Here is a 57671-nt window from a genome sequence, read left to right on the forward strand (position 1 = left end):
GACTTCGGTGAAGTCGTCGTCGCCGCATCCGGAGAGGACGCGCTGGCGCTGTGCCGCGACGCTTCGCCGTCGGTGGCCTTCCTCGACATCCGTCTGCCCGGGATGTCCGGTCTGCAGCTCGCCGAAGTCATCGCCGACGAGACCCGCATCGTGTTCGTCACCGCGCACCAGGAATTCGCGGTCGACGCTTTCGAGCAGGGCGCGGTGGACTATCTGCTCAAGCCGGTCACGGCCGAACGGCTGCAGGCCTGCCTCGATCGCCTGCGCAGACGCGACCGCGCGGCGGCAGGCGAACTGCAGAAGTTCCTGCGCGCGTTCTCCGCGCCGAGTCCGCCCACCTATCTGCGGTGGCTGACCGCGAGCGCCGGGCGCCGGACCTATCTGATCGAAGTCGACGACATCGTGTATTTGAAGTCGGACAGCAAATACACCCGGCTGGTCTGTCGCGACAGCCAGCACCTGATCGAAGAGTCGTTGAAGAAGATCGTCGGTCGGCTGGACCCGGAGCGCTTCCGGCAGATCCATCGTTCGACGGTGGTCAACCTGCGCGAAGTGCTGCTGGTCGAACGCGACGACACCGCCACGGGCACCGGCCTGGTGAAGTTCCGCAATCACCCCGAAGTCGTGCGCATCAGCGCGCCTTATCTGCGCGAGCTGCGGATGTTCCTAGTGTAGCCCGGGTAGAACCCGCGCAGCGGGTGAAACCCGGGGCGTTTCGCGAGACAGGGGTACTGCGCCGCCATGCGTCGGCAACGAAAAGCCCCGGGTTTCGCGCTGCGCGCTCGACCCGGGCTACGGTCTACCTGGATTGCCTCTGTTGATTTCGAAGAGCATCGAGATACGAAATCGCGGTTGTCAGATCCTCGAAGATGCCTTCCATGTCGGTTGCGCGGGCGTCCGCACCGAATCCGAACCAGAGCGACCCCAGCGCTTCGCTGCAGTTGGGGCCGATCACCACCGCACAGGCGCCTTGATACGGATTGCGGAGGACGCCTTCGATGTCGTCGCCCCAGCTGTACCGCAAGCGGCGAAGATCGATTACAAGACCGTTACGAGCCGCGTGTCCCCACAATGCGCAGGCGTTGTCGATGGCGCCGGCCATGAAGTAGGCATCAGGTGCGCCTTCGGAGCCGCTTCGATACTCGCCCTCGAAAGCAACGAGCAGATATTGATCCTGCGATGTGGCCGAAGCGGAAATCAGGGCATAGCGACATTCCAGTGCCGAAATGTCGCCCGGAGCGACCTCTCGCAGGATTAGCTGCACCGATCAGCCTGCCTTGGATTTCGCGAGCTTCAGCCACGTGTCGACCACGGTATCCGGGTTCAGCGACACCGATTCGATGCCTTCGTCCATCAGCCACTGGGCGAGGTCGGGGTGGTCGCTGGGGCCCTGGCCGCAGATGCCGACGTACTTGCCCTTGCGCTTCGCGGCCTGGATCGCCATCGACAGCATCTTCTTGACCGCCGGGTTCCGCTCGTCGAAGAGGTCGGCGACGATCGCCGAGTCGCGATCCAGACCGAGGGTGAGCTGGGTCATGTCGTTGGAACCGATCGAGAAGCCGTCGAAGATGTCGAGGAATTCGTCGGCCAGCAGCGCGTTCGACGGCACTTCGCACATCATGATGATCTTCAGGCCTTCCTTGCCCTGTTCGAGACCGTTCTCGCGCAGGACTTCGATCACCTTGCGGCCTTCCTCCAGCGTGCGCACGAACGGAATCATCACCCAGCAGTTGTCCAGGCCCATGGTCTCGCGGACCTTGCGCACCGCGCGGCATTCCAGCGCGAACGCTTCGCGGAACGAGGCGTTGATGTAACGGCTGGCGCCGCGGAAACCGATCATCGGATTCTCTTCGTGCGGCTCGTAGCGCGCGCCGCCGATGAGGTTGGCGTACTCGTTGGACTTGAAGTCCGACAGGCGCACGATCACCGGATTCGGCGCGACCGATGCGGTGATGGTGGCGATGCCTTCGGCCAGGCGGTCCACGTAGAAATCGACCGGACTGGCGTAGCCGGCCATCTTCGCGTCGATCTTCCGCTTGGTGTCGATGTCCTGGTCGGCGTATTCCAGCAGCGCCTTCGGATGCACGCCGATGTGGCTGGCGATGATCATTTCCAGGCGCGCCAGACCGATGCCGGCGTTCGGCAGCATCGCGAAATCGAACGCGCGCTCCGGGTTCGCCACGTTCATCATGATCTTCAGCGGCGCCGGCGGCATGTTGTCGAGGTCGGTGACGATGCGCTCGAACGGCAGCTCGGTGTCGTAGATGAAGCCGGTGTCGCCTTCGGCGCAGCTGACCGTCACCGGCTGGCCGTCCTGCACGGTGTCCAGCGCGTTGCCGGTACCGACCACGGCCGGTACGCCCAGCTCGCGGGCGATGATCGCGGCGTGGCAGGTGCGGCCGCCGCGGTTGGTGACGATGGCCGCGGCGCGCTTCATCACCGGCTCCCAGTCGGGGTCGGTCATGTCGGCGATCAGCACGTCGCCGGGCTGCACCCGGTTCATGTCGGCGATCGAGCGCACCACGCGCGCGGTGCCGCTGCCGATCTTGTGGCCGATGGCGCGGCCTTCGCAGACCACGTCGCCGCGGCGGAGCAGGCTGTAGCGTTCGATCTGGGTCGCGTGCGCGCGCGATTTCACGGTCTCGGGACGCGCCTGCACGATGAACAGCTTGCCGGTGACGCCGTCCTTCGCCCATTCGATGTCCATCGGGCGGCCGTAGTGTTCCTCGATGGTCAGCGCCTGCTTCGACAGTTCTTCCACGTCGGCATCGGTGATCGAGAACCGGTTGCGCAGTTCGGCCGGCGTGTCCTCGTTGCGCACGCGCTCGCCGGGCTTGTCGGAATAGACCATGCGGATCTGCTTCGAGCCCATGGCGCGGCGCAGGATCGCCGGCTTGCCCTGGCGCAGGGTCGGCTTGTAGACGTAGAACTCGTCGGGATTCACCGCGCCCTGCACCACGTTTTCGCCCAGGCCGTAGCTGGCGGTGACGAACACCACGTCGCGAAAGCCGGATTCGGTGTCGAGCGTGAACAGCACGCCGGAGGCGCCGACGTCGGAGCGCACCATCAGCTGCACGCCGGCCGACAGGAACACGTCCTCGTGCTTGAAGCCGTGATGCACGCGGTAGGCGATGGCGCGGTCGTTGTAGAGGCTGGCGAACACTTCCTTGACCTTGCGCACGACATCGTCGGCGCCGGTCACGTTGAGGAAGGTTTCCTGCTGGCCGGCGAACGAGGCGTCGGGCAGGTCCTCGGCGGTGGCGGAGGAGCGCACCGCCACCGCGATGTCGGACCCGCCGTTCTCCGCGCACACCTGCGCGTAGGCGTCGCGGATGTCGCGATCGAGCTCCGGCTGCAGCGGTGCATCGATCACCCAGCCGCGGATTTCGCCGCCGGCGGCGGTGAGCGCCGGCACGTCGTCGACGTCGAGCGTGGCCAGCTTGTCGTAGATCCGCTGGTGCAGGTCGTTGTGGGCGATGAAGGCCTTGAACGCCTCGGCGGTGGTGGCGAAACCGCCCGGCACCGACACCCCCAACCCGGCCAGATGGCCGATCATTTCCCCCAGGGAGGAGTTCTTGCCGCCCACACGGGCGAGGTCGGACAGGCGCAGCGCGTGCAGCCAGAGGATGTTCTCGTTCAAGGCGGGGGCTCCGGGCGGGCGCGGCAGGGCGCCGGGGAAAGCGTTATTTTAACAAGACCCGGGCCTCCGCCGCCCCTCGACTTCAGTCCATCGACCCGCATGAGTACAGTCCGACCGGTCTTCTACGTCTCCGATGGCACCGGCATCACCGCCGAAACCATCGGCCACAGCCTGCTGACCCAATTCGCCGGGACGGATTTCCGCACCGACCGCATCCCGTTCGTGGACACGGTGGAGAAGGCGGGGGAGGCCGCCGCCCGCATCCGCGCGGCCGGCGATGCCACCGGCAGCCGGCCGATCGTGGTGAATTCCTGCGTCGACGCCGCGCTCACCGCGCGCCTGGCCGAGAGCGGGGCGCTGATGCTGGACGTGTTCGCACCGTTCATCGAGCCGCTGGAGCGCGAACTGGGCGAGCAGCGCCAGTCGCGGGTGGGCCACGCCCACGGCATGGTCGATTTCGAGACCTACCACCGCCGGATCAACGCGATGAACTTCGCGTTGACCCACGACGACGGCATCGCCACCAACTACGACGAGGCCGACGTGATCCTGGTGGCGGTCTCCCGCGCCGGGAAAACCCCGACCTGCATCTATCTGGCCCTGCATCACGGGGTGAAGGCGGCGAATTACCCGCTGACCGACGAAGATCTGGAACACGACCGCCTGCCGCCGCGGCTGCGACCGCACCGGGCCAAGCTGTTCGGGCTGACCATCGATCCGATCCGCCTGCAGCAGATCCGCCAGGAGCGGCGCGCGAATTCGCGCTATGCCCAGCTCGAGACCTGCAAGCGGGAAGTGGTGGCGGCGGAGGCGATGCTGCGCGCCGAGCGCATTCCCACGCTCAGCACCACGCACACGTCGATCGAGGAGATCGCGGGCAAGGTGATGACGACCCTGGGGATCCAGCGCGAGATGTTCTGACCGCGGACCGCCGCGCGTCGCAGGCACGCGGCACCCGCTGTGTCTTCATGAACGAAAAACGCCGGCGAAAGCCGGCGCGTGACATGTTCCATGGTGGGGGCGGGAAGGGCATTCGTCAATGCTGTTGCGGGCATCGCCGGATGTGTAGGATCGCCCCATGCCGCACGTCCTCACCCGCCCCATCGATGCCGCGAAAATCAACCGCTTCTCCTGGTTGATGGCGCTCTACGCCGAGAATCATCAGCGGCTCCACCGCCTGTTCGTTCCCGAGGACCTGGTCGAAGGGCGCTACGTCTCTTCCGTCGGCGACGGCCTCGATCTGCATCTCGATGTCATCGCGCGGCACGCCTACACCGTCGAACTGCGGCTGAGCTACGCGCTGCTCGATCCGGTGACCGGCGAGCCCGATCCGTCGGCCTACGTGCGCGTGTACCGCGATGCGCGCCAGGCCGAAGCCACGCACTGCTACATCGGCCGCCGCTGGCAGGATGCGATCGGCATGTATCCGCCGCCGGCCGAGGTCCTCGGTCATCGCCTGCGCATGAACACCTTCCTCGGCAAGTGGCTGCAGTATCTCGGCGAGCGCGGGCATGGCATGGGCACGTTGGTGTTCCAGGGCGTTGCGGTCTGAGCGCACCTGCCACGCACATCCTCAGTGCGTGGCGATGTTCGATGCTTGCGTGCGCTTCGCACTGCCGCTGTCTTTACTCAATGTCGAAACGAATCGTGCGACAACCGTGCGCCCAGAAACGACGAAGCCCGCTTGCGCGGGCTTCGTCGTTCGCTTGACTTGGCGTCCCCACGGGGATTCGAACCCCGGTCGCTACCGTGAAAGGGTAATGTCCTAGGCCTCTAGACGATGGGGACGTCGTGAAACTTCTACAACTTCAACTTTCGAACCGGCTTAGGAAGCTCGGAAGTTGGTGGAGCCAGCCGGGATCGAACCGGCGACCTCCTGCATGCCATGCAGGCGCTCTCCCAGCTGAGCTATGGCCCCACAGCTGAGACGCGGAATTCTAGAGACCGTTTCCGGGGCCGTCAAGCATTGGTGAACGACTTTTTCATCGAATCCGTTCACCACAGCGCATCCCGCAGTTTGTACCAGGCCATCGCCGCCACCAGCATCGGCGTGCGGAAGGTGCGGCCGCCGGGAAAATCGCGGTGCGGGATGCGCGCGAACACATCGAGGCGTTCGCTCTGGCCGCGGATCGCTTCGGCGATGACGCGTCCGGCCAGACCGGTGCCGGCGACGCCGTGTCCGGAGAAGCCCTGGGCGAAATACACGTTGTCGTGACCGATCCGGCCCCAGTGCGGGGCGCGGTTGAAACTGATGTCGATGGTGCCGCCCCAGACGTGCTCGAAATCCTCCGCGGCGAGCTGCGGAAACACCTTGCGCATCCGCCGCGCCATCACCCACGCCAGATTCGGCGGCTGGAAGTTGGAATAGCTGGCGCGGCCGCCGAACAGCAGGCGGTGATCGCTGCCGAGGCGAAAGTAGTCCAGCGCCCAGTTGATGTCGGCCACCGCCATGTCGTTGCGGATCAGGCTGCGCGCGCGGTCCGCGCCCAGCGGCCGGGTGGCTGCGATATACGTGCCGACCGGCATGATCTTGCGATCGAGTGCCGGCGCAACCCCCTTCACCAGTGCATTCCCGGCCAGCACCGCGAAATCGCAGCGCACCGATCCCTGCGCGGTGTGCAGCACCGGCTTCGCGCCGTGCGTCATCCGCAGCACGCGGCTGCCTTCGAAGACGCGCACGCCGGCGGCGAGCGCCGCGCGGCCGAGGCCGAGCGCGTATTTCAGCGGATGCAGATGGCCGGAACCGGCGTCGTAAAGGCCGCCGACATAGCGCGGCGAATCGAGCTGCGCGCGCAATGCTTCGTGATCCCACCACGGCAGTGGATAGCCGTAGTCGCGTTCCAGTTCCTGCTGCCAGTGCTTGAGTTCGTCGATCTGCCGCGGCTTGATCGCGACGTGCATGTGCCCGTCGCGCCAGTCGCAGTCGATGGCGTGCCGCGCGCGGCGTTCGTGAAGCAGCCGCACGCCTTCGACCGACCAGTCGAACAGTTTGCGGGCATCGTCCCTGCCGAGCAGCGCGGCCAGTTTCGATTCGCCGCAACCGAAGCCGAAGATCACCTGTCCGCCGTTGCGGCCCGACGCGCCCCAGCCGATGCGTTCGGCTTCCAGCACCACGACCCGGTAACCGGCTTCGGCGAGTTCCAGCGCCGCGGAGAGCCCGACGTAGCCGGCGCCGAGGATGCAGACGTCGGCGTCGAGATCGCCCTGCAGCGCAGGCTGCGGCGGCAGCGGTTCGACGCTGGCGGCGTACCAGCTGGGCGGGTAGGGCGAGGCGGTCATCGCGTCCGGCCCGATCACACCGACCGCAGATACCAGTCGTATTCGAGCGTGGTGACTTCGCGGTAGAAGCTGTGCAGCTCCTTCAGCTTCTGCTGGCCGTAGATGTGGCGGAAGGTCTCGCCGAACTGCGCGGCGATGAAGTCGCTGGCAAGAAAATCCCGGATCGAATCGCGCCAGTACGGCGTGCGGAGCTCGGTCTGTTCGTAGGCGTTGCCGACCACCGGCGCGCCGGGGTCGTAGCCGTGTTCGATGCCGTCGAGCATGCCGGCCAGCACCGCGGCGGTGGCGAGATAGACGTTGGCGTCGGCGCCGGCGATGCGGTGTTCGATGCGGGTGTTCTTCACGTCGCTGTGCGGAACGCGCATGGCCACGGTGCGGTTGTTGAAGCCCCAGACCTCGTTCAGCGGCACGAATGCGTTGAGCACGAAGCGGCGGTAGCTGTTGGCGTTGGGGGCGAACAGCAGCAGACAGTCCCGTGCGCTGCGCTGCAGGCCGCCGATGGCGTGCTTCAGCGCGTCGCAGGGCGCGTCCGGCGTGCAGGCGAAGATGTTGTCGCCGTTCGCGTCGAGCACGCTGGCATGGATGTGCAGACCGCTGCCGGCCTGATCGACGAGCGGCTTGGCCATGAAGCTGGCCTGCAGGCCCTGTTTCTGCGCGATCGCCTTGATCGCACGCTTCAGATAGATCGCATCGTCGCAGGCGAGCAGCGCGTCGTCGCGGTGCTTGAGATTGATCTCGAACTGGCCGGGCGCGTATTCGGCGACGGCGGTGTCGGCCGGAATGCCTTGGGCCTGGCAGGCGCAGGCCACGGCGTCGATGAAATCGTGGAAATCGTTGAGGTCTTCGATGTAGTAGACCTGCGTGCTGAGGTTGCGCGCGCCGGTATGCGCGTTCACCGGCGGCTGCGGACGGCCGTTGGCGTCGGGCAGGCGGTCGAACAGATAGAACTCCAGTTCCACCGCCACCACCGGCTTGAGGCCGCGCGCGTCGTAGCGGTCGAGGACGCGCTTCAGCACTTCGCGCGGATTCGCCTCGAAGGTGCCGCCTTTGGCGTCCTCCATCGACAGCAGCAACTGCGCCATCGGCCGCGGCGCCCACGGCACCGGCCGCAGCGTGCCGGGCACGGGTCGGCAGATGCGATCCTCGTCGCCGATGTCATAGCCCAGCCCGGTCTCCTCGACCGTGTTGCCGGTGATGTCGGTGGCGATCAGCGACATCGGCAGGCAGACGCCGTCGGCGTAGACCTTCTCCAGCGCGCTGCGGGTGATGCGTTTGCCGCGCAGCAGGCCGTTCATGTCGGGCAGGATCAGATCGACCAGTTCGCAGTCCGGGGTCTGCTGCAGGGCGAGAAGGTCGTCGGGCGAAAGGCTGGCGGGCATGGGCGATGCACGGTTCATGAGGGCTCGCAACAGTGTGACAGTTGGCGAATGCAGCGGATAGGCGTCAAGAATACTCAACGGGGATCTTGCCAGCTTTTTCCGAAATTCGCCGGCAAATCGCTGCTGCCGTGCAGCAATACGGGGCCCATTGGTGTCCTTTCCGGGCGTCGTGTTGCAGAAATCGAACGGGCCGGTTAACGTGCGGTGGTCGCCTCTCCGGCGCTGCACGAGCGCTCTGCATGTCTTCCCGCACGGCACGGCCACCGCTGGTCGGCCTGCCGACCGACCGCAAGATGATCGGCCCGCATCCGTTTCTGGCGGCGGGCGAAAAGTATGTCCGCGCGGTGCTGGACGGTGCGGACTGCCTGCCCCTGCTGATCCCCGGCCTGCAGCCGCCGATCGCGCTGCGCGCGGTGCTGGAAGGTCTGGACGGCATCCTGCTGACGGGCGCCGTGAGCAACATCGAGCCGCACCACTACAGCGACGAGCCCAGCTATCCCGGCAATCTTCACGACCCGGCCCGCGATGCCACCAATCTGGCGCTGATCCCGCTGGCGATCGAACTGGGCCTGCCGATCCTCGCCATCTGTCGCGGCTTCCAGGAAATCAACGTCGCCTTCGGCGGTCGCCTGCACCAGAAGGTGCATGAGGTCGCAGGCTTCATGGATCATCGCGAGAACCCCGACGAGCCGCTCGACGCGCAGTACGCGCCGGTGCACGAAGTGCAGCTCGCGCCCGGCGGCCTGCTGGCCGGCATCGCCGGCACCGATCGGGTGCGGGTCAACTCGCTGCACGGGCAGGGGATCGCCCGGCTCGGCGAAGGGCTGACGGTCGAAGCTATCGCGCCCGACGGACTGATCGAAGCCTATCGCCACGACGGACCGACGCAGGACGGATCGACCAGGGCATTCCTGCTCGCGGTGCAATGGCATCCGGAATGGCGCGTGCTTGAGAATCCTTTCCATCACGGTATCTTTCGCGCGTTCGGCGACGCCTGCCGACAACGCGCCGCGCAACGGATAGGATGATCGCATGAGCACACGGACCCCGCCCCGGAAGACCGCATCCAGCAAGACCGCGCCGGCCGAGACGCCGCCGGGCAAGACCAAACCGGGCAAGACCAATACGAGCAAGGCCAATACGAGCAAGGCCGCTTCGAAACGCAAGTCCGACAAGCGCGCCGCGCGCGGTGCCGCGGCTGCGAAATCCAGCGAGCACAAGCTGCTGCGCTGGCTCAAGGATCGCCACATCACCGAAGTGGAATGCCTGGTGCCCGACATCACCGGCAACGCCCGCGGCAAGATCATTCCGGCGGACAAGTTTTCGCACGATTACGGCATGCGCCTGCCCGAAGGCATTTTCGCGACCACCGTCACCGGCGACTTTCCGGACGACTATTACGACCTGATTTCGCCGTCCGACGCCGACATGCTGCTGCGGCCGGACCCCGATACCGTGCGTCTGGTGCCCTGGGCCACCGATCCGACCGCGCAGGTGATCCACGACTGCTTCACCAAGGACGGGGCGCGCCACGAACTGGCGCCGCGCAACGTGCTGAAGCGGGTGCTCGACGCCTACGAAGCCGAAGGCCTGCGCCCGGTGGTGGCGCCGGAGGTCGAATTCTTCCTGGTCCAGAAGAACACCGACCCGGATTTTCCGCTGCAGCCGCCGGCCGGGCGCAGCGGCCGGCCGGAAACCGCGCGCCAGTCGTATTCGATCGACGCGGTCAACGAGTTCGACCCGATCCTCGATCTGATGTACGACTACAGCGACGCGATGGGGCTGGACGTGGATACGCTGATCCACGAATCCGGCGCCGCGCAGCTGGAGGTGAACTTCACCCATGCCGACGCGATGTCGCGCGCCGATCAGGTGTTCCTGTTCAAGCGCACCATGCGCGAGGCGGCGCTGCGTCACGGGGTCTATGCGACGTTCCTCGCCAAGCCGATGGAGAACGAGCCCGGCAGCGCGATGCACATCCACCAGAGCGTCGTCGACCTGAAGACCGGCCGCAACATCTTCACCGGCCGCGGCGAAGGCAAGCACAGCAAGGCTTTCGAGCATTACCTCGGCGGTCTGCAGAAATACGTGCCGATGGCGATGGCCTTCTTCGGCCCGAACGTCAATTCCTACCGCCGCCTGGCCTTGGGCCAGGTCGCGCCGATCAACGTGCAGTGGGGCTACGACAACCGCACCTGCGGCCTGCGCGTGCCGATGGACACGCCCGATAACACCCGGGTCGAAAGTCGCTTCGCCGGCTCGGACGCCAATCCCTACCTGGCGATGGCCGCGACCCTGGCCTGCGGCCTGTTCGGCATCCGCGAGAAGCTCGAACCTACCGGCCCGCTGGCCAGCAGCGCGCAGGACGTGGGCTTCGAGCTGCCGCGTTCGCTCGGCGAGGCGCTGGACGGGCTGGAGGGCTGCACGGCCCTGCACGACCTGATGGGCGCGCGCTTCGTGCGCGCCTACATCGCGGTGAAGCGCAAGGAGTACGAAACCTTCTTCCGCGTCATCAGTTCCTGGGAACGCGAGTTCCTGCTGCTCAACGTCTGACCATTCGCACCGCGCGCCCCGCACCGGGGCGCGTACCGCCACGCCTTCCGGAACGCCCATGGACAAAACCGACATCGCCCGCCTGCAGCAACTCGATGCCGAGCATCACCTGCATCCGTTCAACGACAACGCCGCGCTCGCGAAAAAGGGCACGCGCATCCTGACGAAGGGCGAGGGCGCCTACGTCTGGGACGCCGACGGCAACAAGCTGCTGGACGCCTTCGCCGGCCTGTGGTGCGTGAATCTCGGCTACGGCCGCAGCGAACTGGGCGAGGCGGCGTCGAAGCAGATGACACAGCTGGCCTACTACAACAGTTTCTTCCAGTGCACGGTCGAACCGACGATCGAGCTGTCGGCGAAGCTGGCCGAGCTCACCCCGGCCGACCTCAACCACGCCTTCTTCACCAACTCCGGCTCCGAGGCCAACGACACCATCCTGCGTCTGGTCCGGCATTTCTGGGCGGTGCAGGACAAGCCGCAGAAGAACATCTTCATCGGCCGCCACAACGGCTATCACGGCACCACCATGGCCGGCGCCAGCCTCGGCGGCATGGCCGGCATGCACAAGCAGGGCGGGCTGCCGATCCCCGACATCCACCACATCGACCCGCCGTTCTGGTTCGCCGACGGCGGCGATCTGTCGCCCGAGGAATACGGCCTGGTCGCCGCGCGCCGGTTGGAACAGAAGATCCTCGAACTCGGCCCGGACCGCGTCGCCGCCTTCATCGGCGAGCCGATCATGGGCGCGATCGGCGTCTACATCCCGCCGATGACCTATTGGCCCGAGATCGAGCGGATCTGCCGCCGGTACGACGTGCTGCTGGTCGCCGACGAAGTGATCTGCGGCTTCGGCCGCACCGGCGAGTGGTTCGGTTCGCAGTATTTCGGCATCACCCCGGACGTGATGACCCTGGCCAAGGGCATCACCTCGGGCTACATCCCGCTGGGCGCGGCCATGTTCAACGATCGCGTGGCCGGCGTGCTGAAGCACCAGGGCGGCGAACTGGCCCACGGCTGCACGTATTCCGGACACCCGGTCTGCACCGCGGTGGCGCTGGAGAACATCCGCATCCTGCAGCAGGAAGGCATCGTCGACCGCGCCCGCACCGAGATCGCCCCGTATCTGGCCGAGCGCTGGGCCGAACTGGGCGAGCACCGCCTCGTCGGCGAGGCACGCATCGCCGGCATGGTCGGCGCGCTCGAACTGGTGCCGCACAAGGGCCGCCGCGCCTTCTTCGAAGAGCGCGGCAAGGTCGGCGTGCTCTGCCGCGACAACGCCCTGCGCAACGGACTGATCCTCCGTGCCACCTATGATTCAATGCTGTTGTCGCCGCCGCTGATCTGGACCCGGGCGCAGGTCGACGAGTTGTTCGAGAAGGCGTGGAAGGCGCTCGACGAGACCGCCGCGGCGCTTTGATGCGCCCGGCCGCGTGAGCCGCTACTCTGTCGGAGAGGTCATTCCGGGCATCACTTCAAGAACGCCATTCCACGTCACATCACTGACCCTCCGGGGCAAAGGGATATCACGATGAAACTGCGAGTGTTGGGACTCTCCATCGCCGTCTGTCTGCTGGCGGCATGCGGCGGCAAGCAGGACGGCAGCGCCGCCACCGGCGACGGCAAGGCCGAAGGCGGCGACGACAAGACCCTGAACGTCTACAACTGGTCCGACTACATCGCCGAGGACACCATTCCCGCGTTCGAGAAGAAGAGCGGCGTCAAGGTGGTCTACGACGTCTTCGACAGCAACGAGATGGTCGAGACCAAACTCCTCGCCGGCTCCAGCGGTTACGACATCGTCGTCCCGACCCTGAACTTCCTCGGCCGTCAGATCCAGGCCGGCGTGTTCCAGCCGCTGGACAAGTCGAAGATCCCGAACCTCGCCAATCTCGATCCGGACATGATGAAGCGCATCGCGCTGCAGGATCCGGAGAACAAATACGCGGTGCCGTATCTGTGGGGCACCACCGGCATCGGCTACAACGTCGACAAGGTCACCGCCGCCTTCGGCAACACCGACGTGACCAACAGTTGGGACCTGGTGTTCAAGCCCGAGAACATCGCCAAGCTGAAGGATTGCGGCGTCACCTTCCTCGACACGCCGTCCGAGATCATTCCGATCACGCTGAACTACCTGGGCGAAGATCCCAACAGCCAGGATCCGGCGGTGATCGACAAGGCCGCGGCGCTGCTGAAGACGATCCGTCCCTACATCACCAACTTCCACTCCTCGCAGTATATTGACTCGATGGCCAAGGGCAGCACCTGCCTCGTGGTCGGCTGGTCGGGCGACATCATCCAGGCCCGCGACCGCGCCGAAGAGGCCAAGAACGGCGTCAAGATCGGGTACTCGATCCCGAAGGAAGGCGCGCCGATGTGGTTCGACATGCTGGCGATCCCGAAGGACGCCAAGCACGTCGACAGCGCCCACGCCTTCATCAACCATCTGCTCGACCCGCAGGTCGCCGCCAACAATTCCAACTTCGTCAGCTATCCGAACGCGAACACCGCGTCGACCGCGCTGATCGACAAGGAAATCACCGGCGACCCGACGATCTATCCGCCGGCGGAGGTGCAGGCGAAGCTGTTCACCTTCGCGATCATCCCGCCGGAGGTCGACCGCCAGTACACGCGGATCTGGACCCAGCTCAAGACCGGCCGTTGATCCAATCCCGGGGCAGGCAGCGATGCCTGCCCCGCTGCATTCCGAGGGAAGCACATGGCCGCAGTCGCCAACGAAAAACCGCAGAACGGCGCGTCGGGCGCCCCCAGGGCCACGGTCGAGGATTACCTCCGGATCGTCGATGTCCGCAAGGAATTCGACGGTTTCGTCGCCGTCGACGACACCAACCTGTCGATCCGCAAGGGCGAGATCTTCGCGCTGCTCGGCGGCTCCGGCTGCGGCAAGTCGACGCTGCTGCGCTGCCTCGGCGGCTTCGAGCGGCCGACTTCCGGCAAGATCTATCTCGACGGTCAGGTCATGAACGATCTGCCGCCGTACGAACGGCCGATCAACATGATGTTCCAGTCGTACGCGCTGTTCCCGCACATGACCGTCGAGCAGAACATCGCTTTCGGCCTGAAGCAGGATGGCCTCGGCAAGGACGCGATCGCCCGGCGCGTCGAGGAGATGCTCAACCTGGTCCAGCTCGGCAAGCTCGCCAAGCGCAAACCGCACCAGCTCTCCGGCGGCCAGCAGCAGCGGGTGGCGCTGGCGCGTTCGCTGGCCAAGGGCCCCAAACTGTTGCTGCTCGACGAGCCGATGGGCGCGCTCGACAAGAAGCTGCGCTCGAAGATGCAGCTCGAACTGGTCGACATCATCGAGAAGTCGGGCGTGACCTGCGTGATGGTCACCCACGACCAGGAAGAAGCGATGACGATGGCCACGCGGATCGCGCTGATGGACGCCGGTCGCATCCGTCAGGTCGGCACGCCCGACGAGATCTACGAATCGCCGACCAGCCGCTTCGCCGCCGAGTTCATCGGCTCGATCAACATGTTCGACGGCCGCATCGACGAGGACCAGGCCGACTACATCACCATCCAGTCGCCGTCGCTGCCGGTGCCGATCTACGTCGGCCACGGCGTCTCCGGTTACGAAGGCCAGGAAGTCGGTTACGGCGTGCGTCCCGAGAAGATGGTGATCAGCAAGGACGAACCCGAGCAGGCGCACAACAAGGCCCGGGGCAAGATCGAGGACATCGCCTATTTCGGCAGCCATTCGGTGTTCCACGTCCGCCTGCCCAGCGGCTACAAGGTCATGGCGAACTTCGCCAACCAGCAGCGCTGGGCCAGCGAGGGCATGACCTGGGGCGACGAGGTGTGGGTGTCGTGGGGCGACAACGAAGGCGTGGTGCTGACCACATGAACATGCGCATGCTGAAGAAGTTCCTGCCGGGCTCGCGCTGGGCCGTCATCAGCGTGCCTTACGTCTGGTTGCTGCTGTTCTTCGCGATTCCGTTCCTGATCGTGCTGAAGATCTCGTTCGCGAAACTGGCGATCGCGCAGCCGCCGTACACCCCGATTCTCCAGGTCGTGCAGGACGAGGTCCTGCTCAAGCTCAACCTCACCAATTACATGGTGTTGTTCTCGGATTCGCAGTATCTGCTGGCCTACGCCAGTTCGCTGAAGATCGCCGCGATCTCGACTTTCTTGACCCTCCTCATCGGCTATCCGATGGCCTACGTCATCTCGCGGCTGTCGCCGTCCGCGCGCAACATCGCGATGATGCTGGTGGTGCTGCCGTCGTGGACCTCGTTCCTGATCCGCGTCTACGCCTGGATCGGCATCCTCGACAGCAACGGCCTGCTCAACAATCTGCTGATGAAGCTCGGCCTGATCGACGAGCCGCTGCGGATCCTCAACACGCCGGTCGCGACCTACATCGGCATCGTCTACTGCTATCTGCCGTTCATGGTGCTGCCGCTGTATTCCAATCTGCTGAAGTTCGACCATCGCCTGCTGGAGGCCGCCTACGACCTCGGCGCGCGGCCCTGGAAAGCCTTCCTGAAGATCACGCTGCCGATGTCGCGCAGCGGCATCATCGCCGGCTGCATGCTGGTGATGATTCCCGCGGTCGGCGAATTCGTGATTCCGGAAATGCTCGGCGGGCCGGATACGCTGATGATCGGCCGCGTGCTCTGGAGCGAATTCTTCAACAACCGCGACTGGCCGGTGGCCTCGGCGGTGGCGATCGTGATGCTGATCATGCTGCTGATCCCGATCCTGATCTTCAACCGCGTCCAGCAGAAAGAGCTGGAAGGGCGGCTGACATGAGCGGCGCCAGCATGCAGGGCAGTCGCGCGATCCGCTGGTCGGTGCTCGGTCTCGGGTTCGCGTTCCTCTACATCCCGATCCTGATCCTGATCGTCTACTCGTTCAACGAATCGCGGCTCGCATCGGTGTGGTCGGGCTTCTCGGTGAAGTGGTACGGCGAACTGCTGCGCGACCGCGCGATGCTCGACGCGGCCTGGGTCAGCCTGAAGGTCGCGTTCTGGACCGCGAGCGCGGCGGTGGTGCTGGGCACGATGGCGGCGCTGGCGATGACCCGCATGCGCCATTTTCCGACCAAGACCATGTTCGGCGCGATGATCACCGCACCGCTGGTCATGCCCGAGGTCATCACCGGCCTGTCGATCCTGCTGATGCTGGTGTCGATGGGCGGCCTGATCGGCATCGCGCCGAAGGGCGTGGTCGCGATCTGGGTCGCGCACGTCACCTTCACGCTCGCGTTCGTCACCGTGGTGGTGTCCTCGCGCCTGGCGGAGCTGGACAAGTCGCTGGAAGAAGCGGCGATGGATCTCGGCGCCAACCGGATCAAGGTGTTTTTCCTGATCACGCTGCCGATCATCGCGCCCGCCTTGGTTTCGGGCTGGTTGCTCGCGTTCACGCTGTCGCTCGACGACGTGGTGATCGCCAGCTTCGTCGCCGGCCCCAATTCGACCACGCTGCCGATGAAGGTGTTTTCCTCGGTCCGCCTCGGCCTGAGCCCGAAGATCAACGCGCTGGCGACGTTGATGGTGCTGGCGGTTTCGGTCGCTGCGCTGATCGGCTGGTGGCTGATGTATCGCGAGGAAAAGCGCCGGCAGCGCGACATCCAGCTCGCGATCCAGGACAACGGCTGAGCGGCATGGCGGTCGAGCACGACGAACACTGCGAGACGAACCCTGCGACAGGTGACGAGATGACGGTGAAATTGATCCATCCATGGACCGGCGAGGTCGACTACACCTACGACTACATCGGCGATGCCGAGGTCGAGCGTGTGCTGCAGGCCGCCGCGGACGCGGCGCCGGCCTGGGCCTCGCGCAGCCTCGACGCGCGCGGCGCGCTGCTGCGCGAGGTCGCGGCCCGGCTGCGCGCGCGCCGCGAGGACATCGCGGCGACGATGAGCGCCGACATGGGCAAGCTGCGCCGCGAGGCCCTGGCCGAGATCGAGAAATCCGCATCGGCCTGCGAGTACTACGCCGATCACGCCATCGACTATCTGCGCGACGGCGCGATCGCGACCGAGGCCGCGCGCAGCTACGTCACCTACGAGCCGCTGGGCTGCGTGTTCGCGGTGATGCCGTGGAATTTCCCGATCTGGCAGGTCTTCCGTTTTCTCGCGCCCGGGCTGATGGCCGGCAATGTCGCGGTGCTGAAGCACGCGACCAACGTGCCGCGCTGCGCCGACGCCATCGCCGAGGTGCTGCGCGAGGCCGGCGTGCCGGACGGCGTGTTCGGCGTACTGCACATCGACAACCAGCTGGCGGCGAAGGTCATCGCCGATCCGCGGGTGAAGGCGATCACCCTCACCGGCAGCGAGCGCGCCGGCAGCGCGGTGGCTTCAGCCGCCGGCAAACATCTGAAGAAATGCGTGATGGAGCTGGGCGGCAGCGATCCGTTCGTGGTGCTGGACGACGCCGATCTCGACGTGACCGTGCCCGCCGCGGTCGCCTCGCGCTTCGGCAACGCCGGCCAGACCTGCATCGCGGCCAAGCGGTTCATCGTCACCCCGGGCATCGCCGATGCGTTCGTCGCACGCTTCGTCGAGGCCGCATCGAAGCTCGCGATCGGCGATCCGATGGACGACGCGACCACGCTTGCGCCGATGGCCCGTGCCGATCTGCGCGACGAGATCCACGACCAGGTGCAGCGCAGCGTCGCCGCCGGTGCCACGCTGCTGCTCGGCGGCACGCCGGGGCAGGGCGCGTCGCACTATCCGGCGACGATCCTCGATCACGTCGCGCCGGGCATGCCCGCGTACAACGAAGAACTGTTCGGCCCGGCCGCGAGCATCCTCCGCGCCCGCGACGACGACGACGCGGTGCGGATCGCCAACGACACCGATTTCGGCCTCGGCGCCAGCGTGTGGACCCGCGACAAGGCCCGCGGCGAAGCGGTCGCCCGTCGCCTGCAGGCCGGCGCCACCTTCGTCAACGCGATCGTGCGCAGCGACGTGCGCCTGCCGTTCGGCGGCACCAAGACCTCGGGATTCGGCCGCGAACTCGCGGAGCATGGCATCCACGAGTTCATGAACATCAAGACGGTGTATGTGGCTTGAGCGCCGATAAGCAAGGGCAACCTTGCAGATGGGAATGTTGATTATGGAGCCTGCAAGCCGAGGTGGCGGAAATGAAGAGTACAAGCTTCGCTATCCGGTGGATTTAGATCGCAGTTTTTCGTTGCCGCGCGATACGGTTGATCAAATGCTCGGAACCTCTGCGTACGCTCAGATGGAGCGAACGCCTTATGGCTTTATGTTCGAGATCGCTGGATTTGCTACTGAGGTCGATGCAAGACGCTTCGCTATGCGCTTGGAATTGGAGCTAAGGAAAGTCTGTATTGAACGTAGGCTGTCGATGTTTTTTCCGGCCGAAATTTATGCTTACGAGAAGTTTGAGGTTCCAGTACTGCTGCCCGTTGAAATGCTCGGCAAATGGCAAAAGAACCATGCGCATGGAATTGTTGTGGATGGTCGCGTACCCACCACCATGGCATGTATCGTTCCTGAGCATCTTAAGATTGTTTACTTGGGCGAGATTCGCGGGGGCTTCTCGATAGTGGTTCCGATGGATAAAATCAGAACCGCACTAGACAATGCTTTTTCTGAAAATTTGGAAGAATTAGGAGTGAATGCTTCGTGTCTGCATGAGCGTCATAGATTGGCTGCTGATTTCTTTTCGCTTGCGTGCGCGCATGGGTCTCCGTTTAGTCGCGTTATTCATTTGGTGATTTGCTTGGAGATCTTGGCTGCTGCTGTCGGCATTGGGGATAACTATATTCATGGGACACGGAAGTTGTTTTCGAGATTTGACGTGGAAAAAATAATGCCGCAGATAGCGCTGGGGCGTAACGCGCGAGATATGGAGTTGTCCCACGCACTTCATGCGATACGCGGCGATATCGTTCATCGCGGATATACCGCAAGTCCCGACGTGGATCGGATATTAAATGCGGGAATGGACGCCGCTGGTGTCGTCTTGGTTAATCTGCTTGATCAGTATCGCGATTCGTCGCGCATGACGAGCTTTGCTTCGCCTTAATCTTTCGGCAGGAGCCGACCCGTATTCATCGGCGATCACGCCGTCTCCGCATCCATCGCTCGCAACCGCACCGGCACGCCGCTCAACACCGACGTGCCCGACAGCGGGTCGCGCAGGGTCTCGTCGAGCAGCGCGTTGAGATTCGCGCCGGGACGCTCGCTGGCCAATCGCTGCGTCGTGCCCGGCAGATCGTGACCCCAGCCGTGGGGCAGACTGACCACGCCGGGGCGCATGTCCTCGCTGCATTTCACGCGGACCGCGATTTCGCGGCCGCCGGCGCCCTGCAGATGCGCGAGCGCGCCATCGGCGATACCGGCCGCCGCGGCATCCTGCGGATGGATCAATGCGAGGCAGCGCTCCGGGCCCTTGGCCAGTGTCGGCAGGTTGTGCATCCAGCTGTTGTTGGAACGCACATCGCGGCGACCGATCACGATCAGCGGATGACCTTCGCCCGGGACCTCTGAGTCGGCTTGCGACAACGCCGCTTCGACCCGCGCGAGATCGGCGAGCAGGGCCGGCGGTGCGGCCTGGATGCGGCCGTCGGGCGTGCGCAGCACCTCGGGCAGTCGCGCCTGCAGCGGGCCGAGATCGATGCCGTGCGGCGCTGCGCGCAATGCCTCCAGCGACAGACCCTCGGGGCGCGCGCCGAAACGGTCGCCCCAGTGGCCAGCGCGCAGGGCGAGATCGAGCTGGCGTTCCGGGCCATCGAGATGCGCGCTGGCGCGGAGCAGGGCCGCGACCGGTTCGGCCTGCTGTTCGGCCGGCATGCCGGCGGCGCCGAGCATGCCGTGCAGGTCCTTCTTCAGCGCCTCTTCGTCGCGGGCGTCGACATCGGCCGCCGCCGCGGCATCGTGGCCGTCCAGCATCGCGGCGAGCCGCATCAGCACGCGCCACTCGGGCCAGGCGTCGTCGGGCACCGGCAATACCGGCGGGCTGAAACGCGCGGCGTGGGTCCACGCCAGCTGCGTGAACGCGATGTCGTAGTGCGGTTCCTGCAGCGGCGACAGCGCCGGCAGGATCACGTCGGCATGGCGCGTGGTTTCGTTGCGATAGATGTCGAGGCTGAGCATGAAGTCCAGACCGTCGAGCGCGGCGGACAGGCGGGCGCCGTTCGGTGCGGACAGCACCGGATTGCTGGCGATCGTGATCAGCGCGCGCACCTGCGGCCCGTCGGCGTTGTCGGGCGTGTCGATTTCCTCGGCGAGGCAGCCCATCGGGAATTCGCCCATCACTTCCGGCGCGCCGCTCACCCGCGAATGGCGGCGCCCCATCACCACGCCGCGCCCGCGGCCGCCGGTACCGGTGCTGTTCGCCTGCAGCGCCGGGGCCAGCGGCCAGCGCATGCCGCCTTCGGCGTCGATGCGTCCGGTGATCAGGTTCAGCACTTCGACCAGCCAACTGCAGAGCGTGCCGAACGGCTGGGTGCAGGTGCCGATGCGGCCATACAGCGCGGCGCGCGGCGCATCGCGCAGCGTTTCGGCCAGTTGGCGGATCGTCGCCGCATCGAGACCCGCGGCCGCGGCCATGCGCTCGGGCGTGAACGCGGCCACCGCCGCCTGCAGTTCGGTGATGCCGACGACGTGGCCGTCGGCCAGGCCGAGAGTCGGCGAACCGGTCGCGAACAGATGCTGCAGCATGCCGAGCAGCAGGAAGGCATCGCCGCCGGGGCGGATCGCGTGATGTTCGTCGGCGACGTCCGCGGTTTCGCTGCGCCGCGGATCGATCACGATCAGCCGGCCGCCGCGCTCGCGCAGCGCGCGGGCCTTGCCGCGGAAATCCGGCACGGTCCACAGGCTGCCGTTGCTGGCGATCGGATTGGCGCCGAGCACGATCAGCAGATCGGTGCGTTCGATGTCGGGCACCGGGATGCTCAGCCAATGTCCGTACATCAGGCCGCAGGCGACGTGCTTGGGCATCTGGTCGAGGGTCGAGGCGCTGAACACGTTCGGCGTGCCCGCGGCGCGGGCCAGACGCGGCACGTAGAGCTGCAAGCCCAGCTTGTGCACGATCGGATTGCCGAAGCTGAGCGCCAGCGTGCGGCGGCCATGCGCATCGAGCAGCGGCATCAGCCGGCGTTCGATCTCGGCGAACGCCTCCTCCCAGCCGCAGGCCTCCCAGCGCGCGTGTTCGCCGCGGCCGCGACGGATCATCGGCGTGCGCAGGCGGTCGGGGTCGTCGTGCAGGTCCTTCAGGGCCACGCCCTTGGGACAGAGATAGCCGCGGCTGAAGACATCGTCCCTGTCGCCACGGACCGCGACCACCTCGTCGCCGCACAGTTGCACGCTCAGGCCGCAGGCGGCCTCGCAGAACGGACAGATGCGGTACGCGGTACGGGTGTCGTCGCTGGACTCGGTCATGGCGTTCTCGTGCTCCGGTGCGAAAGCGTGCCGCGCCCGGCCATTGTGCAGGAAACGGACGATGTCCCGACGGCGCTGGAGGGCGGTGGCCCGTGGCGCCCGGATGACCGCCCGTCGGTTCATGGCGTTCGCCGGGCGACAGCCGACGAGGGTCTCTGTTTGCGGGACAGGATTGCGTTATGAATGGCCGCGACGCCGGATCGCAGGCGTCGAGCCGTACCCCACATGGAGGCAGGACATGAGAAAGCTCAGCACGCTCCTCGCATCGGCCGCGTTCGCGGCGGGACTGGCGATATCGCTGGATACGCTCGCGCTGCCCTATCCGCAACCCGGACAGGAAATGGTGGTCACCTATTACGGCAGCGCGGCGAAAACCACCGTCGTCGGCGTCAGGTCGTATCACAGCGGTTGCGATGTCCACCACACCTCATGGGGTTCGACATCGGCGTACTCGACCATTTCCTACTACGGTTGCGTCGATCCGGAATATTGAGTCGTTCACGCATGCCGGCGTCGTTTCCGGCATGCGCGACGCATCCGACGAAGCCCTTCGCCAAGTGCGGCGGCTGCTTCGGGAAGCGGCTCCCATGCGCTGCCGGCCGTTCCTGCGCGATCGCCGCGACCGGCGACGGCGGTCGCTGTCCGCGATGCAGGCTTGCGCCATGGATGACGCGGCGCCGGGTTCGGGCGTCGGTGGTCCCATCGGTCCGCCGGACGGCGGTCCACAACCAAGGAGACAGTGGCATGAACAGGTCGAAGAAAATCGCCGCGCTGGGTGCGCTGGCGGCGGGTCTGATCTATGCGGTCGTGGCGTACGCGTATCCGATGCCCGGCCCCGGGCAGGAGGTGTATGTCGTGTACTACAGCACTTCGGCGCGTACCACCGAAGTCGGCGTGCGCGCGATCTCCCACGATTCCGCATGCGATTCCTGGCACGTGAGCTGGGGCAGCACCACGCCGTACACGCGCGTCTTCACCACCAATTGCATCATGAACGGCGGCGAGGAATTCTGAGGCGTCGACCGCGCATGCCGGAAACGGTTCCGGCATGCGCGACGCATCCGGCGAGGTGCTCCGTCGGATGACGCGCCCGCTCAGGGACGTTCCGGGAAGCGGCTCGCATGCGCTGCCAGCAGTTCCTGCGCGATCGACGCGCCGGCGAGGGCGGTGATCTCGGCGTGATCGAACGGCGGCGACACCTCGACCACGTCCATGCCGACGATGTGGAGTCCGCCCAGTCCGCGGATCAGCTGCAGCGCGTGGTGGGTGGAGAAGCCGCCGACGACCGGCGTGCCTGTGCCCGGCGCGAACGCCGGATCGAGGAAATCGATGTCGAAACTGACGTAGCACCTGCGGTCGCCGACGCGCGCGCGGATTTCGGCGATGCAGGCGTCGACGCCGTGTGCGTGCAGCCAGCGCGCGTCGAGCACGCGGAAGCCGTGATCCTCGGGGTTCAGCGTGCGCATGCCGATCTGGATCGAATGCGCCGGATCGACCAGTCCCAGCTTCGCCGCATGCCAGAACATCGTGCCGTGGTCGATGCGCGCATCGCGGTCTTCCCAGGTGTCGCTGTGCGCGTCGAAATGGATCAGCGACAGCGGTCCGTGGATCGCGTGCAGCGCCTGCAGGATCGGATAGGTGATGAAGTGGTCGCCGCCGAGCGCGAGCGCGGTCACGCCGGCGTCCGCGAACGCGCGGAACGCGTCGCGCAGTGCATCGGGCACGCGTTCCGGGCGGCCGTGGTCGAACGCCACATCGCCCCAGTCGATCACGTGCAGGCGTTCGCAGGGATCGAATCCCCACGCGTACGGCGCGCACCACGCCAGCGAGGCCGACGCGGCGCGGATCGCGCGCGGCCCCAGCCGCGTGCCGGGGCGGTTGGTGGTGGCGAGATCGAAGGGCACGCCGACCACGGCGACATCGACGCCGTCGAGATCCTTCGTGTAGCGCCGGCGCAGGAAACTCAGCGCGCCGGAATAGGTGGGTTCGGCATGGGTGCCGTAGGGCGAGTGGCGGGTGAAGGCCTGATCGACCGCGTTCGGGTCGACCGCGGTGGCGGGGCGGGGCGATGCGTCGGGATGCGACATGGACACTCCGGTGCGATGTCGCGCGTCGTTCGCCGGGACGCGCGATACCGGGAAAACGTCAGCGCGGCGCGTCCGCGAGCCAGCGCTGGACGAGGCCGGGTACGATCTTGCCTGCTGCGCCGCGCAGCAGCGTGTAGCCCGCCGGTCGCCGCTCAACATCAAGCGCGCAAAGTACCTTTTCCGCATGCCAGCGCGCCTTCTTGACCAGCGAAGCCACGGGGAACACGGTCAACGACGTCCCGACGACGAGGAACTTCGACGCCGTCAGGATCTCCGCGCACGCTGCATCCATGCGCTCCACGGGTTCGCCGAACCAGACGATATCCGGTCGCAGTTGCGATCCGTCCTCGCACAGATCGCCGAGCATGATCGGGGCCGCGTCGATGCGTCGCCGCAGTCGCTTCGCCGAGGTGCCACGCGCCCATGCGAGCTCGCCGTGCAGGTGGATGACATTGGTCGATCCGGCCCGTTCGTGCAGATCGTCGATGTTCTGGGTCAGGATGACCACATCGAATCTCTGTTCGAGTGCGGCCAATGCGAGGTGTGCGGCGTTGGGTTCGGCGGCGGCTGCGACCGCTCGCCGTTCGTTGTAGAAATCGAGCACGAGTTGCGGGTTGCGGGCCCAGCCTTCCGGTGTCGCGACCTCGCGCAGATCGTGCTGGTGCCACAGACCACCGCTGTCCCGGAACGTGGGAATGCCGCTTTCTGCGCTGATGCCGGCGCCCGACAGGACTACGATTTTCTTGGTGTCGATGGCGGGTTTCATGCGAATCGTGTCGTATAGCAGTGTCGTAGGAGGGCCTTCAGGCCCGAGCTTTTGTATTGTTCGCGCATCGAAAGCAAGAGCTCGGGCCTGAAGGCCCTCCTACGAAAAGCATTTCATCCAGGAATCATTTCATCGTCGGCATCACGAATTCGGCCGCGTGCGTGTCCGGCCAGCGCGCGGTGATCGTCTTCAGCCGGGTGTAGAAGCGCACGCCGTCGGGGCCGTGGACGTGCAGCGGACCGAAGATCGAGCGCTTCCAGCCGCCGAAACTGTGGAAGGCCATCGGCACCGGGATCGGCACGTTCACGCCGACCATACCGGCCTGCACCCGATGGGCGAATTCGCGCGCGGCGCCGCCGTCGCGGGTGAAGATCGCGGTGCCGTTGCCGTATTCGTGGGCGTTGACCAGGCGCAGCGCGGCGTCGAAATCGGGCACGCGCACCACGCACAGCACCGGGCCGAAGATCTCTTCGCGATAGATGGTCATGTCCGGCGCGACATGGTCGAACAGGCAGCCGCCGAGAAAGAAGCCGCCGGCATGGCCATCGACCGAATGCCCGCGTCCGTCGACGACCAGGCTCGCGCCCTCGGACACGCCGGCATCGACGTAAGCGCGGACCTTGTCGCGATGCGCGCCGGTGACCAGAGGCCCCATTTCCGGGTCCAGACAGCCGGGGCCGATCTTCAGCGCCGCGACCTTGGGAGCGAGCTTCGCGACCAGCGCGTCGGCGGTGGCGTCGCCGACGCACACGGCCACGGAGATCGCCATGCAGCGTTCGCCGGCGGAGCCGTAGCCGGCGCCGAGCAGCGCGGACACCGCGCCATCGAGGTCGGCGTCGGGCAGCACGACCATGTGGTTCTTGGCGCCGCCTAGCGCCTGCACGCGCTTGCCGTTGGCGCTGCCGCGGGCATAGATGTATTCGGCGATCGGCGTGGAGCCGACGAAGCTGATCGCCTGCACCCGCGGCACGTCGAGTAGCGCGTCGACCGCGACCTTGTCGCCGTGGACCACGTTGAACACGCCATCGGGCAGGCCCGCCTGCTTCAGCAGATCGGCCATGAACAGCGACGCCGACGGATCCCGTTCGGACGGTTTGAGAATGAAGGTGTTGCCGCAGGCGATGGCGACCGGGAACATCCACAGCGGCACCATCGCCGGGAAATTGAAGGGCGTGATGCCGGCGACCACGCCCAGCGGCGCGTATTCGGTCCACGAATCGACGTCGCGGCCGACGTTCATCGAATGCTCGCCCTTGAGCAGATGCGGAATGCCGCAGGCGAATTCGACCACTTCCAGGCCGCGGGTGACTTCGCCCTTCGCGTCGGACAGCACCTTGCCGTGTTCGGAGGTGATGATCGCGGCGAGATCGCCGGCGTGGCGTTCCAGCAGCTCCTTGAACCGGAACATCACCCGCGCGCGGTTCAGCGGCGTGGTCGCGGCCCAGGCGGGGAAGGCGGCCTGCGCGGCGTCGACCGCGGTGCGCACGTCGTCGACGGATGCCAGCGGCACGCGCTTCGTGATCGCGCCGGTGGCGGGATCGAAGATGTCGGCGTGGCGGTTTGCGTCATCGATTGCGTGACCGTCGATATGATGCGAAACCGTCTTCATTTCACATTGCCTCGGTAGAGCGGGCTTAAGCCCGCTGCCCCATTTCCGGAAAACCAGCGGCCTGAAGGCCGCTCTACCGGTCTCTCATCCTCAGCCCAGCGCTTTCGCCGCCGGCACGTATTCGTAGCCGAGGTCGTCGGCGACCGCCTTGTAGGTGATCTTGCCGGCGTGCACGTTGAGGCCGTTGAGGAGGTGCTCGTCGTCGAGCATCGCCTTCTTCGCGCCCTTGTTCGCCAACTGCACGGCGAAGGGCAGGGTGGCGTTGGTCAGCGCGAAGGTGGAGGTGCGGGCGACGCCGCCGGGCATGTTCGCGACGCAGTAATGGATCACGCCGTCCACCTCGTAGGTGGGATTCTGGTGGGTGGTGGCCTTCGAGGTCTCGAAGCAGCCGCCCTGGTCGATCGCCACGTCCACCAGCACCGAGCCGGGACGCATCAACTTCAGCTGTTCGCGCGACACCAGCTTCGGCGCGGCGGCGCCGGGGATGAGCACCGCGCCGATCACCAGATCGGTGTCGGGCAGGCGTTCCTCGATCGCGTCGTGGGTCGAGTAGATCGTGGTCAGCTGATGGCCGTACAGCTCATCGAGATACTTCAGGCGGTCGAGCGACCGGTCGAGGATGGTGACGTGCGCGTTCATGCCCATCGCCATGCGCGCGGCGTTGATGCCGACCACGCCGCCGCCGATCACCATCACTTCCGCCGGCTTCACGCCGGGCACGCCGCCGAGCAGCACGCCCGAGCCGCCCTGCGCCTTCTCCAGCGCGTGCGCGCCGGCCTGGATCGACATGCGGCCGGCCACTTCGGACATCGGCGCCAGCAGCGGCAGGCCGCCCTTGCGGTCGGTGACGGTTTCGTAGGCGATCGCGGTGCAACCCGACTTCACCAGGCCCGCGGTCTGGTCCGGATCGGGCGCGAGGTGCAGATAGGTGTAGAGCAGCTGGCCTTCCCGGAGCATCGCGTACTCCACCGGCTGCGGTTCCTTCACCTTGATGATCATCTCGGCGCGGCGGAAGATCTCTTCCGCGGTGTCGACGATTTCGGCGCCGGCCTTCTGGTACATCTCGTTGGTCAGACCGATGGCCTTGCCGCCGTCGCGCTGCACCATCACCCGGTGGCCGTGCCCGACGAGTTCGCGCGCGCCGGCGGGGGTCAGGCCGATGCGGTACTCGTGGTTTTTGATTTCCTTGGGGACGCCGATCAGCATGGTCGTATACCGTGAGTAGGGTGGGCAGAGGCGCGCATTAGGCCGTTTCGGCGATCACATGCGCAAGCGTCCGGAAGATCCGGTCGATGTGCTCGCGATCCAGGATCAGCGGCGGCGACAGGGCGATCACGTCGCCGGTCACGCGGATCAGCAGGTCTTCGCGATGGAAGCAGCGGGTGAACACGTCGTAGGCGCGGGCGCCCGGCGCACCGGGACGCGACGCGAGTTCGATCGCGCCGATCAGGCCGAGGTTGCGGGTGTCGATGACGTTGGGCAGGCCCTGCAGCGCCTGCATCGCATCGGCCCAGTACGATTCCAGCTCGATCGCCCGTTCGAACAGGCCTTCCTCGGCGTAGGTATCCAGGGTCGCCAGGGCCGCGGCGCAGGCCAGCGGATGACCTGAATAGGTGTAGCCGTGGAACAGTTCGATCATGTTGTCCGGGCCGCGCATGAACGCGTCGTGGATGCCGTCGGAGACGAACACCGCGCCCATCGGCACGCAGCCGTTGGTGAGGCCCTTGGCGGTGGTGATCATGTCCGGCATCACCCCGAAGCGCTCCGCCGCGAAGGCCTTGCCGATGCGGCCGAAACCGGTGATGACTTCGTCGAAGATCAGCAGGATGCCGTGTTTGTCGCAGATTTCGCGCAGGCGCTGGAGATAGCCCACCGGCGGCAGCACGACGCCGGCCGAACCCGCCACCGGCTCCACGATGACCGCCGCGATCGTGCTGGCGTCGTGCAGCAGCACCAGGCGTTCCAGATCCTCGGCCAGTTCCGCGCCGTGCTGCGGCAGGCCGCGGCTGAAGGCGTTGCGCTCCAGATCGAGGGTATGGCGAAGATGATCCACGCCCGGCAGCAGGCTGCCGAAGAACTTGCGGTTGTTGGGCAGGCCGCCCACCGAAATGCCGCCGAAGCCGACGCCGTGATAGCCCTTCTCGCGGCCGATCAGGCGGGTGCGATGGCCTTCGCCGCGGGCGCGGTGGTAGGCGAGCGCGATCTTCAGCGCGGTGTCGACCGACTCCGAGCCGGAGTTGGTGAAGAAGACGTGATTGAGATGATCCGGGGCGATCGCCACCAGCCGTTCGGCGAGGGTGAAGGGCAGCGGGTGGCCCATCTGGAAGGTCGGCGCGAAGTCGAGTGTGGCGATCTGCTGCTGCACGGCATCGACGATGCGCGGGCGCGCGTGGCCGGCGTTGCAGCACCACAGCCCGCCGGTCGCGTCGAGGATCTCGCGGCCGTCCACCGAGCGATAGAACATCCCGGAGGCGCCGGTCAGCAGCCGCGGCTCGGCCTTGAACTGGCGGTTGGCCGAAAACGGCATCCAGAAGGCATCCATCGCCTCGGGCCGGCTCGTCGCCTGACGAGTGTAGTGGTCGCCGTAACCGGCCGTGGGCTTGCCGGAAGTGTCGTCGCGCATCGGGTGGCTCCAGGCCGGCGCACCGCCGGCAGGTCGAGAGTGAAGCGTGTGGAGGCCAAGCTTACCGTGTTGAAAAAACTTTACAACCGATGCTGGAATCGGCAAAAAATGCTGCGGAGCAGGATCGGTGTAAAGTATCCCGCATCAGCAAAGTCGACGGATTCTGAATGGATATCGGCGCACGCCTGCAGCTCGTCCGCAAAACCAAAGGCCTCAGCCAGCGCGAGCTGGCCAAGCGGGTCGGAGTCACCAACAGCACCATCTCGCTGATCGAACAGAACAAGGTCAGCCCCTCGGTCAGCTCGTTGAAAAAGGTGCTGGACGGGATTCCGATCTCGCTGGCCGACTTCTTCACCATGGACCTCGACGCCGGTCCGGCCGACAGCCCGTTCTACGACCTCGGCGAACAGCCCGACGTGGGCAACAACGACATCCACTATTTTCTCGTCGGCCAGCGCCGGCCGCAGCGCCAGATGTGCATTCTGCGCGAAGTCATGCCGGCCGGCAGCGACACCGGCGAAAGCATGCTCGCCCATGAAGGCGAGGAGGGCGGCGTGATCGTGCAGGGCCGGGTGGAAATCACCGTCGGCGATCGCGTCCGCGTGCTCGGCCCCGGTGAGGCCTATTACTTCGAGAGCCGCATCCCGCACCGCTTCCGCAACGTCGGCGACGAGGACGCGGTCCTCATCAGCGCCAATACGCCCGCCACGTTCTGATCGACACGTCCTGATCGACACGTTCTGATCAACCCCCGGAGTCACGCCGCATGAACGCCCCCCGTACCCGCGACACCTGGCAGGCCCTGGCCGATGGCCTGCGCATCCACACCCAGGCCTTCATCGACGGCCGTTTCGTCGATGCCGCCAGCGGCAGGACCTTCGACTGCATCAGCCCGATCGACGGCCGCGTGCTGGGTCGGGTGGCCGAGTGCGAGGCCGAGGACATCGAGCGCGCGGTCGCCGCCGCGCGGCGCAGTTTCGAGGCCGGGCGCTGGGCGGAGGCCAAGCCCGCGTACCGCAAGAAGGTCCTGATCCGGTTCGCGCAGCTCATCGAACAATACGGCGATGAGCTGGCGGTGCTGGAATCGCTGGACATGGGCAAGCCGGTGACCGATGCCCGCGCGGTGGACGTGGCCGCGACCATCCGCTGCATGGCCTGGACCGGCGAGGCGCTGGACAAGGTGTACGGCGAAGTCGCCGCCACCGGTCCGGACGAACTGGGTCTGGTCACGCGCGAACCGCTGGGCGTGGTCGGCGCGATCGTGCCGTGGAATTTCCCGATGCTGATGGCGGTCTGGAAGCTCGCCCCGGCGCTGGCCACCGGCAATTCGGTGGTGCTGAAGCCATCCGAGAAATCGCCGCTGACCGCGATCCGGCTCGCCGAGATCGCGATGGAAGCGGGCATTCCCGCCGGCGTGTTCAACGTCGTGCCGGGTTTCGGCAAGGGTGCCGGCGAGCCGCTGGCGCTGCACATGGATGTCGACGGCCTGGTGTTCACCGGTTCGACCGCCGTCGGCAAGCATCTGCTGCAGTGCGCCGGGCGCTCGAACATGAAACGCGCCTACATGGAATGCGGCGGCAAGAGCCCGAACATCGTGTTCGCCGATGCGCCCGATCTGGAACAGGCGGCCAAGGCCGCGGCCGGCGGCATCTTCTACAACCAGGGCGAAGTCTGCACCGCCGCTTCGCGATTGCTGGTCGAACGCTCGATCAAGGATGCGTTCGTCGCCGCGGTGGTCGAAGCGGGCAGGGCGATGCAGCCGCGGCATCCGCTCGATCCCGGCGCGCCGATGGGCGCGATGGTCGACGAAGGCCAGACCGCGCGGGTGCTGGATTACATCGCCAAGGGCCAGGCCGACGGCGGCCGGCTGCTGCTCGGCGGCAAGCGTGCCGACATCGTGCCGGGCGGCTGCTACATCGAACCGACGATCTTCGACGGCGTCGAGCACGGCCACACCATCGCCCGCGAGGAGATCTTCGGGCCGGTGCTGTCGGTGATCGCCTTCGACGACGAAGCCGACGCCCTGCGGATGGCCAACGACACCGAGTACGGACTGGCCGCGGGCGTCTGGACCCGCGACATCGGTCGCGCCCACCGCGTCGCGCGCAAGCTGCGCGCCGGCAGCGTCTGGGTCAACTACTGGGACGGCGGCGACATGACCGCACCGTTCGGCGGCTACAAACAGTCCGGCAACGGTCGCGACAAGTCGCTGCACGCGTTCGAGAAATACACCGAAGTGAAGGCGACCTGGATCAATCTGGCGACCTGAGCACGAGACGAGGAGCACTGCGATGACACGGATCCTGGGCATTTCCGGCAGCCTGCGCGCGGCGTCGTTCAACACCGCGCTGCTGCGCGCGGCCCGCCGCGCTGCGCCCGAAGGCGTCGAGATCGAGATCGCGACCCTGCACGGGATTCCGCTGTACGACGGCGATCTCGAAGCGGCGACCGGCATTCCCGAAGCGGTCGATGCGCTCAAGGCGCGGATCCGCGCCAGCGACGCGCTGCTGCTGGCGACGCCGGAATACAACAACGGCATGCCCGGCGTCCTGAAGAACGCCATCGACTGGCTGTCGCGGCCCGCGGGCGAACTCCGCCAACTCTTCGGCGGGCGTCCGCTGGCGCTGATGGGCGCATCCCCGAGCGGCTTCGGCACGCTGCTCGCACAGGCCGCCTGGCTGCCGGTGCTGAAGTCGCTGGGCGTGCAGGTCTGGCCCGGGAAATCGCTGATGCTGTCGCGCGCGCACCAGAGCATCGGCGCGGACGGCGAGATCGTCGACGAGGCTGCGCTGAAAACCATCGCCGACTTCGTCGCGGGCTACGCCGCGAGTCTCGAGGGTCGATGAGGCATCGTGGAAGTCGGCGATCGATCACGCACCCGCAGGCGGGCGTTGTCCAGATCGCCGATGACGGATCTGGCCCGCGAATCCCGGGATCAGGCCGTGCTGGCGAGCGAAACCGCTTCCATCGCCCGATCCAGCGCATCGAGCATCCGCAGGTTTTCGCCGCGATCGCCGACAGTGATGCGCACGCAGTGCGGCAGCCCGTAACCGCGCATCGGTCGGACCACGACGCCTTCGGCCAGCATGCGACTCTCGATCGGCGTCGCGGGCGTCTCGAAATCGACGAGCAGGAAGTTGGTCTGCGACGGTCCGCTGCGCAGGTCGCGCGCACGCAGTTGATCGGCGAGCCATTCGCGTTCCGCGCGGTTGTCCTCGCGCACGCGTGCGATGTGCGCGTCGTCGCCGATGGCGGCCGCGCAGGCGAGCAGGCCCGGAATGTTGACGTTGAAGGACTCGCGGGGCCGTTCGAGCACTTGGAGGAGATCCGGGTGCGCGCAGGCGTAGCCCACGCGCAGCCCGGCGAGTCCGTGCGCCTTCGAGAACGTGCGGGTCACGATCAGGTTCGCGTGGCGCTCCAGCAGCGACACCGCCGAGACCAGCGACGGATCGGTCGAATATTCGATGTAGGCCTCGTCGACGACCACCAGCACATGATCGGGCAGGCCGAAGAGGAAACGGTCGAGCGCGCCGGTGGAGAACCAGGTCCCCGTGGGATTGTTCGGATTCGCCAGGTAGACCAGGCGCGTCTGCGGGCCGACGGCGGCGCGCAGTGCGTCCAGATCATGGCCGCGCGGCATCGATGAGGACATCGGCAGCGCGGGCACCGCGACATAGCGCGCGCCCGCGCACTGCGCGGCGAGCGCGTAGACCAGGAATCCGTACTGCGACGCCACGACGTCGAGACCGGGGCCCGCGAAGGTCTGGCCGATCAGCATCAGCAGCTCGTGCGAACCGTTGCCGAGCAGCAGGCGCTCGCGCGGGATCCCGATCGATGCGGCGATCGCGCGCTTGAGATCGCCTCCGAGCGGATCGGGATAGCGGTGGATGCCGGCGAACGCGCGCTCCAGCGCCTGTCGTGCGAGCGGGCTGGGGCCGTGGGCATTCTCGTTCGAGCCGAGTTCCACGATGCGGTCTTCGCCGAAGCGACGGCGCAGTTCCGCGATGTCGTGTCCGGGGTCGTAGGCGGCGAGGCCCTGGATCCCGGGCTGGGCAAGAGCGAGATAGCGGTTGTCCATGAAAGTGTCCGTCACGTGGTCGTTGTCGTGAGTGTCGTCTGGGGCGGGCCTGCGTTTTCGGCAGGCGCGGGCGATGGGGAGGAATACGACGCGACGGCGTCGGCGTGGCGCGTGCGCATGGCGACGGTCGGCAGCCCGGTCGGCGCGGCGTTCGCCGGATGCCCGTCCGACGCCGGCGAGGGCGCGAGCACGTCGGGCGACAGGTCGCACATGCGGGCGCAGCCGACCTGCGCGAGCGTGCAGTCGATTTCGCGCTTCAACATCGCGAGCACGTCGCGCACGCCGGTTTCCCCCGCTGCCGCAAGCCCGTACAGCGTCGCGCGGCCGAGCAGCACGGCGCTCGCGCCCAGCGCGATCGCCTTGACGATGTCGGTGCCGCGGCGGAAGCCGCTGTCGACGAGCAGGGGCAGGGTGGTGGCGTTTCTCGCGGCGGGCAGCGCCTCGATCGGCGACATCGCGCCGTCCAGCTGGCGCGCGCCGTGGTTGGAGAGGATGACGCCGTCGATGCCGAGCGACTCGCAGCGCAGCGCATCGTCCGGATGGAGGATGCCCTTGACGAGCAGGCGATGCGGCCATGCGGCCCGCAGGCGGGTCAGCGATTCCCAGGAGAAGCCGGCGTCCATCCGGCGTTCGGTGAGCGCGGTGCGGACCGCGTCGCCGCTGGCGTCGAGCGCCTCGAAATTCGCCAATGCCGGCATGCCGTGGCGCAGGTAGCGCATCGTCCAGCGCGGATGGCGCAGGCCGTCGATCGCCATCGGCAGGGTGTAGCGCAGCGGCAGACGGAAGCCGTTGCGGACATCGCGTTCGCGCAGGCCGTTCACCGGCACGTCGACCGTGACCATCAGCGTCCGGCAGCCGGCCGCGCGCGCGCGCCGCATCAGCTGTTCGCTGATCTCGTCGTGCAGGGCGTAGAGCTGGAACCACCATTCTCCGTCCGTGGCGCGCGCGAGGGTTTCGATGTCGGTGTTCGCCACGGTCGAAAGCACGAACGGGATCCCATGCGCGGCGGCGGCGCGGGCCAGCGCGAGGTCGCCTTCCGGCCAGAACAGCGCGTTGAAGCCGGTGGGTCCGATCGCCAGCGGCGCCGGCAGCGTGCGATCGAACAGGCGCACGCCGCTGTCGCGGACAGCGACATCCCGCAATCGCCGCGGACGCAGGCGCACCGCGTCGAGCGCGTCGCGGTTGTGCTGCAGGCCCCGCTCGTCGCCCGCGCCGCCTTCGAGGTAATCGAACACGCTGCGCGGCAACGCCCGCCGGGCCAGCTGGCGGTACGCCTCGACGTTGAGCGGGGGCTGGCGCGCCATCGCGGAACTCAGGCCGGTTCCGCCAGCGTTTCGCGCGCGTGCGCCTGCGGCGCCATGCGACGCGCGAGGTAACGCGCCAGCGCGTCGACGCCCGCCGCGATGCGTTCCGGACCGACTGCGCTGAACGCCAGTCGGATCCGGCGGTCCTGCGAGGCGTCGAGCGCGAAGAACGCCATCGGCATGACGATGACGCCTTCCTCGTTGACGCATTCGTCGACCGCGGCGGCGTCGAACGCGAACGGCAGATCCACGGTCAGGAAGAAGCCGCCTTCGGGCCGGTTCCACGAGATCCGCGGGTCGCTGCCGAAGCGCATGTCCAGCCGATCGAGCAGGGCGTCGCGGTTGTTGCGGTACACGCTGCGCGCGGGCTCGATCCATCCACGGAGGCTGCCGTCGTGCAGCAGCAGATGTCCGCCCACGATGGCCTGCGCGATCTGGCCGGTGTTCACGGTCAGATAGCTCTTGCGCTGGACCAGATCGTCGAACAGCGCGGTCGCTGCCTGGCGATCGCCGAACAGCGTCTCCGGCACCACCGCGGAACCGACCCGCACGGCGGGACAGAGGGTCTTCGAGTACGTCGACAGGTAGATCACCGAGCCCGCCCGATCGAGCGCCGCCATCGGTTCGACCGCGTCGCCGTCGTAGCGGAACATGCCGTAGGGATTGTCTTCGAGCACGACGATCCGGTGACGTTCGCAGGCCTCGAGGATGGCCAGGCGCTGCGCGCGGTCGAGCACGCGGCCTGTCGGGTTGTCGAAATCCGGAATCAGGTAGAGCGTGGCGGCGCGGCGCCCCTCGCGGCGGAGCCCGGCCACGGCCTCATCGATGGCGGCGGGGAGCCCGTCGCCATCGGCGGTGAGCCCATGCACCGCGATCCCGAGCGCTGCGGCCGCACCGGTCGCGCCGATGTAGGTCGGATTGCACACCAGCGCCACGTCCTGCGACGTGAGGCAGAGCGCCGACAGGCACAGGCTCATCGCTTCCTGGCAGCCGGCGGTGACGACGACGCGCTCCGGCACGGCCGGCACGCCCTCGTCGATCCGCAACTGCTGCGCCATCAGCGCATGGATCGCGCCGGCGGTGCGGCCGTACTGCAGCAGCGTCGCCATCGACAGGCCGGAGGCGTCGAGGTAGCGGTCGATGCGTGCCGCGAGGTCGGCGGTCCCGAGGCGCTCGAACAGCACATCGGTCGGCCGGCCGGCGGCCAGCGAAATCGCCTGGGGATAGCGCCCGGCGACTTCATTGAGGAAGTTCATGACTTCGGCGGCGGAAGTGGATGCCATGGTCTGCGTTCCCGGTGTGGTGCGGTCAGTACTTGCCCGATTGTTCGAGCTGGTCGAACAGCGATTGCACGTTCGAATCGAGGAAGCCGTCCTCGCCATCGCGGCGGATGATCTCGAAGCTCATGCCGGAATTCATGCAGCGGCTGGAAAACGCCTGTTCCAGACCTGGCCCGCTGATCACCGTGGTGTCGAACCCCATGCCGCGGCTCTTCAGCCCGTCGACTGCCGCCTGGACATCCTCCACCTCGAGCGCGATGTGCGCGACGCCGGGACCGAAGTTGCGCACCAGTTGCGCGACCTGGGACTCGGGTTCGGTCCCCTGGCAGAGCACGAAGCGCATGCCGTTGCCTTCCATTTCCGCCGACACCATTCCGCTGAGCTTGCCGCTGATGTGGCGGCGTTTCTTGAGTTCGAAGCCGAGGATATCCCGGAAGAGCGTGATCGCCTCTTCCAGATCGACGACCGCAAGTGCGATGTGGTCGATCCGGCGGAACGGCAGTGCACCCTGTCCGGCTGTGGTATCCGTGGTGTCGCCGGTTTGACCGTCTGCGGTCGGCTCGGGGGCTAGCGTGGTCATACGTCTCTCTCCATGATGTGGGGCGGGCCGCGAAGCGACCCGCGTTCGGCGATCGGCATGTCGCGCATGCCGGTCGCGCGTTTCAGCCCTGGAGCGTGCGGCAGCCGCGCAGGCGTTCCGCGCGCAGGCCCAGCTCGTCGCAATGCCGCAACAGCTTGTCGGATTCGACGATCTGCTTGCTCTTCGGGGTGTATTCGAGACCGGTCACGTAACGCATCCAGGGTTCCTGGCCCATGGCGTAGACGTAGACCTCGCGGCATCCGACTTCCTCGACGATCGCCATCGCGCGGTGGGCGTCGGATCCCGAGAGCTTCCGGGAGTTGTCGTCGCGGCGATTGATCGGGTTGCTGAGGTAGGTGCCGTAGAGCCAGGTCAGCGGCGCGCCGTCGCACTCCATGCCGATGAACAGGGTATCGACCTTGCCGAGCAGGCCGACGATGCGGCGATAGAGGTTGCGGTCCTTGCAGTCGGAGTCGGCCAGGAACAGGAAGCTCCGGTCCTTGAGGCGCAGATGCATGCCGTGCTTGCTGGCGATGCTCAGGTCCGCGTGCTCGCCGTAGAACGGCAGCGCGGTGAGCGCGCCGTCCGGCAACGGGATGGTCTCCATCCAGTCCATCGCCTCGACGTTGTCGAAGCCGAGGATGCGCAGCGCGAGGGCGATCGACGGATCCGCGACGCTGTTGACGTTGTTGCGCGGCACGAGGATCTTGCCGATGCGCCTGCGCAGCTGCAGCAGCAGCTCGGGGCTGAAATGATCCTGGTGGTTGTGGGTCAGGAAGACGTAGTCGATGCGGTCCGGCAGATCGTTGAAGCAGAGGTGGTTCTCGTCTTCGTAGTCGTCGTCCCAGGTGAGGAAGGGGTCGATCATCACCGAGACGTCGCGGGTCTGCAGGAGCACGCAGGCATGGCCGAAGTAACGCACGCGGACGCCGTCGCCGTCGTATTCCGGCGCGTTGCGCACCGGCGCGCGGTCGGTGAAGTAGCCGCGGAAGCGCTCGCGGTCGGCGTCGGCGATGCCGAAGGCGGCGACCAGTTCCTCGAAATCGACCGGGGCGATGCGCGCACGGCCGAGCAGGTCGATGCGCGGATCCGACAGCGGGATCTTCACGATCATCCGCTTCTCGTTGTCGACGCGCGGCGTGTTGAGGAAGAAGTTGCGGTCTTCGTCGCGCGTGTGCGTGAAGGCGATTTCCTGCGTCTCGACCGTGTCCAGCGCGCCGTGGCGGGCGAGTTCCTCGATCAGTCGGAGGGTGTGGCGGTTGTTGGTGTCGTAGGAGAGCTCGACCAGCCCCTGCAGGCTCGGCGCGAGTTCGTCGTAGACGCGATCCAGGCTGTGGCCGGTTTCCGCGGCGAGCTTGCGGTCGAGCTGGACCACGTCTTCCGCGAAGCGGATCAGGTGCCCATGCTGTTCGAGGGTGTCTTCCATCAGCTTCTGCACGGCCGGCATGTCGGACTTGCCCAGTTCCATGAAGGCGCTTCCCAGCATCTTCGGATTCTTCGCCGCGGCTTCGTGGACCGAGGCGTTGGAAATGAAGGAACGGAAGCTCGGCATGTGCCGGAAGGCGACATTGAACGCATGCTGCACCGGCGAGACCAGGTGACTCCATGCGTACCAGCGCCCGTTCAGCGGCTCGATCTTCGTGTGTTCCTTCAGATAAACCATGTCCGTCATAAATCCTCTTTCTACGTGCGAGTGCGATGTGTGGAGATGCGTGGATCGGAGTGGATGGCGCGGGCGGCCCGGCTCAGGGGTCCGGCGGCTGCCGTGGCGGCAACGCGGCGAACATCGCGGCGCATGCCTGCCGCAGCGCGTCCCCGGCGCCGCCCTGGTGGCGTTCGATGCCGTCGAGCAGTTCGACGAAAACGTCGCGCCGGTCTTCCGCGACGGCGGCGTCGAGACGTGCGAGCGACCCGGCGAGCAGCGCGCGCATGCGCTGCGCGTCGGCATTGGTCGACTGGATGTCCCAGTACGTGTCGCGGCTCTGGCCGACGATGCGGGCCGACAGGGCCGTGAGGGCCCGGAACGGCGGCGGCGCGATGCGCAGGAGGTCCTCGATCGATTCGCCGCTGGCCTGCAGCGCGGCGCCGAACGCGAGGATCGACGCATGCACGAGCGATTGCATCGCCGATGCCATGCGGTCGTGCGCCGCGGCATCGAGCGCGACCAGATGCGCGCCCTCCGCCGCCAGCATCGCGAGAAACGCATCGCCGACGGGCGTCGGCCTGCGTCGCACGAGCGCGATGGGCTGCCCCCGCATGCCGACCGAAGGCGCGAACATCGGATTGATGCCGACCGTTTCGCGTGCGCCCATCGCATCGGCGAGCAGCGATTCGAAGGGCTGCTTGACCGATGCGGTTTCCACCAGCAGCGTGTCGGCGCGCAGCCGCGACGCCACGACGGGCAGGGCCCGCAGCAACGGCGCTTCCGGCAGCGCGAGCACGACCGCGTCCACGGATTCCAGCGCCGCGAGCAGCGCGCCCGCGGGCGCGCAGGCATCGCCGGCCGCCACACCCTCGCGCGCCACCAGGTCGAAGCGTTCGACGCGAACGCCGTTGCGCTCGAGGACCTCGGCGATCATCCCGCCGACGGCGCCGCTGCCGACGATCGCGGCCGACGCGATCTCTTTCGCAGAGATCCCGGCCGAGGGCGTCGCGCCGCTGGCGGACGTCGGGTTCATGCTTGGGTGGCCTCTTTCTGCTCGGCTTCCATGAGGTCGTGTTCCATCCGGCATGCTTCATCGATGATCAGCTGCCAGACCTGGCGGGCGAATTCCGGCGACATGCCGCGGGCCGCGCCCGCGGCGGCCGCGCGGTCGGTGACTTCCTGGACCCGCGACGGCTGCATCACCGGGCGGTCGTAACGCCGCTTCAGTTCGCCGACCGCCAGGCAGCAGCGGAAGCGCGTCTCCAGCAACTGCATCAACTGCTGGTCGATGCTGTCGATGCGCTGGCGGGCTTCGGCGATCTGTTGTTCGAAACTCATGATCTCTTCCTCGTGGAATGGCGTCGTGGCCGTCGACCGGCTGCGATCCGCGGTCAGACCGCGACCGCCAGTTGCGGTGTCGGGGCGGGTTCCGCCGCCGGCGAGACGATGTCGCTGGGGGCCACGTGGCTGGCCAGGCTCTCCAGGATGCGGACCTGGGCGCGCGCCTTGAGCATGATTTCGTCGAGCTCTTCCTGGGCGTCGGACAGGGCGACGATGGCGCCACCCGCACCGATCGTGGCGCGACCGTCCTTGATCACGATCGTGCGGATGACGATGTTCAGGCGGGCGCTGCCGTCGAGCGAGATATAACCGATGCTGCCCGAATACACGCCGCGCGGGCCCGCTTCCAGTTCGTCGATGATGCGCATGGTGCGGACCTTCGGCGCCCCGGTCATGGATCCGCCCGGGAAGGAATCGCGCACGCAGTCGATCACGTCGCGATCCGATTTGAGCTTGCCGCGGATCGTGCTGACGAGCTGGTGCACGGTCGAGAACGATTCGATGTGGAAGATGTTCGGCACGTGGACGCTGCCGACTTCGCAGCAGCGGTTCAGATCGTTGCGCAACAGGTCGACGATCATCAGGTTTTCCGAGCGGTCCTTGACGCTGCTGGCGAGGCGCGCGGCGATCGCGCGGTCTTCCTGCGGATCGGCATGGCGCGGCGCGGTGCCCTTGATCGGTTTGGATTCGACCATCCCCTTGCGGTCGACGTCGAGGTACAGCTCCGGCGAAGCGCACAGCACCGACGTGTCGTCGAAGCGCAGGAACGCGCCGAACGGCACCGCGTTGATGCGGCGGAGGTTCTGGTAGACCTGCAGCGCGTCCGCGTCGATGTCCGCGGAGACCTCGTTGGTCAGGCAGACTTCATAGGTCTCGCCCTGGCGGATCAGATCCTTGGAACGTTGGATCAGTTCCAGGTAGCGTTCCGGCGCGTGACGCCATCGCAGGTTGCTCAGGCTTCGCACGGGCGTCTTCGACAGTTCGTGCGCGTGCGGCAGATCGCTCGTGAGCACGCCGCGCACGTGTTCCACCCAGCGCCGGTTCTCTTCGCCGAGGCCTTCCACGTCGTCGAGGCAGAGCAGCCAGTAATCGCCGGTCTCGTGGTCGTGGACGATGGTGCGATCGGCGAAGATCCAGCAGGCGTCGTGGGTGCCGACGGGGTGCGCGTATTCGCCCTGCAGTTCGCCCTTCAGCTCGTAGCCGAAATAACCGACGTAGCCGCCGTTGAAATCGAACGGGCACTGCTCGGACGCGGGTTTCGAACGCAGTCCGAGTTCGATCTGCAGGTAACTGAAGATGTCCTGGGTGCGTTCGAACACGCCCTCGCGGGTGGTGATGCGGAGCGCGCGGCTCTGCGAGCGGTATTCCAGCACCTCGGCGTTCGGCCCGGAGGCGTCGCCGAAATACGAGAAGCGCGCATTGGTCTGGTTGGGACGGCTGCTGTCCAGCCAGAAGGCATGCGCGCGGTCTGCGAACAGCGCCTGGAAGGCATCCTGCGGCGCGACGGTGCCGTCGCAACGCAGCGTGTGCAGCGCCATCGCGCTCCAGTCCCGCTGGATGCCCGCGGCTTCGTTGCCGCGCGCACGGTGCGCGGCTTTCACGAACGCTGCGCCCATGTCGTAGAAGTTGCGGATCATGCGGTGGCCGTATTCGGTGCAGATCGATTCCGGATGGAACTGCACGCCCCAGATCGGCCGCGAGACGTGCCGCAGCCCCATCAGGGTTCCGTCGTCGCACCAGGCGGTGGCTTCCAGTTCGGGCGGCAGGTCGGTGACCGCGAGCGAGTGGTAGCGCGTGGCTTCGAACGGGCTCGGGATGCCCGCGAAGAGGTCGCGGTCCTCGTGCACGATCTTGCCGAGCCGCCCGTGGATCGGCTCGTTGGCCAGCCCGACCTTCGCGCCGTAGTAGTGGGCGATCGCCTGGTGGCCCAGGCAGACGCCGAGCACCGGCACCGTGGCGTGTTCGAGCACGTCCGCGGAGACGCCGAGATCGCCCTTGCACTGCGGACGTCCGGGACCCGGCGAGATCACGATCCAGTCGAAGCCGCGATCGCGCAACTCGTCCCAGGTCGCTTCGTCGTTGCGCACGATCACCGGCTCCATGCCGGTCACTTCGGCGATCAATGCCGCAAGGTTGTAAGTGAAGGAATCGTAGTTGTCGATCAGCAGCGTTCTGCTCATGTGGTTCCTCTCCATGGTCTTCTTCTGGGGGCTGTCTGTGAGTTCAATCGATGGCCAGCGGCGACGCGAGTCGCTGGCCTCCGCTGCGTGCCGCTTCCGCGGCTGGGGTGTCGCGGGGGAATGCCTGTGTCGCCTGCCGTGCCGCGGCCGCGGCATCGGTCTCGCCGGCGAGTTGCATCAGGGTGCGGGTCCAGATGCCGCCCAGCCGCTGCAGATCGTCTTCGTCGATCAGTTCGGCGGCGGCGACGAAACGCGCGGTGAGCACGGTCTCGTCGTCGTCGTCATGCAGCATCGCCATGGTCTGCAGGGTGTACGGCAATGCGAGCGACGCGTCGCGCGCGCCGAGCGCGGCGCCTTCCGGGGCGAGCGCCCAATCGCGGCGATCGCCGACCTGGGCCCGGCCGAGGTAGTTGAAGATGATCTGCGAGTCTTCGTGGGCCGCGAGCAGTCGCGAAGACACCGGGTCGATCTGCCGGAGCAGCGGATAGGCCCAGCCCTTGCGCGGGATGGCGCCCAACTGTTCGCGGACGCTGCGCAGCAGGGCATCGCCGGCCGAGGCGTGTTCGAGACCATCGCCGATCGCTTCCAGCGAAATCCGCGTCGGATAGAGGCTGGTGAACCAGCCCACGGTCCGGGTCAGGTCGAAACCGCTGCCGTATTCGCGGCCGTGTCCTTCCATGTCGAATCTCACCTCCGCGAACCCGCCATCGCCGCGTTCTCCGCGCCAGCCGGCGATCGTCGCCGCGAACGCCGCCACCAGCAGGTCGTTCACGCTCGTCGCGTTGCGGCGGGCGGCGGCGAGCAGCGCCGCGGTCGCCGATGCCGGCAGGGCGAGATCGAGGTGCCGGTACGCCGTGTCGCCATCGTCCGGGCGACGACGCAGCGGCCGGTGGCCGAGCAGGGGATCGGGCGTCGCCAGCACCGATTGCCAGTAAGGCAACTCGGCGCGGACGTCCTCGCCGACCGCCGCGGCATGCAGGTGCTGCGACCAGCGGCGATAGGACGTGCCGGTGTCGAGCACGGGATCGGCGCCGGCGAGCGCGGAGGCGTGCAGATCCGCGAGTTCCGCTTCGATCACGCGCCACGACACCGGGTCCATGACCATGTGGTGGAAACAGAACAGGACGCGATCTTCGCCCGCGCCGCCATCGTCGAACCAGACGACCTGCAACTGCGACGCCTGCTGCGGATCGAGCCGGGTCTGGGCCATGTGCAGGGCCTGCTGGTGCAGCGCGCCGCGCTGCAGGGCGTCCATGCCGCGGATGTCGCAGTGCCGGATGGCCTGCGCCGCGACGATCGCGCCCGGCGGCAGCACCTCGACGTCCGCGTCGTGCGCCTCCGCGGGCGGGACGCGCATGCGCAGCGCGCCGTGACCGTCGAGCAGGGCCTGCACGATCCGGGCCAGCGCGTCCGCGGTGAGGTTCGCCGGCGCATGCACCATGAAGTGCTGGAAGTTCCTCGCCGCGCGGCCACCGCGCGCGAACAGATCGCGCATGATCGGGGTCGGCGGAAAATGGCCGCTGCCGTCGTCGTCGTCGCGGAGGACCGACTTGGCCGCCTGCGCGAGCGCCGCCACCGTCTTCTCCTGCAGCACGTCGCGCGGGGTCAGGCCCAGGCCCGCCTTGCGCGCGAGGTTGATGAGCTGGATCGAACGGATGCTGTCGCCGCCGAGGTCGAAGAAACTGTCGTCGGCGCCCACGTCGCGCACGCCGAGCACGTCGGCGAACAACTCCGCGAGCAGCAGCTCGCGCGGCGTCGCGGGGCGGCGTCCGTCGCGGACGGCGAACGACGGTGTGGGCAAGGCCTTGCGATCGAGCTTGCCCGCGGGCGACAGCGGGAGCGCGTCGAGGACGAGGATGGCCGCGGGCACCATGTAGTCGGGCAGGGTCGCGGACAATGCGTCGCGCAGCCTGGCGGGATCGATGTCCGCGCCTGCCGCGGGCACGACGTATCCGACGATCCTGGTCAGGCCATCGTCGCTGCGCGCGACCGCACAGGCCGTCGCGACGCCGGGCCGTTCGGCCATCCGGGCCTCGATCTCGCCAAGCTCGATGCGCAAGCCGCGGATCTTGACCTGGTGGTCGACGCGGCCCAGGAAATCGATCTGGCCATCGGGCAGCCAGCGCGCCAGATCGCCGGTGCGGTACATCCGCGCGCCGGAGACGAAGGGGTCGGCCACGAAGCGCTCGGCGGTCAGGCCGGGGCGGCGGAAGTAACCGCGCGCCAGCCCTTCGCCCGCGAGGTACAGCTCGCCAGCGACGCCGACCGGCACCGGCTGCAGGCCGGCGTCCAGCACGTAGACACGGGTGTTGGCGATGGCTCGGCCCACGCGCACCGGCCCTTCGCCCACCTGCGTGCACAGCGACCAGACCGTGGTTTCGGTGGGGCCATACATGTTCCACAGCGCGCCGGCTTGCCGCAGGTAACGTGCGAGATCTGGCGGCAGCGCTTCGCCGCCGCACAGTACCCGCAGCCCGGCGTCGGGCCGCCAGCCGGCTTCGCGCAGCATCTGCCAGGTCGCAGGCGTGGCCTGCATCGCCTGCGGCCTGGTCTGTTCGATCAGGGCGCGCAGTTGCAGACCGTCGGTGCCGATCTCACGCGGCACGATGTGCGCACAGCCGCCGCACAGCAGCGGCAGGTACAACTCCAGGACCGCGATGTCGAAGGAGATCGGCGTGCAGGCGAGCAGCGTGTCGCCGGCATCCAGGCCCGGCTCGGCGCGCATGCTGTGCAGGAAGTTGGCCACGCCCGCGTGGCGCACGCTGACGCCCTTCGGACGACCCGTGGAGCCGGAGGTGTAGATCACGTAGGCCGGATGTTCCAGACGCAGCGGGCGTACCCGGGTGGCGTCGTCGGGATCGTCTTCGCGCCCGCGCTGCGTGTCGTGCGAGGGGGTGTCCAGCGTCCACACCGGGATGCCGTCCGGTACCGCCAGCCCCATCCCGGCGTGGCCCAGCACGCAGGCCGGCGCTGCGTCCTGCAGCATGTAGGCCAGGCGCGCTTCGGGGTAATCCAGATCCAGCGGCAGATAGGCCGCGCCGGCCTTCATCGTCGCCAGCAGCGCCACCACCAGTTCGATCGAGCGCGGCAGCGCGATCGCGACGATGTCCTCGGCGCCGATGCCGTGCGCGATGAGCCGATGCGCGAGCCGGTTGGCGCGAAGGTTGAGCGTGGCGTAATCGATCGACGCGTCGCCGCAGCGGAGCGCGACCGCATCCGGCGTGCGCGTGGCCTGGGCCTCGAAAAGCACCGGCAGCGCCTGTGCGGGGATCTGCGCCGAAGTCGCGTTCCAATCGTGCAGCATCCGCGCGCGTTCGTCGTCGTCGAGCAGCGCGAGGCTGGCGATGGCGCGGCCCGGCGATTGCGTCACCGCGTCGAGCAGGCGCACGAACCACTTGGCGATGCGCTCTGCGCCGCTGCGGTCGAACAGGTCTTCGCTGTACTCCAGTTCTGCGGGGATCCCGGCAGGCGTGCCGTCGTCCGCCCACTGCTCCGCGAGGCTGAGGCGCAGATCGAACTTGGCGACCGATTTGCGCAAGGTCTCCGTGCCCACGTCCAGCGCCTGCAGCGCTGGGCGGCCGAGCGCGTTGTTCTGCAGCACCAGCATCACCTGGAACAGCGGCTGGTGGCTGAGCGAGCGGACCGGGTTGAGCAGTTCGACCAGCCGCTCGAACGGCAGGTCCTGATGTGCGTAAGCGGCCAGGTCCACGGCCCGCACCCGGCGCAGCAGCGTGCGGAAATCCGGGTTGCCGGTCAGATCGGTGCGCAGCACCAGGGTGTTGACGAAAAAGCCGATCAGGCCGTCCAGTGCGTCGTCGGTGCGTCCGGCGATGGGCGTGCCGATGGCGATATCGTCGCCCGCGCCGGCCTTGCCCAGCAGCAGCGCGAACGCGGCGTGCAGGACCATGAACAGGGTCGCGTTTTCTTCGCGGGAGAGGTCGGCGAGACGCTGGTGCAGCGACGGCTCGATCGCGAACGCGACGACATCGCCGCGATAGCTGGCCACGGCCGGGCGTGGCCGGTCGGTGGGCAGCGCGATCTGTTCCGGGAGGCCGGCGAGGGTGTCGCGCCACCATGCGCCCTGGCGCGCGATCACGCTGTCGGGATCGCGCTCGTCGCCCAGCAGCTCGCGCTGCCACAGCGCGTAATCGGCGTACTGCACCGGCAGTGGCGCCCATGCCGGTGCGTTGCCGGCGCAGCGCGCGGCGTAGGCATCGCCGAAGTCGTGCAGCAACGGCCCCATCGACCAGCCGTCGCCCGCGATGTGGTGCAGTACCAGCAGCAGCACGTGGTCTTCCTGCGCGATGCGGATCAGATGCGCGCGCAGCGGCAGTTCGTTTGCGAGGTCGAAACCGCGCACCGACAGCGTCGCCAGCAGGTCCTCCAGCGCGACGCCGGCAGTCGCAACATCGTCCAGCGCATGCACGTCGAGCGCTGCCACGACCGATTCCGCGTCCAGGATCCGCTGCCGTGCGACGCCCTCCACTTCGATGAAGCAGGTGCGCAGGCTTTCGTGGCGCGCCATCAGGTCGTGCAGGGCGAGCCTCAGCGCGTCATGCTGCAGCGGCCCGCGCAGGCGCAGCGCCAGCGGCAGGTTGTAGGTGCCGCTGGGACCTTCGAGCTGCTGGATGTACCAAAGCCGCTGCTGCGCATGCGACAACGGCGGCAGCGCCGGGCGCGGCCGCGCCGTCAGCGGCGCGCGGGCGCGCTCGGCGCCGTCCAGACTGCGCGCCAGCGCGGCGACGGTGGGATGTTCGAAGAGGCTGCGGATCGCCAGCTCCACGCCCAGCGTGGCGCGGATCCGGCCGACCAGCCGCGTCGCCAGCAGCGAGTGGCCGCCGAGTTCGAAGAAGCTGTCGTCGATGCCGACTTCCGGCAGGCCCAGCACGCCCGCGAACAGGCCGGCCAGCACCGTCTCCTGCGGTGTGCGCGGCGGGCGCGCGTGGGCGCGGGAGAACGCTGGCGCCGGCAGCGCGCTGCGGTCGAGCTTGCCGTTGGGGGTCAGCGGCAGCGCTTCCAGCACCACCACTGCGGCGGGGACGAGCGCGTCCGGCAGCACCGCCGCCAGCGCCTGGCGCAATGCGCCCGCATCCAGCGTCGCACCCGCATCGGCGACGGCGTAGGCCACCAGCCGCTTGTCGCCGGCCTCGTCTTCGCGGGCGATCACCGCCGCGCGCGCAACGCCCGTCAGACGGACCAGCGCGGCTTCGGTCTCGCCGGGTTCGACGCGGACGCCGCGGATCTTGACCTGGTGGTCGACGCGCCCCAGGAAATCCAGGTCGCCGTCGGCGAGCCGGCGCACCCGGTCGCCGGTGCGGTACATGCGCTGGCCGGGCACGAAGGGATCGGCGACGAAGCGTTCCGCGGTGAGCGCCGGCCGCCCGAGGTAGCCGCGGGCCAAACCGTAACCGCCGATGTACAGTTCGCCCGGAACGCCGGGCGCGACCGGTTGCAGACCGGCATCGAGCACGTAGAGACGGGCATTGTCGACCGGGCGGCCGACCGGCACCGGTCCGCCGCGATGCTCGCCGGCACGGAAGGCCTTCCACGTCGAGGTCATCGTGGTTTCGGTCGGGCCGTACTGGTTGGCGAGCACCTCGCAGCCGAGCGCGGACAGCGCACGTTGCAGCAGGTCGCCCGGCAGCGCCTCGCCGCAGGTGTGCACCTGCCGCAGGCGCAGCGGCAGCGCCAGTTGTTCCTGCGTCTGCACGATTTCGTGCAGCAGGCTCGGCGTCACGCTGAGCACGCAGGTCGCGCCGTGTGCCTGCATCGCGCGCAGCGCCGCGGCCGGGTCGCGCGCGCTGTCGCGGTCGACGATGGCCACCGCGCCGCCGCCGATCAGCGGGCAGAGCAGGTCGCGGATCGACGGGTCGAACGAGATCGAGGTGAGATTGAGGGCGATGTCGCCTTCGCCGATGCCGTAGTTGCGCGCGAGAAAGCGCAGGTACGCCGCGGCGCTGCGGTGCTGGATGCAGACGCCTTTCGGTTTGCCGGTCGAGCCCGAGGTGTAAAGCACATAGGCGGCATTGCCGGCATCGAGTGGGCGCACGCGGACGTCGTCGTCCGGATTGCCGGCGTCGGCGCCCGCCAGCGCATCCACGGTCCAGAGCGTGGACGCATCGAGCGCGGACACCTGCGCGAGCAGGCGCGCGCGCGATTCGGCGTCGACGATCGCGGCGACGGGCGCGGCGTCGGCCAAAGTGTCGGCGATGCGCGCCGGCGGGTATTCCGGATCGATCGGCAGGTAGACCGCACCGGCCTTGAGGATGCCCAGCAGCGCAGCGACCAGCGCCGGACTGCGCGGCAGCGAGAGCGCGACGATGTCCTCGCTGCCGATGCCCGCGCGGATCAGACCATGGGCGATGGCGTTCGCCTGGCGGTTGAGTTCGGCGTAGGACAGGGTGCGGTCGCCGTGCAGCAGGGCGGGCGCATCCGGGGTGCGCGCGACCTGCGCCTCGAACAGCGCCGGCAGGGTGGCGGCCGGCCACGCGCGCGCGGTCTCGTTCCATGTCCGCTGCAGGTCTTCGCGTTCGTCCGCATCGAGCAGGCACAGGGCGGAGACCGGCGCCGCCGGCGCCGCGACCATGCGTTCCAGCACGTCCACGTAACGCGACGCCAGCGTGCGCACGCTGTGCGCATCGAACAGGTCGCGGCTGAATTCGAGCTCGGCGGCGATGCCCGCGGGCGCGCCGGCCGCGTCGTGCTGTTCGCCCAGCGCCATGCGCAGGTCGAACTTCGACATCGTCTTGCCCACCGGCATCGGCTGCACGTCGAGGTCCGCGAGCGCGATCCGCGCATCGCCGGTGTTCTGCAGCATCAGCATCACCTGGAACAGCGGCTGGTGGCTGAGCGAACGCGCGGGATTCAGCAGGTCGACCAGACGTTCGTACGGCAGGTCCTGGTGCGCGTAGGCGGCCAGGTCGGCGGCGCGGACGCGATCGATCAGGGTGCCCATGTCGGGATTGCCCGAGAGATCCGCGCGCAGGACGAGGGTGTTGACGAAAAAGCCGACCAGATCGTCGAGCGCGTCGTCGGTGCGGCCGGCGATCGGCGTGCCGATCACGACATCGTCGCCCGCGCCCAGTTTGTGAAGCAGCACCGCGAAGGCCGCGTGCAGCACCATGAACAGCGTGGCGTTGCGCTCGCGCGCCAGCGCCAGCAGGCCGGCATGGAGTTCGGCGTCGATGTCGAAGTAGATCGCGTCGCCGGCATGCGTCGCCACCGGCGGCCTGGGACGGTCGGTCGGCAGATCGATGCGATCGGGAATGCCGTCCAGCGTGCGCAGCCAGTAGGCCTTCTGCCGGGACAGCAGGCTGTCGTCGGCGGCTTCATCGCCCAGCAGTTCGCGCTGCCACCGCGCGTAGTCGGCGTACTGGACCGGCAGCGGCGCCCAGTCCGGGGCGCCGCCCTCGCACCGCGCGGCATAGGCCTGCGCGAGGTCGCGCAGCAGCGGCGCGAGCGACCAGCCGTCGCCGGCGATGTGGTGCAGCACCAGCACGAGCACGTGTTCGTGGTCCGCGATCTGCAGCAGGTGCGCGCGGATCGGCAGCTCCCGGGCCAGATCGAAACCGCACGCCGCCGCCGCGTCGATCGCCGCGGCGAGCGCCACCGGATCGTGCCATCCGGCATCGTGGGCGCGATCGAGGATCACCGGCGCCTGCGCCGCCGGCACGATGCGCTGGCAGGGCGTCTCGTCGTCGGCAGCGACGTCGATCAGCGTGCGCAGGCTTTCGTGGCGGGCGACGAGATCCTGCAGCGCCGCCTGCAGCGCGTCGACGTCGAGCGCGCCCTGCAGCTTCAGCGCGAGCGGGATGTTGTAGGCGCCGCTCGGACCTTCGAGCTGCTGCACGAACCACAGCCGCTGCTGCGCGAACGACAACGGCAGCGCGCCGTCGCGCGGCTGCGGACGCAGCGCGGGGCGGCGGGCGCCGTCGCCGCCGATGCGTTCGGCGAGGCCCGCGACCGTGGGGTGTTCGAACAGGGTGCGGATCGCCAGCTCGACCCCGAGCGTGGCGCGGATCCGGCTGACCAGCCGGGTGGCGAGCAGCGAATGGCCGCCGATGTCGAAGAAGTTGTCGTCGATGCCGACCTCGGCCAGCCCGAGCACGTCGGCGAACAGCGCGACGAGCGTGGATTCCTGCGGCGTCCGCGGTGCGCGGCGGTGCGCGCTGGCGAAGTCCGGCGCGGGCAGGGCCTTGCGGTCGAGCTTTCCGTTGGGCGTCGTCGGCAGCGTCGGCAGCACCAGGATCGCGGCCGGCACCATGTATTCGGGCAGGTCGGCGCCGAGCGCGCGCCGCATCGCCTGGGGATCCAGCGTCATGCCGTCCCCGGCGACGGCATAGCCGACGATCTGCAGGTGACCGGCGTGGTCGGGACGCGCGACCACGACGCTGCGCGCGACGCCCGGCTGGCGCGCGATCGCGGTTTCGATCTCGCCCAGTTCGATGCGGAAGCCGCGAACCTTGACCTGATGGTCGACGCGGCCGAGGAAATCGAGCTGGCCATCCGCGGTCCAGCGCACCAGATCGCCGGTGCGGTAGAGGCGTTCGCCGCAGGCGAAGGGACTCGCGACGAACCGCTCCGCGGTCAGCGACGGACGCCGCAGATAACCGCGCGCGAGGCCGCGACCGGCGAGGTAGAGCTCGCCCGCGACGCCGACCGGCACCGGACGCAGGCCGCTGTCGAGGACGTAGACCTGCGCGTTGGCGAGCGGGCGGCCGATGTTCGAGGAGGCGACATCGGTGTCGCCGTCCCAGCCGGTGACGTACACGGTGGATTCGGTCGGACCGTAGAGGTTCGCGATCCGGCATGCCGGCCAGTCGCGCGCGATCCGCTCGGCCAGGGCGGGCATGAAGGCCTCGCCCGCGAGCACCAGGTCGCGCACGCCGTGCAGGGAGACGCCCTGATCGATCAGCGCGGCCAGCGCGGACGGCACGGTGCTGATCAGGCTGCGGGTGAAGGCTTCCACCGGCTCCTGCGCGAGCGCGAGCAGATCGTCGACGATCCGCACGCCGCCGCCCATGCACAGCGGCGAGAACAGTTCGAACACCGACACGTCGAAGCACAGCGACGTGCTCAGCCACATCCGTTGCAGGCGATCGCCGAAATGATCGACGGCCCAGCCGACGAAATCGGCGAGGTTGGCGTGGCTGATCACGACGCCCTTCGGGCGCCCGGTGGAGCCGGAGGTGTAGATGACGTAGGCCGGATGGCGCGGGTCGGGCGTCGGCCACGACCGCGCGGCGCCGTCGGCCGCCGGCGAGGCGTCTTCGGCCGCGTCGTGGGTCGCGATCAGGACGCGGTCGCGGGCGTGCAGGAACGGATGATCGGTGCGATCGGAGAGCACCATCACCGGTTCGGCGTCCTCCAGCATGAACGCGAGGCGGTCCGCCGGATAGGCGAGATCCAGCGGCAGGTAGGCGGCACCCGCACGCAGCGTCGCCAGCACCGCGACGATCGCGTCGAAGGACCGCGGCAGGGCGATCGCGACGAGGCGCTCGGGGCCCGCGCCTTCCGCCGCGAGCCGTCGCGCCAGGCGTTCGACCCGGGCATCGAGCTCGGCGTAGCTCAGCGATGCGTCGCCGCGGCTCAGGGCGAGGGCATGCGGCGTGCGCGAGACCTGGCGCGAGAACAGGACGGGCAGCGGGTCGGCGGCGAATGCCCGCGCGGTGTCGTTCCAGCGCAGGAGTTGCCGTTCGCGTTCTTCGGCGTCGAGCAGATCGATGCCGGCGATGACCGCGTCCGGCTGCGCGGCGACCGCTTCGAGCACGCGGGTCATCCGCGCGGCGAAGCCTTCGATCGTGCGCGGGTCGAACAATTCGGTCGCGAACTCGAACGAGGCCATCAGCCCGTCGGGCTCGCCGCTGCGGGTGCGGCGTTCGAAGAACACCAGGTTGAGGTCGCACTTCGCCACGGATGTGCCGATCGGTTCGTGGCGCAGCTGCAATCCTGGCAGCGTGAGGCTGGCATCGCTGCCGTTCTGCAGGTCGAACATGACCTGGAACAGCGGCTGGTGACTCAGCGACCGGACCGGGTTCAGCAATTCGACCAGACGGTCGAAGGGCAGGTCCTGGTGCGCATAGGCCGCAAGGTCGGTGTCGCGCACGCGATCGAGCAGGGCGAGGAAATCCGGCTGTCCGGACAGGTCCGTGCGCAGCACGAGGGTGTTCACGAAGAACCCGACCAGATGTTCCGTGGCGTCGTCGGTCCGGCCCGCGATCGGCGTGCCGACGACGATGTCGTCGCCCGCGCCGAGTTTGCCCAGCAGCAGCGCGAACGCGGCATGCAGGGTCATGAACAGCGTGGCGTTGCGTTCGCGGCCGATGTCGACGAGGCGGCGGTGCACCGTCGCGTCGATCTCGAAGGACACGGCATCGCCGCGGTAGCTCGCGACCGCGGGGCGCGGATGGTCCACGGGCAGGTTGATCTGCTCGGGGATGCCGGCGAGGGTCCGCTTCCAGTAATCGGCCTGCTGGTTGAAGCGGCTGTCGGGATCGAGCTCGTCGCCGAGCAGTTCGCGCTGCCAGAGGGCGTAGTCGGCGTATTGCACCGACAGCGGCGGCATGCCCGGCGAACGACCGGCGGCCCGCGATGCGTAGGCTTCGCCGAGGTCGCCCAGAAGCGGCGCCAGCGACCATCCGTCGCTGGCGATGTGGTGGGTCAGCAACAGCAGGACATGCGTGTCGGCGGACAGGGCCAGCAGATGCCCGCGGATGGGCAGGGCGCGCTCGAGGTCGAACGTGCCGGCGGCGAGCCGGGACAGCGTATCGGCCAGCGCGGACGCGTCCACCGGTTCGACGGTGAGTTCGGGCTGGGCGGACTCGGGCGGCAGGATGCGCTGCACCGCGACGCCGTCGATCTCCGCGAACACGGTGCGCAGGCTTTCGTGCCGGATCACCAGGTCGTGCAGCGCGGTGCGCAGCGCATCGACATCCACCGGACCTTCGAGCCGCAACGCGAACGGGATGTTGTAGGTCCCGTTCGAGCCTTCGAGCTGATGGATGAACCACAGGCGCTGCTGCGCGTACGACAGCGGCAGCCGCTCGGGGCGCACGGCCGGGCGCAACTGCGGGCGGGCTTCGCCGGCGCTGCCCAACTGCTGCACCAGGGCGGCCACGGTCGGGTGCTCGAACAGCGTGCGGATCGCGAGGTCGACGCCCATCGTGCTGCGGATGCGGCCGACCAGTCGCGTGCCCAGCAGCGAATGGCCGCCGAGGTCGAAGAAGCTGTCGTCGATGCCGACGCTGTCGAGTCCCAGCACCTCGGCGAACAGCGCCGCGAGCGCGGTCTCCTGCGGCGTCCGCGGCACGCGGCTGTCGAGGCGATGGAATTCCGGGGCCGGCAGCGCCTTGCGGTCGATCTTGCCGTTCGACGTGAGCGGCATCTCGTGCAGCATCACGATGGCGGTCGGGATCATGTACTCGGGCAGGGAGGCCGCCAGCGCATGGCGCAGCGCGTTCGGCTCCAGCGCCGCGGCGGCATGCGCGACCACGTAGCCGACGATCTGCTTCTCGCCCGAGGCGTCGCTGCGGGCCAGCACGGTGGACTGCGCCACGCCCGGCAGGCGCGCCAGCGCGGCATCGATCTCGCCGAGCTCGATGCGGTAACCGCGGACCTTGACCTGATGGTCGACGCGGCCGAGGAAATCGAGCTGGCCGTCGACGCGCCAGCGCGCCAGGTCGCCGCTGCGGTACATGCGCTCGCCGGGCACGAACGGATCGGCGACGAAGCGCTCGGACGTCAGCGCCGGGCGGTTGAGGTAGCCGCGCGCCAACCCGCGGCCGGCGAGGTACAGCTCGCCGACGACGCCGACCGGCGCCGGGCGCAGCGCGGCGTCGAGCACGTACACGCGCGCGTTGACGATCGGCCGGCCGATCGGCGGCGCGACCGCGCCGTGCAGCGGGTCGCCGATGGTGGCGCAGACGGTGGTTTCGGTTGGCCCGTAGGCGTTGAACATGCGGCGACCGAACGACCAGCGATCGACCAGCGCCGGTGCGCAGCTGTCGCCGGCGACGATCAGCTGCGCGCAGTCGGGCAGGTGGTCCGGCATCATCACCGGAAGCGCGGCAGGCGGCAGCGTCGCGTGGGTCACGCGATGCCGGCGCAGCGTATCGAGCAGCGCGTCGCCCGGCACCAGCGCGTCCGCATGGGCAAGCACGAGGCACGAGCCGGACAGCAGCGCCATGCAGCATTCCCAGAACGCCGCGTCGAAGCTGGGCGAGGCGAACTGCAGCACCCGCGACCCCGGACGCACCGAGAAGCGTTCGATCTGGCTGATGGCGAGGCTGCCGATGCCGCGGTGGCTGACGCCGACGCCCTTGGGCGTTCCGGTCGAGCCCGAGGTGTAGATCGCGTAGGCCAGCCGGTCGATCGCGGTGTCGCGCTCCGGCGCGGTGTCGGGATACTCGGCGATGGTGTCCGCTTCCGTGTCCAGTTCCACCAGTTGCGCCCAGTGCGACGGCAGGCGATCGAGCACGCGCGATTCGCTGACGATCACCGGGGTCATCGCGTCGTTCAGCATCCACGCGATGCGCTCGGCGGGATAGTCCGGATCCACCGGCAGGTAGGCCGCGCCCGCCTTGAGGATGCCCAGCATGCCGATCGGGAAGCATTCGGAACGTTCGACGCACAGGGCGACCAGCGACTCCGGGCCGACGCCCAGTTCCTGCAGGTAATGCGCGAGCCGGTTGGCCTGCGCGTCCAGTTCGGCGTAGGTCAGCGTGCGTTCGCCGAACGCGACCGCCTCGGCTTCCGGCGTTTCCGCGACCCAGCGTTCGAACAGCGCGACGAAATCGCCCTCGGGCAACGGGCGATCGGTGTCGTTCCATTCCACCGTGAGGCGGCGACGCTCTTCGTCGGAGACGATGGCGATGTCGTGAAGCCTGCACGCCGGATCGGCCAGCACGGTCGCGAGCAGGCGCTGGAAGCGCTCCGCGAGCGCCTCGACGGTGCCGTGGTCGAACAGGTCGCAGGCGTAGTCGATCGACGCGTAGAACACGCTCTCGCCGTCCTCGATCTGTTCGAGGAAGGTGAAGTACAGATCGTTCTTGGCGTTGATCATGCTCAACGATTCGGGGCGCATCGACAGCCCGGGCATGCCGTCGGTCTCGGCCCCGGCGTTGTTCTGCACCACGATGGTCGTCTGGAACAGCGGCTGGTGGGACAGCGAACGCGTCGGGTTGAGGATTTCCACCAGACGTTCGAACGGCATCTCCTGATGCTCGAACGCCGCCAGGTCGGTATCGCGCACCCGCTGCAGCACCGTTTCGAACGACGGATTGCCGGACAGGTCGGTGCGCAGCACGAGGTTGTTGACGAAGAAACCGACCAGTTCATGCAGGGAGTCGTCGGTGCGTCCGGCGATCGGGCTGCCGACCACGATGTCGTCGCCCGCGCCGTGACCGTGCAGCAGCGCGGCGACCGCGGCGTGCAGCACGATGAAGGGCGTCGCCTGATGGCTGCGGGCCAGCGCGTGGATGCCGCGATACAGGCGATTGTCGATGGTGAAGAACACCGCGTCGCCGCGATGGCTGGAGACCGCGGGATGGGCGCGATCCGCCGGCAGATTCATCCGTTCCGGCAGGTCGGCCAATTGTCGACGCCAGTAATCGGCGAGATGCGCCGACAGGCTCTCGGGGTCGGATTCGTCGCCGAGGGTTTCGCGTTGCCACAGCGCATAGTCCGCGTATTGCACCGGCAGCGGCGCGAAGGCCGGCGCATGTCCCTCGCAGCGGGCCCGGTAGGCCTCGAACAGGTCGCGCGTCAGCGGCGCGAGCGACCAGCCGTCGCAGGCGATGTGGTGCAGCACCACCAGCAGCACGTGCGTCGTGTCGGCCAGCCGGTACAGCGTCGCGCGGATCGGCAGATCGCGTTCGAGGTCGAACGCGTAGCTGCTCTCGGCGACCAGAACGTCGTGCAGGCCTTCCTCTTCGACGTCGCGGGTCTCGAAGACGACTTCGACCGACGCTTCGGGCAACACGCGCTGTTCGCCGCCGGCACCGTCGTCGCCGATCACCGTCCGCAGGCTCTCGTGACGCGCGACCAGATCGCCGAAGGCGGCGCGCAGGGCGGACGCGTCGACCGCGCCCTCCAGCCGCAGCGCGAACGGCATGTTGTAGATCGGCGAACGACCTTCGAGCCGGTAGGTGAACCACATCCGCTGCTGTGCGAAGGACAGCGGAATGGTCTGGTCGTAAACGGTGCGGGCGTTGCTGTGTTCCATCTCTTCTTTCATTCCTTGTCGGCGATCGCATCGTCCGGGGCGGCTCCCGGACGCGGCACATCGAACCGGTCAGCTGGGTTGTCGTGTTCTCTGCAGCATCGGTCGGACCACGACGCGGGCCTTCGGCGCCTGCGCGATGCGCTCGGCCAGCTGCGCCACGGTCGGCGCCTCGAACAGCGTGCGGATGGTGACGTCGACAGAGAAGCTGCTGCGGATGCGGCCCAGCAGTCGCGTCGCCAGCAGCGAATGCCCGCCGAGGTCGAAGAAGTTGCCGTGGATGCCGACGCGTTCGATGCCGAGGACTTCGGCGAAGAGCGCGGCGAGGGTCTGTTCCTGCGGGGTGCGGGGCGCGTCGTCGGCGGAACCGCCACCGTCGCCGAAGTCCGGCGCGGGCAGGGCGGCGCGATCGAGCTTGCCGTTGGGCGTGAGCGGGAACTGCGCCATCGCCACCACCGCGGCCGGCACCATGTACTCCGGCAGATGCTCCGACAGCGTGCGGCGCAGGCCGGCGGTGTCGAGCGTGCGCCCGCCTTCGGCGACGACGTAGGCGACCAGCTGCTTCTGCCCCGGACGATCCTCGCGGGCGATCACCGCCGCCTGGGCGACGCCGGGCAGGCGACGCAACTGCGCCTCGATCTCGCCGGGTTCGACCCGGAAGCCGCGCAGCTTGACCTGATGGTCGACGCGGCCGAGGAAGTCGAGTTCGCCGGTGGGCAGCCAGCGCACCAGATCGCCGGTCCGGTACATGCGCGCGCCGGGCGTGAACGGGTTGGCGACGAAGCGTTCGGCGGTGAGCGCGGGACGGCGCAGGTAGCCGCGGGCGAGGCCGCGGCCGGCGATGTACAGCTCGCCGGGCACGCCGACCGGGACCGGCTGCAGCTGCGCGTCGAGCACGTAGACGCGGGTGTTGGCCAGCGGCGTGCCGATCGCGGGTTTGTCCTCGCCCGACAGCGGCGCGCTGGTGGTGGCGCAGATCGTGGCTTCGGTGGGCCCGTACTCGTTGAGCATGCAGCGACCGGGCGACCAGGCGCGGACGACGGCGCCGGGGCAGGCGTCGCCGGCGACGCCGAGCGAGGTGAGGGTCGGCATGGCGGCGGGGTCGAGCTCGGGCAGGAGCGCGGGCGGGAAGGTGGTGTAGCTGATGCGTTCGCGGTCGACGATGCGGGCGAGGGCCTGTGCGGAGAGGACGTCGTCGGCGCGGGCGAGGACGAGGGTGGCGCCGGCCATGAAGGCGAGCGCGATCTCGGAGATGGCGGCGTCGAAGCTGTGGGAGGCGAACTGGAGCACGCGCCCGTCGGTGCCGACGCCGAAGCGTTCGCCGAGGCTGGTGGCGGTGTTGCCGAGCCCGCGATGGGTGACGACGACGCCCTTGGGCTTGCCGGTGGAGCCGGAGGTGTAGATGACGTAGGCGGGGTGGTCGACGCCGAGGGCGATGGCGGGGGCGTCGGTGGGCGCGGCGTCGATGGCGCGCTGCGTGTCCGGGTCGTCCCAGCGGCAGGCGGTAATGCCTTCGGGCAGGGTGCGGAGCGAGTCGGCGGTGGCGAGGGTGAGGACCGGGCGCGCGTCCTCGACCATGTAGGCGAGACGTTCGGCGGGATAGTCCGGATCGAGCGGGAGGAAGGCGGCGCCGGCCTTGAAGATGCCGAGGAGGGCGACGATGACCTCGATGCCACGCGGCAGTGCGAGGCCGACGATGTGTTCGGGGCCGACGCCGCGTTGGTGGAGGAGATGCGCGACCTGATTGGCCCTGCGGTCGAGTTCGGCGTAGGACAGGCGGACGTCGTCGAAGGCGAGCGCGATGGCGTCGGGCGTGGCCCGGGCCTGTCGCTCGAACAGCGCGGGGAAGGGCCGCAGGGGCAGGTCGCGATCGGTGGCGTTCCAGGTCTGCAGCACCTGCGTGCGTTCGGCTGCGGGCATGACGTCGATGCGGCGCACGTCCTGGGTGGGCGATGCCTGCAACGCGTCGAGCAGGCCTTCCAGCGCCTGCTGCATGTAGCCGCAGATGCGTTCCGCCGAGTGCGGCTTCGCGACCTGCACGTTGAGTCCGAGCGCGTCGCCGCGATCGTCCACGGAAAGCGTGAACGGATAGTTCGAGCGCTCTTCGCCGCTGAGCCAGGTCACGCCGGGCAGCGGATCGGGGCCGGCCGACGCCACCGTGTCGTAGTGACGATAGTTCAGCAGCGCGCTGAACAGCGGCGAAGGCGCGGCGACCCCGCTGCAGCGCTGCGCGAGCGCCAGCGACGCATGCTCGTGGTGCATCAGCTCCGCGAGGCGTGCGTGCGTGGCCAGCACCGCCGCCTCGACGCCGGTGCCCGACAGATCGAGTCGCACCGGCAGGGTGTTGATGAACAGGCCCATCGCGCGATCCGCACCCGTGCCCGCCTGCATGCGGCCGAACAGCACGGTGCCGAACACCACGCGATCGCGACCGCTGGCGCGGGCGACCACGAGCCCCCAGGCGAGATGGAACAGGCTCGCGACGCTCACGCCGAGCCGGCGCGCTTCATTGCGGAGCCGGTCGTTGAGCGCGGCCGGCAGCAGGCGTTCGCCATCGTCCATCGCGCTGCCGTCGCGGTGCACGTCGGCGAGACCGAAGGGCAGCGTCGGCTCGTCGATGTCGGCGAGCATCGCCCGGAAGAACGCCTCATGTTCCGCGTTGCTGCGCCCCATGCGCCCCTGCGCGACCATCTCGCGGAACTGCAGCGGCGGCGGCAGCGCATCG

37 protein-coding genes, 2 tRNA genes and 1 pseudogene (2 of these 40 running past the window's edge) are annotated in these 57671 nt (G+C 68.0%); 17 read left to right on the plus strand and 23 right to left on the minus strand.

Translation table 11 applies throughout. The features are described from left to right. Nucleotides 1-675, plus strand: the 3' portion of a protein-coding gene (locus tag ABD974_RS15010; protein ID WP_345304144.1) for a LytR/AlgR family response regulator transcription factor. 105 nt of this gene lie to the left of the window's left edge; only the last 675 of its 780 coding nucleotides appear in the window; the start codon falls outside the window, past its left edge; it ends in the stop codon at nt 673-675. Nucleotides 676-799: 124 nt separating this feature from the next. Here ABD974_RS15010 and ABD974_RS15015 read toward each other — a convergent pair whose 3' ends face one another. Next, nucleotides 800-1264, minus strand: a complete 465-nt coding sequence (locus ABD974_RS15015) for a hypothetical protein (protein ID WP_345304145.1) — start codon at nt 1262-1264, stop codon at nt 800-802. Nucleotides 1265-1267: 3 nt separating this feature from the next. After that, nucleotides 1268-3640, minus strand: a complete 2373-nt coding sequence (gene ppsA, locus ABD974_RS15020) for a phosphoenolpyruvate synthase (protein ID WP_345304146.1) — start codon at nt 3638-3640, stop codon at nt 1268-1270. 99 nt (nt 3641-3739) lie between these two features. Here ppsA and ppsR point away from each other — a divergent pair, with 99 nt between their 5' ends. Continuing rightward, entirely contained in the window at nt 3740-4561 is an 822-nt protein-coding gene (gene ppsR / locus ABD974_RS15025; RefSeq protein ID WP_345304147.1) for a posphoenolpyruvate synthetase regulatory kinase/phosphorylase PpsR, read from the plus strand. Between the two features lie 157 nt (nt 4562-4718). Then, complete coding sequence (locus ABD974_RS15030; protein WP_345304148.1) at nt 4719-5192, plus strand: DUF1249 domain-containing protein; 474 nt, start codon at nt 4719-4721, stop codon at nt 5190-5192. Between the two features lie 160 nt (nt 5193-5352). On the opposite strand, the gene ABD974_RS15035 is transcribed toward ABD974_RS15030, so the two are convergent. From ABD974_RS15035 to ABD974_RS15050, 4 genes are all read right to left on the minus strand, one after another. After that, a tRNA-Glu gene (locus ABD974_RS15035) sits at nt 5353-5428 on the minus strand. Between the two features lie 54 nt (nt 5429-5482). Then, nucleotides 5483-5558, minus strand: a tRNA-Ala gene (locus ABD974_RS15040). 77 nt (nt 5559-5635) lie between these two features. After that, nucleotides 5636-6919 carry an NAD(P)/FAD-dependent oxidoreductase gene (locus ABD974_RS15045; RefSeq protein ID WP_345304149.1) on the minus strand — a complete coding sequence of 428 codons (1284 nt, stop codon included), beginning with the start codon at nt 6917-6919 and terminating at the stop codon, nt 5636-5638. Nucleotides 6920-6933: 14 nt separating this feature from the next. Beyond that, nucleotides 6934-8298 carry a glutamine synthetase family protein gene (locus tag ABD974_RS15050; RefSeq protein ID WP_345304150.1) on the minus strand — a complete coding sequence of 455 codons (1365 nt, stop codon included), beginning with the start codon at nt 8296-8298 and terminating at the stop codon, nt 6934-6936. A 239-nt stretch (nt 8299-8537) separates the two neighbouring features. Between ABD974_RS15050 and ABD974_RS15055 the strand changes: the two genes are divergently transcribed. The 9 genes from ABD974_RS15055 (at nt 8538) to ABD974_RS15095 (ending at nt 18878) form a co-directional block, all read left to right on the plus strand. Beyond that, nucleotides 8538-9326, plus strand: coding sequence for a gamma-glutamyl-gamma-aminobutyrate hydrolase family protein (locus ABD974_RS15055; RefSeq protein ID WP_345304151.1), 789 nt, complete (start codon nt 8538-8540; stop codon nt 9324-9326). Nucleotides 9327-9330: 4 nt separating this feature from the next. After that, nucleotides 9331-10851, plus strand: a complete 1521-nt coding sequence (locus ABD974_RS15060) for a glutamine synthetase family protein (protein ID WP_345304152.1) — start codon at nt 9331-9333, stop codon at nt 10849-10851. Nucleotides 10852-10909: 58 nt separating this feature from the next. Further along, nucleotides 10910-12268 carry an aspartate aminotransferase family protein gene (locus tag ABD974_RS15065; protein ID WP_345304153.1) on the plus strand — a complete coding sequence of 453 codons (1359 nt, stop codon included), beginning with the start codon at nt 10910-10912 and terminating at the stop codon, nt 12266-12268. Nucleotides 12269-12379: 111 nt separating this feature from the next. After that, nucleotides 12380-13516, plus strand: a complete 1137-nt coding sequence (locus ABD974_RS15070; RefSeq protein WP_345304154.1) for a polyamine ABC transporter substrate-binding protein — start codon at nt 12380-12382, stop codon at nt 13514-13516. 54 nt (nt 13517-13570) lie between these two features. After that, a complete protein-coding gene (locus ABD974_RS15075) occupies nt 13571-14719 on the plus strand; it encodes an ABC transporter ATP-binding protein (RefSeq protein ID WP_345304155.1) in 1149 nt (382 codons plus the stop codon). Next, complete coding sequence (locus tag ABD974_RS15080) at nt 14716-15627, plus strand: ABC transporter permease subunit (protein WP_345304156.1); 912 nt, start codon at nt 14716-14718, stop codon at nt 15625-15627. The genes ABD974_RS15075 and ABD974_RS15080 overlap by 4 nt, the downstream gene beginning before the upstream one ends. Continuing rightward, the gene (locus ABD974_RS15085; RefSeq protein WP_345304157.1) at nt 15624-16475 is read left to right on the plus strand and encodes an ABC transporter permease subunit; all 852 of its coding nucleotides are present in this window, start codon (nt 15624-15626) and stop codon (nt 16473-16475) included. Before ABD974_RS15080 ends, ABD974_RS15085 begins: the two co-directional genes overlap by 4 nt. 59 nt (nt 16476-16534) lie before the next feature. Continuing rightward, nucleotides 16535-17896, plus strand: coding sequence for an NAD-dependent succinate-semialdehyde dehydrogenase (locus ABD974_RS15090; RefSeq protein ID WP_345304158.1), 1362 nt, complete (start codon nt 16535-16537; stop codon nt 17894-17896). 28 nt (nt 17897-17924) lie between these two features. Then, nucleotides 17925-18878: a hypothetical protein gene (locus ABD974_RS15095; RefSeq protein WP_345304159.1), complete on the plus strand. Its 954-nt coding sequence runs from the start codon at nt 17925-17927 to the stop codon at nt 18876-18878. Between the two features lie 35 nt (nt 18879-18913). Here ABD974_RS15095 and ABD974_RS15100 read toward each other — a convergent pair whose 3' ends face one another. Then, nucleotides 18914-21235, minus strand: a complete 2322-nt coding sequence (locus ABD974_RS15100; protein ID WP_345304160.1) for a molybdopterin-dependent oxidoreductase — start codon at nt 21233-21235, stop codon at nt 18914-18916. 238 nt (nt 21236-21473) lie between these two features. Here ABD974_RS15100 and ABD974_RS15105 point away from each other — a divergent pair, with 238 nt between their 5' ends. Together ABD974_RS15105 and ABD974_RS15110 are read left to right on the plus strand one after the other, a co-directional pair. Further along, nucleotides 21474-21728, plus strand: coding sequence for a hypothetical protein (locus ABD974_RS15105; RefSeq protein ID WP_345304161.1), 255 nt, complete (start codon nt 21474-21476; stop codon nt 21726-21728). A 251-nt stretch (nt 21729-21979) separates the two neighbouring features. Then, nucleotides 21980-22249 (plus strand): hypothetical protein, encoded by a 270-nt coding sequence (locus ABD974_RS15110; RefSeq protein ID WP_345304162.1) that lies wholly within the window; start codon nt 21980-21982, stop codon nt 22247-22249. An 80-nt stretch (nt 22250-22329) separates the two neighbouring features. On the opposite strand, the gene speB is transcribed toward ABD974_RS15110, so the two are convergent. The 5 genes from speB to aptA all read right to left on the minus strand — a co-directional run bounded on the left by speB (nt 22330) and on the right by aptA (nt 28239). After that, nucleotides 22330-23322, minus strand: coding sequence for an agmatinase (speB, locus tag ABD974_RS15115; RefSeq protein ID WP_345304163.1), 993 nt, complete (start codon nt 23320-23322; stop codon nt 22330-22332). Between the two features lie 58 nt (nt 23323-23380). After that, on the minus strand, nt 23381-24088 hold the full coding sequence (locus ABD974_RS15120; protein ID WP_345304164.1) for an SIR2 family NAD-dependent protein deacylase: 708 nt from the start codon (nt 24086-24088) through the stop codon (nt 23381-23383). 124 nt (nt 24089-24212) lie between these two features. Continuing rightward, complete coding sequence (locus ABD974_RS15125; RefSeq protein WP_345304165.1) at nt 24213-25697, minus strand: CoA-acylating methylmalonate-semialdehyde dehydrogenase; 1485 nt, start codon at nt 25695-25697, stop codon at nt 24213-24215. 90 nt (nt 25698-25787) lie between these two features. Beyond that, on the minus strand, nt 25788-26903 hold the full coding sequence (ald, locus tag ABD974_RS15130; protein ID WP_345304166.1) for an alanine dehydrogenase: 1116 nt from the start codon (nt 26901-26903) through the stop codon (nt 25788-25790). A 37-nt stretch (nt 26904-26940) separates the two neighbouring features. Further along, a complete protein-coding gene (aptA, locus tag ABD974_RS15135) occupies nt 26941-28239 on the minus strand; it encodes an omega-aminotransferase AptA (RefSeq protein WP_345304185.1) in 1299 nt (432 codons plus the stop codon). Between the two features lie 248 nt (nt 28240-28487). On the opposite strand from aptA, the gene ABD974_RS15140 reads away from it, so the two are divergent. The 3 genes from ABD974_RS15140 to ABD974_RS15150 are packed head-to-tail and all read left to right on the plus strand — an operon-like array spanning nt 28488 to nt 31166. After that, nucleotides 28488-29036, plus strand: coding sequence for a cupin domain-containing protein (locus ABD974_RS15140; RefSeq protein WP_345304167.1), 549 nt, complete (start codon nt 28488-28490; stop codon nt 29034-29036). Between the two features lie 50 nt (nt 29037-29086). Then, a complete protein-coding gene (locus ABD974_RS15145) occupies nt 29087-30589 on the plus strand; it encodes an aldehyde dehydrogenase (protein WP_345304168.1) in 1503 nt (500 codons plus the stop codon). Between the two features lie 22 nt (nt 30590-30611). Further along, nucleotides 30612-31166, plus strand: a complete 555-nt coding sequence (locus ABD974_RS15150) for an NADPH-dependent FMN reductase (protein ID WP_345304169.1) — start codon at nt 30612-30614, stop codon at nt 31164-31166. 89 nt (nt 31167-31255) lie between these two features. Here ABD974_RS15150 and hisC read toward each other — a convergent pair whose 3' ends face one another. The 11 genes and pseudogenes from hisC to ABD974_RS15205 all read right to left on the minus strand — a co-directional run. Beyond that, nucleotides 31256-32413, minus strand: coding sequence for a histidinol-phosphate transaminase (gene hisC, locus ABD974_RS15155; RefSeq protein ID WP_345304170.1), 1158 nt, complete (start codon nt 32411-32413; stop codon nt 31256-31258). After that, a complete protein-coding gene (locus tag ABD974_RS15160) occupies nt 32410-33702 on the minus strand; it encodes an alpha-hydroxy-acid oxidizing protein (RefSeq protein WP_345304171.1) in 1293 nt (430 codons plus the stop codon). Before ABD974_RS15160 ends, hisC begins: the two co-directional genes overlap by 4 nt. Nucleotides 33703-33710: 8 nt before the next feature. Further along, entirely contained in the window at nt 33711-34985 is a 1275-nt protein-coding gene (locus tag ABD974_RS15165) for an aminotransferase-like domain-containing protein (protein ID WP_345304172.1), read from the minus strand. Nucleotides 34986-35010: 25 nt separating this feature from the next. After that, entirely contained in the window at nt 35011-35562 is a 552-nt protein-coding gene (locus tag ABD974_RS15170; protein ID WP_345304173.1) for a VOC family protein, read from the minus strand. A gap of 82 nt (nt 35563-35644) precedes the next feature. Beyond that, nucleotides 35645-37225: an MBL fold metallo-hydrolase gene (locus ABD974_RS15175; protein WP_345304174.1), complete on the minus strand. Its 1581-nt coding sequence runs from the start codon at nt 37223-37225 to the stop codon at nt 35645-35647. Between the two features lie 82 nt (nt 37226-37307). Further along, nucleotides 37308-38240, minus strand: a complete 933-nt coding sequence (locus ABD974_RS15180) for a prephenate dehydrogenase dimerization domain-containing protein (protein ID WP_345304175.1) — start codon at nt 38238-38240, stop codon at nt 37308-37310. Then, nucleotides 38237-38545: a chorismate mutase gene (locus tag ABD974_RS15185; protein ID WP_345304176.1), complete on the minus strand. Its 309-nt coding sequence runs from the start codon at nt 38543-38545 to the stop codon at nt 38237-38239. The genes ABD974_RS15180 and ABD974_RS15185 overlap by 4 nt, the downstream gene beginning before the upstream one ends. Nucleotides 38546-38598: 53 nt before the next feature. Beyond that, nucleotides 38599-40185, minus strand: a complete 1587-nt coding sequence (pabB, locus tag ABD974_RS15190; RefSeq protein ID WP_345304186.1) for an aminodeoxychorismate synthase component I — start codon at nt 40183-40185, stop codon at nt 38599-38601. Further along, nucleotides 40171-40728, minus strand: a pseudogene (locus ABD974_RS15195) (anthranilate synthase component II); the annotation flags it as partial. The pseudogene ABD974_RS15195 and the gene pabB, both read right to left, overlap by 15 nt. 43 nt (nt 40729-40771) lie before the next feature. Next, the gene (locus tag ABD974_RS15200) at nt 40772-54961 is read right to left on the minus strand and encodes a non-ribosomal peptide synthase/polyketide synthase (RefSeq protein ID WP_345304177.1); all 14190 of its coding nucleotides are present in this window, start codon (nt 54959-54961) and stop codon (nt 40772-40774) included. Nucleotides 54962-55018: 57 nt separating this feature from the next. Beyond that, on the minus strand, nt 55019-57671 hold part of the coding region annotated (locus tag ABD974_RS15205; RefSeq protein WP_345304178.1) for an amino acid adenylation domain-containing protein (this coding region is incomplete at its 5' end). 4677 nt of the annotated region lie beyond the right edge of the window; 2653 of 7330 annotated nt are visible.

Origin of the sequence: Lysobacter hankyongensis (genome assembly GCF_039543145.1) — a bacterium.
GTDB lineage: Bacteria > Pseudomonadota > Gammaproteobacteria > Xanthomonadales > Xanthomonadaceae > Lysobacter_I > Lysobacter_I hankyongensis.

Bases quoted from the DNA above. Each gene is read 5' to 3' on its own strand.
- ABD974_RS15030 (WP_345304148.1), top strand. From the start codon at position 4,719: ATGCCGCACGTCCTCACCCGCCCCATCGATGCCGCGAAAATCAACCGC.
- aptA (WP_345304185.1), bottom strand. From the start codon at position 28,239: ATGGATGCCTTCTGGATGCCGTTTTCGGCCAACCGCCAGTTCAAGGCC.
- pabB (WP_345304186.1), bottom strand. From the start codon at position 40,185: ATGATCCGCAACTTCTACGACATGGGCGCAGCGTTCGTGAAAGCCGCG.
- ABD974_RS15095 (WP_345304159.1), top strand. From the start codon at position 17,925: ATGGGAATGTTGATTATGGAGCCTGCAAGCCGAGGTGGCGGAAATGAA.
- ABD974_RS15170 (WP_345304173.1), bottom strand. From the start codon at position 35,562: ATGACCACGCTAGCCCCCGAGCCGACCGCAGACGGTCAAACCGGCGAC.
- ABD974_RS15150 (WP_345304169.1), top strand. From the start codon at position 30,612: ATGACACGGATCCTGGGCATTTCCGGCAGCCTGCGCGCGGCGTCGTTC.
- ppsR (WP_345304147.1), top strand. From the start codon at position 3,740: ATGAGTACAGTCCGACCGGTCTTCTACGTCTCCGATGGCACCGGCATC.
- ABD974_RS15075 (WP_345304155.1), top strand. From the start codon at position 13,571: ATGGCCGCAGTCGCCAACGAAAAACCGCAGAACGGCGCGTCGGGCGCC.
- ABD974_RS15185 (WP_345304176.1), bottom strand. From the start codon at position 38,545: ATGAGTTTCGAACAACAGATCGCCGAAGCCCGCCAGCGCATCGACAGC.
- ABD974_RS15055 (WP_345304151.1), top strand. From the start codon at position 8,538: ATGTCTTCCCGCACGGCACGGCCACCGCTGGTCGGCCTGCCGACCGAC.
- ABD974_RS15100 (WP_345304160.1), bottom strand. From the start codon at position 21,235: ATGACCGAGTCCAGCGACGACACCCGTACCGCGTACCGCATCTGTCCG.
- ABD974_RS15200 (WP_345304177.1), bottom strand. From the start codon at position 54,961: ATGAAAGAAGAGATGGAACACAGCAACGCCCGCACCGTTTACGACCAG.
- ABD974_RS15050 (WP_345304150.1), bottom strand. From the start codon at position 8,298: ATGCCCGCCAGCCTTTCGCCCGACGACCTTCTCGCCCTGCAGCAGACC.
- ABD974_RS15080 (WP_345304156.1), top strand. From the start codon at position 14,716: ATGAACATGCGCATGCTGAAGAAGTTCCTGCCGGGCTCGCGCTGGGCC.
- ABD974_RS15065 (WP_345304153.1), top strand. From the start codon at position 10,910: ATGGACAAAACCGACATCGCCCGCCTGCAGCAACTCGATGCCGAGCAT.
- ABD974_RS15125 (WP_345304165.1), bottom strand. From the start codon at position 25,697: ATGAAGACGGTTTCGCATCATATCGACGGTCACGCAATCGATGACGCA.
- ABD974_RS15090 (WP_345304158.1), top strand. From the start codon at position 16,535: ATGACGGTGAAATTGATCCATCCATGGACCGGCGAGGTCGACTACACC.
- speB (WP_345304163.1), bottom strand. From the start codon at position 23,322: ATGTCGCATCCCGACGCATCGCCCCGCCCCGCCACCGCGGTCGACCCG.
- ABD974_RS15160 (WP_345304171.1), bottom strand. From the start codon at position 33,702: ATGGCGCGCCAGCCCCCGCTCAACGTCGAGGCGTACCGCCAGCTGGCC.
- ABD974_RS15180 (WP_345304175.1), bottom strand. From the start codon at position 38,240: ATGAACCCGACGTCCGCCAGCGGCGCGACGCCCTCGGCCGGGATCTCT.
- ABD974_RS15060 (WP_345304152.1), top strand. From the start codon at position 9,331: ATGAGCACACGGACCCCGCCCCGGAAGACCGCATCCAGCAAGACCGCG.
- ABD974_RS15120 (WP_345304164.1), bottom strand. From the start codon at position 24,088: ATGAAACCCGCCATCGACACCAAGAAAATCGTAGTCCTGTCGGGCGCC.
- ABD974_RS15105 (WP_345304161.1), top strand. From the start codon at position 21,474: ATGAGAAAGCTCAGCACGCTCCTCGCATCGGCCGCGTTCGCGGCGGGA.
- ABD974_RS15085 (WP_345304157.1), top strand. From the start codon at position 15,624: ATGAGCGGCGCCAGCATGCAGGGCAGTCGCGCGATCCGCTGGTCGGTG.
- ABD974_RS15070 (WP_345304154.1), top strand. From the start codon at position 12,380: ATGAAACTGCGAGTGTTGGGACTCTCCATCGCCGTCTGTCTGCTGGCG.
- ald (WP_345304166.1), bottom strand. From the start codon at position 26,903: ATGCTGATCGGCGTCCCCAAGGAAATCAAAAACCACGAGTACCGCATC.
- ABD974_RS15145 (WP_345304168.1), top strand. From the start codon at position 29,087: ATGAACGCCCCCCGTACCCGCGACACCTGGCAGGCCCTGGCCGATGGC.
- ABD974_RS15045 (WP_345304149.1), bottom strand. From the start codon at position 6,919: ATGACCGCCTCGCCCTACCCGCCCAGCTGGTACGCCGCCAGCGTCGAA.
- ABD974_RS15140 (WP_345304167.1), top strand. From the start codon at position 28,488: ATGGATATCGGCGCACGCCTGCAGCTCGTCCGCAAAACCAAAGGCCTC.
- ABD974_RS15110 (WP_345304162.1), top strand. From the start codon at position 21,980: ATGAACAGGTCGAAGAAAATCGCCGCGCTGGGTGCGCTGGCGGCGGGT.
- ABD974_RS15165 (WP_345304172.1), bottom strand. From the start codon at position 34,985: ATGGCATCCACTTCCGCCGCCGAAGTCATGAACTTCCTCAATGAAGTC.
- ABD974_RS15175 (WP_345304174.1), bottom strand. From the start codon at position 37,225: ATGGTTTATCTGAAGGAACACACGAAGATCGAGCCGCTGAACGGGCGC.